This window comes from Vibrio eleionomae, from assembly GCF_009874545.1.
In the GTDB taxonomy this organism is placed as follows: domain Bacteria; phylum Pseudomonadota; class Gammaproteobacteria; order Enterobacterales; family Vibrionaceae; genus Vibrio; species Vibrio nitrifigilis.
This window is the reverse complement of record NZ_WEKT01000003.1, coordinates 115343-173013: the sequence shown is the minus strand read 5'-3', so window position 1 is coordinate 173013 and position 57671 is coordinate 115343. Positions and strand designations below refer to the sequence as shown.

Here is a 57671-nt window from a genome sequence, read left to right as displayed (position 1 = left end):
GGTCAACAAGTGTGTACATTGCGTAAGCAGCTGCTGGAAGACCAAACATCATGAATGGGAATTTACCAGTCATGAAGTTAGTAGAAGAGAATTGTGAGAAATCGCCAGACGCTAGAGAAGCGAAGAAGATGTTTTGAGTACCTTTTACAACTTCACCAGCAATATGAGCAGTACCGCCGATTTCTGTTTGCCATAGTGGCAAGTAGAATACGTGGTGAAGACCAACAGGGATCAATGAACGTTCAATGATACCGAAGATGAAAGATGCAATGTAACCAAGACCAGAAGCACGAAGATCACCTAGAGCAACACCGATAGCACCAAATGCAGCACCGAAGAATGGCCAGATAAAGGTTAAAACGATACCGTAGAACAATGCAGCAAATGCACTGATGATTGGAACGTAACGTGCGCCGCCGAAGAAACCTAGGTAATCAGGTAGTTTTGCATCGTGGTAACGGTTGTGTAGAACAACAGTAACAGCACCTGCAATCAAACCACCAAACACACCCATACTTAGTGTGTTGTGAATGCCTAGAACATCAGCAAGGATACCCGAATAATTGCTGCCCATCAGAATAACAGTGTTTGATGCTGAGTCGATCATCCCACCAACAACCAATGTTTTCGCGATAGCAACGTTCATTACTAGGTATGAAATCAATGCTGCCAATGCCGCTGCACCTTTTTCTGCGCGCGCGAAACCAATCGCGATAGCCAGTGCGAACATTACAGGCAAGTTAGCAAAAACGATGTTACCTGCGGCTGTCATAACTTGTAAGAAACTGTTTAGCGCAGTGCCGTCTTGCAAAATTGAGATTTGGTAAGCTTCAACCATGGTTGGGTTGGTGAAACTACCACCGATTCCCAACATAATACCGGCAGCTGGAAGCAAAGCTATCGGTAGCATGATTGCTTGAGAAAGTTTACTAAAGAAACCTTTCATAGATTTATGCTCCTGATTGAGTTATTAGAATAGTTTGGGTTCTAACGGCACACCCCCGTAGCCATAGTGTTAGTCCCCAAGGAAATGTAACTGCATGATGCATTATATTTTCCGGCTCTAAATATATCTTGATGAGCCTCAAACTTTCCAGCGAGTAACGAAATTTAGTTGCAAAGTAATAAACAGATCACAATAAGCAACGGCTAACAATCAATCAAATGTAAATCTAACCATTTGTTTTTCTGTTATTTTTTACTTAAAAGTAATAATTTCGCGATACAAAGAAATGACGTAGACAAGCTTTTTCGTCCAGCAAATTTATCCATGGAGTTTAATTGCTTACGCATTGAACAGTTTGTTGAATAAACACACACACCACACTATAAAACCAGTTTTATAGCAAAAAAGGGAGCGACGGCTCCCTTTTAACGCAACATAATTTTCTAACGCAAAAAAAGCGTTTTGAAGTTTTTCGTTGTAGTTTCAGCCACTTGTGCAACAGAAATTCCTTTCAATTGCGCAATATAAGCCGCAACCTCAACGACATAAGCCGGTTGATTTTGTTTACCACGATGCGGTACGGGCGCAAGATAAGGAGAATCTGTTTCAATAAGCAAACGCTCAAGTGGCAACTGTTTAACCACTTCTTTTAATTCATCAGCTTGGCGAAATGTCACGATACCAGAAATTGAAATGTAAAACCCAAGTTCCATCGCCGCTTCAGCAAATGCCAAATCTTCGGTAAAACAGTGAATAACACCACCACAGCGCTCTGCCCCACCTGCGCGTAAAATGTCCAATGTATCTTGTCGGGCATTACGGGTATGAATAATTAGTGGCTTATTAAGCTCTACGGCCAATTCAACTTGCTGCTTAAAGCGCAATTTCTGCAAATCGGCTGTTTCAGGTTTGTAATGGTAATCTAATCCTGTTTCACCAATCGCCACTACTCGTGGGTGCTGAGCATAACGACGAAAAATATCGAGCGAAAATTCGCTTTCAACATCGAGAGGATGTACTCCACATGACGCGTGTACATTTTTATGTGGCTCAATCAATTCCAACATTTCAGAGAAGCTATCTAACGTACAGTTGACTGATAGAAACTCATTAACGTTCACTTCTGCCGCTTTATTTAAGACATCGTCAATACCAGTATGTAACTCGTCGTAATCGAGCTTGTCGAGATGACAGTGAGAATCTACAAACATGTTTCCTCGTTAATATTAAATAGCCAGTTAGTAATAAGAAGTTCTGCATTTAAACCACTAAAGACTCGCAATTGCTCCATCATTTCAAGTAGCTTGTGGCTTTGTTGGTACAACACATTGTAGCTCAGTAGTTCAGAGACAGCTTGAGCCCCCGGCAATTGCGCAGGCTGGCTAACGGCAAACTGGACCTTCTGGGCGTCACTGAGTAAATACCATAACCAACTTAAATGTCTGGTGGGTGATTGAGCGATCAATTTTGCACATTCTAAAGCGGCACTCATATCATCAGAAAGAGAACGGATAAAACTTTGCTCTACTGCGTCATATTGCTTGATTCCCCCCTCTTCTATAAATGCCTTAGTAAGCAAAGGGGAGTTATCATGTAAATGTGCCGCAAATGGTGGAATGGCTTGATTAAGTGTCGTGCCGACCCAATCACTCACATTCTGTGCTGCTGGTGTCTGGATAATCAATTTTTGACAACGGCTGACTATTGTTGGTAACAAGTGATTAGCTTGGTGAGTCAATAAAACAAACACGCACTTTTCAGGAGGCTCTTCCAAAGTTTTAAGCAAGGCATTTGCTGCCGACTCATTCATAGCCTCAGCAGGCTCAATCACAATAATGCGATAACCAGAAAGCTGCGAAGACTCCTGCGCCCACCGGTTACACTGTCTTATCTGCTCAACGGTAATCGCCTTCCCTTCTTTTTCAGGGCGGATCACGTGGTAGTCAGGATGGCTGCCTGATTTCATCAACCCACACCCATGGCAAAATCCACATGGCTCACTAGTATAGGTCGTGCACATCAGAGCGCACGCAAACTGCTCCGCTAACTGAAAGGCACCCATCCCCTGCTGACTTAGTATTAATGTCGCATGAGCAAAAGTACCGTCGTCTAACCTCTGCTGCCACTGTTGCCAAGGTTCAGCTAACCAAGGGTATAACGAAGACATACGCCTAACCTTATTCCTTTAACCAGTTTTCTAGTGCTCTACGAATATCAGCTGCGACCTGTTCAATCGATTGTTCAGCGTTGATCGTAACAATAGAATCGTCTTGAGCGGCTAATACATGGTAGCGTGCTCGAGTACGTTCAAAGAAACTGATGTCCATTTTTTCAATTCTATCTAACTCACCACGCCCACGGGCACGCTCTAATCCGACTCGAGGATCAATATCAAGGTACAACGTAAAATCAGGCTTAAAGTCACCTAAAGTCGTACGCTTTAAACTGTCCATCGTCTCGGTACTGATCTGACGACCACCACCTTGATAAGCTTGTGATGAAAGATCATGACGATCGCCGACTACCCACGCCCCTTGCGCTAAAGCTGGCTTAATCACGTTTTCAACCAATTGCACGCGCGCAGCGTACATGAGCAATAGCTCCGTCATATCTTGAAGCGTTTCACCTTCATGCTCTTCTTTTACTAAAGCACGCATTTTTTCGGCCAATACCGTACCACCAGGCTCACGAGTACGAACCAAATTATCAATATTATGCGCTGTTAAGGTCGCAAGGACTGCCTCGATTGCCGTGCTTTTACCGGCCCCTTCAAGACCTTCAATGACTATAAATTTACCGTTCATTTGTGACTTCTAAGATATCTTAAGTAAGCGCGTACTGCGCGATTGTGTTCGTTTAAAGTTTTCGAGAAAACATGTCCGCCATTACCACTAGCGACAAAATAGAGATAATCTGAATCTTCTGGATGCAAAGCGGCATTCACTGCATTTTTACCCACCATGGCGATTGGCGTTGGTGGCAGCCCATAAATAACGTACGTATTGTATGGTGTTTTATGGCGTAAATCCTGGCGACGTATATTACCTTGGTAATGATCTCCCATGCCATAAATGACAGTTGGGTCTGTTTGTAAGCGCATGTGTTTATTCAGGCGATTTACAAATACCGAAGCGATCCTCTCACGTTCACTCTCAATAGCGGTCTCTTTTTCGATGATCGAGGCGAGAATTAATGCTTCGTAAGGTGACTTAAGCGGTAAATCTTTATTTTTTTTCTGCCATTCGCTATCTAAGTAGGCCATAAGCTTTTTATGCGCACGACGTAAAATATCTAAGTCGCTTTCACCTGCGGTAAAGTGATATGTTTCGGCGAGAAATAAACCTTCGAGTTTATCGTGCTCGATATTTAAAGACTTAGCGATATCAGCTTCGCTCTCATCTTTAATCGTATGTTTGAGATATGGGGTATTGTCTAGTATTTGTCGCCACTCCGAAAAACGACTTCCTTCGACGAAAGTAATCGCAAATTGGTGCTCTTTACCAGAGTTAAATACCTGTAAAGCATCAGTCAGAGACATCTTCGGAGTCAACTGATAAGTGCCGGCTTTTATATTGACCAGATCGGGCCGAACCCGTCGCACAAAACGTTCAGAAAAGCTGGTGTGAATCCACTGATGCTTCTGCAAAATGGAGAGCGCACGATTAATATTCGCGCCAGAAGGAATAGTAATGACCTGAGCATCTTGAATCACCAGAGGTTGTTGCAGATACTGCGTCACTTTTGAATTGATAAAGAGATAACCACCCGTCATAACAATAATGAGAGCGATAGCAATAATGGCGAGTTTCTTTAGCACGAATGAAAATTCTCCTGAAGACGTCGTGTTTGATTTCCTATTGAATACTCTTGTTCACCAATCTGGCAAACTGGAACAATTCCCATAATCGCATTCGACACAAACACCTCTTCAGCATGTTTTATATCTTGCAGCGTATAATGCCCAATATGAGCATCAACTTCTAGTTTCGAACAAAGTTCTAACACAGTTTTTCGTGCCGTACCGGCTACTCCTGCCATCGTCAAATCAGGAGTAAATAACTGCCTATTACTGAACCAAAATACGTTTGCCATTGTTGTTTCAACAATATAGTCGCGAAGATCAACACAGATCCCATCGCTAAAGCCGTGCTGTTCCATCTCAGCTTTCAGCAATACTTGCTCGAGCCTATTGTTGTGTTTATGACCTGCGAGTAAAGGATTTAATCCCATTTTTTTTTGGCAGATCCCAAGCTTTATCCCTGACTGTTGCCATTGAATGTAGTGCTCAGGAAATGCAAAGTTACTAATAGTAACATTGGGATGGCTAACTTGAGCAGGACTGTAGCCACGCCCACCGCTACCGCGGCTAACGTGCAATTTTAGGCCGGCTTTAGCATCTGGTAAAATGGCCATTGCTAACCATTGCTCGATGAGAGTCCAGTCAGGTTGAGTCATTCCCAACGCATCGATGCATGAGCGCATCCGCTCTAAATGCAATTCCCAACGTTGGATCTGACCATGACAAGTCAGGATAGTAGTGAAACATCCATCACCATATTGGAAAGAGCGGTCACCTACGGCGACATGTTCGCTCACTTTGCCATTTACCCAAACCATGACTCATCCTTGCTTACAGTCGTTATACCCAATCTATTAATTATCTAATCATTATGAGTAGAATGAAAAGCCTACCATCTTATAACTTGATGCGGGTTAAAATGTTATAGACCAGAAAAACAAACGGCTTAATGCTATGCATCAAGCCGTTCTAACTCAAGTCTCAAATCATCATATAGATAAGGTAGACTTAAACCAATTAATACTATTGGTTTATTGTACGCGTTTGAAAATCAGTGAACCGTTAGTACCACCGAAACCAAATGAGTTACACATTGCGTACTCCATGCCTTCCACTTTACGTGCAGTGTTAGGAACCAAATCAATATCCAAACCTTCTTCTGGGTTGTCCAGGTTAATGGTTGGTGGAACGATTTGATCAACAAGCGACATAATAGTGATGATTGACTCTACAGAGCCTGCAGCACCCAATAAGTGACCAGTCATCGACTTAGTTGAAGAAACAAGAACGCTTTTCGACCCTTCTTCACCTAATGCCAATTTAATACCTTTCACTTCAGCCACATCCCCCGCAGGAGTTGATGTACCGTGAGCATTCACGTAACCGATTTGAGCACCGTCTAAACCTGCATCACGGATAGCCGCAGACATCGCTAGCGCGCCACCAGACCCATCAGCACTAGGTGAAGTCATATGATAAGCATCACCAGACATACCGAAGCCAACAAGTTCAGCGTAAATCTTCGCGCCACGAGCTTTTGCATGTTCATACTCTTCTAGAACCATAATGCCAGCGCCGTCGCCCAGAACAAAACCATCACGGTCTTTATCCCATGGACGAGAAGCTTTTTGTGGCTCATCGTTACGAGTAGAAAGCGCTTTTGCAGCACCAAAGCCAGCCATACCTAGAGGTGTAGATGCTTTTTCAGCACCACCTGCCACCATCGCTTCTGCATCACCGTAAGCAATCATACGTGCAGCATGGCCGATGTTATGTAGGCCAGTTGTACATGCAGTAGAAATCGCGATATTTGGACCGCGCAGACCACGCATAATAGAAAGGTTACCCGCAACCATATTGACAATAGTTGAAGGAACAAAGAATGGGCTTACTTTACGTGGGCCTTTTTCCACTAAAGCGGTATGGCCTTTCTCGATAAGATCCAAACCACCAATACCAGAACCAATTGCCACACCGATACGTGGCGCAAATTCTGGGGTGATTTCTAGACCAGAATCGTCTAAAGCTTGAATACCCGCAGCGATACCGTATTGGATAAATAAATCCATTTTACGAGCATCTTTTTTAGACATGTACTCTTCGCAGTTAAAATCATTAACTAAACCTGCGAAACGAGTTGAAAAATTAGTAGTATCAAAGTGTTCGATATTTTCGATACCACTTTGACCAGCTAGCAGGGCTTTCCAAGAAGATTCTACTGTGTTGCCTACCGGTGACAACATACCCATGCCAGTGACAACGACACGACGCTTGGACACGATCATATTCTCCGGAATTGAAAAATTCTATGAGAGGTATAGATGAGTTATAAAAAACTCAGGCGGCCAGAGGGCCGCCTGGGGAGAGATATTACTGAGCGCTGTTAACGTAGTCGATCGCAGCTTGAACAGTAGTGATTTTCTCTGCTTCTTCATCAGGAATCTCAGTGTCGAATTCCTCTTCTAGAGCCATAACTAGCTCTACAGTGTCTAGAGAATCAGCACCTAGATCTTCAACGAAAGAAGCTTCGTTTTTAACTTCTGCTTCGTCTACACCTAGCTGTTCAACAATGATTTTCTTTACGCGTTCTTCGATGTTGCTCATTTTTTCTTTTCCTTTACAGATTTCGCCTAATGCGATGATTCCGTAGTTTATTAGAACTAGGGAAAGTTGCAAGGGGGACCTTGCTGGTCAAACCACAATTTTGACGATTTTAACCGAAATTCATACCAATATTGAGAGTTATCATGCACAGATTATGTCCAAATAACTTTCAATCTTCTTAAAGAGACGGAATTCTAACACAAGTTTATATCCGACTCAGTAAGAAATGGTATCAAACCATGTACATTCCGCCGTTAACGTGCAATGTTTCGCCAGTAATGTACCCCGCTTCGTTAGATGCTAAAAAAGCAACCGCTGAAGCAATTTCACTAGGATCGCCCAGACGACCCGCAGGAACTTGTGCAAGTGTAGCAGCACGTTGTTCATCGTTTAGCGCTTTAGTCATATCTGTTTCGATAAAACCAGGAGCCACAGTATTCACTGTTACGCCACGAGATGCAACTTCGCGTGCCATTGACTTAGTGAAACCAATCACGCCAGCTTTTGCTGCAGCGTAGTTAGTTTGACCCGCGTTGCCCATAGTACCAACAACCGAACCGATGTTGATAATACGACCGTGGCGTTTTTTCATCATGCCACGTAGCACTGCTTTAGATAGACGGAAGATCGATGTTAGGTTAGTGTCTAGAATGTCTGTCCACTCATCATCTTTCATTCGCATCAATAGGTTATCACGAGTAATACCCGCGTTATTGACAAGAATGTCGACCGCACCGAACTCATCGTTAATGCTTTTTAATACAGCTTCGATAGAAGCAACGTCTGTTACGTTAAGTGCCAGACCTTTACCATTGTCGCCTAGATAAGCACTGATTGCTTCAGCACCATTGTCACTAGTTGCAGTACCAACAACGGTCGCACCGCGAGCAACAAGATGCTCAGCGATCGCACGACCGATACCACGGCTAGCGCCAGTAACTAGGGCAACTTTACCTTCAAGGCTCATGAAATTACTCATGTTTATATCCTACTCTTTACTTAACCGCTTCAAGTGAAGCCACAGTATTCACGGCGGCTGCGTCAAGGGCTTTAACAATACGTTTCGTTAGACCAGTAAGAACTTTACCTGGACCAACTTCGAATAATTTTTCAACGCCTTGCTCATGCATTTTTTGTACGCCTTCAGTCCAACGAACTGGGCTGTAAAGTTGACGAACAAGCGCATCTTTAATTTTTTCTGGTGCAGTTTCAGCCGCTACATCCACATTGTTAATAACAGGGATTTGCGGTGCGTTAAATTCAATCTCTTTTAATGCTTCAGCAAGTTTATCCGCTGCTGGTTTCATTAGAGCACAGTGCGAAGGTACTGAAACAGGAAGAGGAAGAGCACGTTTAGCGCCCGCTTCTTTACACAAAGCACCTGCACGTTCTACTGCTGCTTTTTGACCAGCGATAACGACTTGACCAGGAGAATTAAAGTTAACTGGAGAAACCACTTCACCTTGTGCAGCTTCTTCACATGCTTTCGCGATTTCGTCATCACCTAGACCGATGATAGCGTACATTGCGCCAGTTCCTGCAGGAACCGCAGCTTGCATTAGTTCACCACGTAGAGCAACTAACTTAATCGCTTCTTTAAAGTCGATAACTCCAGCACAAACAAGCGCAGAATATTCACCTAGGCTGTGACCTGCAAAAACTTCAGGCTGTTCTAAACCTTGTTCTTGCCATACACGCCAAATAGCCACTGATGATGCTAATAATGCAGGCTGTGTGCGGAAAGTTTGGTTTAGATCTTCAGCAGGGCCATCTTGCACTATAGCCCATAGATCGTAGCCTAGCGCTTCAGATGCTTCAGCAAATGTTTGTTTTACGACATCATACTGTTCACCAAGATCAGATAGCATTCCAACCGCTTGAGAACCTTGACCTGGAAAGACGATAGCAAACTTGCTCATTGTTTTTTTCCTTTCAATAAGAATGACTATAAGAAGCACAAATTGGCCTCTTATAATCGAATGTCTAACTAGAACTTAACGAGGGCAGAGCCCCAAGTGAAGCCGCCGCCAAATGCTTCAAGAAGCAACGTTTGACCGCGTTGAATTCGTCCGTCACGAACCGCTTCATCGAGAGCAGTCGGGACAGTTGCTGCTGATGTATTACCATGGCGATCTAGTGTCACAACCACTTGATCTAGTGACATTGATAATTTCTTTGCTGTCGCAGAAATGATACGAAGGTTCGCTTGATGCGGAACCAACCAATCCAACTCTGACTTGTCCATATTATTAGCCGCTAGTGTGTTTTTCACTAAACGAGACAATTGAGTCACTGCGACTTTAAATACTTCATTACCGACCATGTGTAGCCATTTATCAGCTTCACCACCACGTTCTGGAGATTCAAGGCTTAATAAATCACCGAATGCACCATCCGCATTAATATGCGTTGAGATGATACCAGGCTCTTCACTTGCACCAAGTACTACTGCACCCGCTGCATCACCAAATAGAATGATAGTAGAACGGTCTGTCGGATCGCAGGTTTTTGACAATGCATCAGCACCGATCACAAGTACGTTTTTACACATACCTGATTTAATATGTTGATCTGCGATAGATAACGCATAAATAAAGCCTGAACACGCTGCAGCAATATCAAATGCTGGACAACCTTTGATACCTAATTGCCCCTGAACCTGACAAGCAGATGATGGGAAGTTATGGCTACCACTAGTCGTACCGACAATGATCATATCGATATCGTTTTTATCGATACCAGCCATTTCTATCGCATTACGCGCAGCAATGGTTGCCATATCTGCCACTGTTTCGTTTTCAGCAGAAATACGGCGCTCACGGATTCCGGTGCGAGTGACAATCCACTCATCACTTGTATCTACCATTTTCTCCAAGTCCGCATTCGTACGAACCTGAGATGGCAGGTAGCTGCCTGTACCTAATATTTTGCTATACATGAAGACTAATAATGCCTCTCGAGTAAAACCGCTTCCAAACGATCGCTTATCCGGCTGGGTACTTGTCGTTTGATTTCGTGTACCGCCTCAGAAATTGCATTAACGCAAGCGGATACATCTGCTCTTCCATGACTTTTTATGACAATGCCGCGCAATCCTAACAAACTTGCACCGTTATACTGGTCGGGGTTCAACGTTTTTAGTTCTGTAAATAAATCCGAAAACAGTTTTCGAGCAATCCAACCCTTTATGGATGAAGCTAAAAATCTATCTTTAAGCTTATCAATAAAGAGTTGTGCTGTGCCTTCGCATGCCTTAAGGCATACATTACCGACAAAGCCATCGCTAACAATAACATCTGCAACATCGAGAAGTAATTGATTACTTTCAATATAACCAATGTAATTCACTGCTTGAGTTTGATTAAGCATCTCTGCACAACGTTTGACAAGATCATTGCCTTTTATTTCCTCAGCGCCAATATTTAATATTGCCACGCGCGGGGGACGGCCTAAATGTTCTTCTGCTAACGCTGCTCCCATTACTGCAAATTGAAACAATGAATCTGCATCACTCGACACATTCGCGCCTAAGTCTAGCATCCACGTTTTTTTACCACTTGCCGTTGGTAACGCTGACACAAGTGCCGGCCTATCAATGCCTGGTAACAATTTTAGTCTAAAACGGGAGAGAGCCATCAAAGCTCCGGTGTTGCCAGCACTTACACAAGCGTCTGCTTTGCCATTCGCAACAAGATCCACGGTAATTCCCATGGATGTCCCAACGCTATGACGAAGTGCTAAAGAAGGTTTCTCTGAGTTAGAAATAACTCGGTCGCTATGCACAATACTCAAACGAGAATTTGGCTTGCAACCTAGTAGAGATAGTTGGTGGGCAATTTGTGACTGGTCGCCTACAAGAGACACTTTCAGCTCCGGGAAATGCGACAGTGCCTGCACGGCGGCAGGCACTGTGACACGGGGACCGAAATCACCGCCCATTGCATCAAGTGCAACGGTTAAATAAAGCAAAGGTCAACCTTACTTGTTGATAACCTTTTTGCCACGGTAGTAACCGTCAGCAGTCACGTTGTGACGTAGGTGAGTTTCACCTGAAGTCGCGTCTACAGATAGAGCAGCTGTAGTTAGCGCATCGTGTGAACGACGCATGCCACGCTTAGAACGTGTTTTACGGTTTTGTTGTACGGCCATTGACCCTACTCCTATGTTAAGTAACGTTTGAAGCGATTATTTCTTCAAACTTTTTAAAACATCGAATGGATTCGGCTTTTCTTCCGCAACTTCTTTCGGAAGTTCACCAAACACCAAGTTGTCTGATTCAACGCTACATTCTGACTCATCGTGCATTGCAACTTGGGGTAAGTTTAAGATGAACTCGTCTTCAACTAACTGTATAAGGTCCACTTCACCGTATTCGTTAAGATCTACCAAATCATACTCTTCCGGTGCGTCTTGTTCACTTTTTTCACTGTAATACGGTGTATAAGTAAACTCGACATCGCATTCATATGCGAAAACCTCGTTACAGCGTTGACACTCTAAATCAACTTCGATGTTAGCTTTACCAGAGATAACAACGAGTCGCTGTTCATCCAACCCAAATGACAATGTTACTTGAGCGTCGCGTTTTACGCCTTCGACTGATTCAGCTAAGCGCTTGAAAAGACTGACTTGGATGATGCCATCGTAATCAAGTCGTTTCTGAGCCGCTTTGCCCGGATCAACCGTTCGCGGTATTTTTACCTTTTGCATAGGGCGCGAATATTATCTTCCTAAACAAGTTTAGTCAAAGAAAAAGGCAAAAAAGTTACTTTTTTTTCCCTTTTCACGTCGATAGTTATGAACAGCAATAGTGAATAAGATATGCTGCTACAAAACCTACGAACATTGTAAATTAAAATGCAGAATTACCAACTTGTTTTAGCCTCTACCTCGGTTTTTCGCCAACAATTGCTTGAAAAACTCGCAATTCCTTTTATCACAGCAAAACCAAACTGTGACGAAACGCCATTCACAAATGAAAGCGCTCAAGAACTTGTAACACGTTTGGCGATCACTAAAGCACAATCTTGTGCCATTAATTCTCCAAGCCTTGTCATTGGCAGTGATCAAGTATGTGTAATTAACGAGCAAATCGTCGGTAAACCTCATACAGAGGAAAAAGCAGTAGAACAGTTATTGAGTCAAAGTGGCCAATGCATCACTTTTTATACCGGGCTGGCGGTTCATAACACACAGACAGGCGAAACAGAATCGACCTGTGAGGCGTTTAATGTTCACTTTCGCAAACTGACCCGTGAAATGGCCGAAAATTATGTTCGTAAAGAACAACCTCTACAATGTGCGGGCAGCTTTAAAAGTGAAGGGTTAGGCATCGCTCTTTTCGAAAAGCTTGAAGGGAAAGATCCCAATAGCCTTATCGGTCTACCTCTCATCACTCTTATCAGCATGTTAGAAAAGCAAGGCTTACGTGCCATCTAATGATGATGAGCGATTAGTAGCTGTCAAAAAAAAGAAGGCTTACGTTAACTAAGCCTTCTTAATCAATAAACCTGCAACTCAAACCTTGGCTCAACGCTCTTTACGTATTTGCTCCAATGCTTTTTCTAATCGTCTTTCTAAAGGCGCATGTATTTCAACACGTTCATTACTACCCGGATGAGTAAATTGAATATTCGCCGCATGGAGAAATAGACGCTGAATACCAAATTGAGCCGTGTAGGCATCAAAACGAGGATCTCCGTAACGGTCATCCCACGCAATAGGATGCCCCATATACTGGGTATGCACGCGAATTTGGTGAGTTCTGCCAGTAATCGGGCTTGCTTGCACCAACGTCGCTTCTTTGAATTTTTCTAGAATCTTGAAACGTGTTTCTGAAGGTTTTCCTTTAGGGTTAACACGTACAATACTGTTCACTTCGTTTTTCAAAAGCGGTGCGTTAACTGATTTACAGTTATTCTTCCACTGCCCCATCACCAATGCAAAGTAATACTTATGCACGGTCTTTTCACGAAACTGAGCTTGAAGGTGACGTAGTGCAGAACGCTTTTTAGCGACCAACAAAATACCTGATGTATCTCGGTCAATACGATGCACTAATTCAAGAAAACGAGCCTGAGGACGCAGCGCCCGCAACGCCTCTATCGCTCCAAATTTTAGCCCACTTCCTCCATGAACCGCAGTACCTGATGGTTTATTCAAGATGAGCATATGATCATCTTCATAAATAATACGGTCTTCAAGTTCAGCCACTTTATTGAGTTTAGTGCTAACTGGAGCAGGCGCATTCACATCTTGTTCTTGTATCGTAACCGGAGGAATACGTACAACGTCACCAGCTGCAATTTTATATTCTGCTTTCACTCGCTTTTTATTAACGCGCACTTCGCCCTTACGCAAGATGCGATACACCATGCTTTTAGGAATACTTTTTAATTGGTTACGTAAGAAATTATCTATACGTTGACCAGCCATGTCTTCGTCAATATCAACGAACTGGACTTGTGTTTTAATTTCACTCATGGCGGCTATTTTAACCTTAATTCAACCAAAAACCTATTTGGGTGTTTATCAAAAAGCGAGCTTTTACGTTTATTCCTGTCTCAAACGGTAAAAATAATAGCAATATTCTTGTTAGCACGGCTGGAACGCTGAAAACAACATCAACACACCATCTATGTCCAATGGCTATTCATACTTTAGTTGGCTCAGTTCGCCATTTTTGGGGACAAGACGCAAAATTTCACACCTAAACTCTAAAGCCAATTGGCGGGGATTATTGTCATTGCTATAGTTCATCGCTTCCTGCAGAAGACCAAAAATCATTCAGTTTGGTATGGCTAATGAGCCGATATCTGACAATAAAAGTTGATAATGAGATTTTTCGATGAAAAGACTATTAATACATACCACTCAAACAAAAGAAATCCATGTCGCTCTAATAGACGATCAGCAACTCATCAAGTTGGACATCGAACGCCCCGGTCATGAATCGAAAAAAGCCAATATCTATAAAGGACGAATCACCCGTATAGAGTCAAGTATAGAAGCTGCTTTTGTTGATTATGGCGCTGAACGACATGGCTTTCTCCCCCTCAAAGAAGTTGCCCGCGAATACTTTCTAGCCGGATATACCTACCAAGGCCGCCCAAGCATTAAAGAAGTACTTAAAGAAGGCCAAGAAGTCATTGTCCAAGTAGAAAAGGAAGAGCGTGGCAGCGAAGGCGCAGCATTAACCACCTTTATCTCACTTGCAGGTAGCTACCTAGTATTAATGCCAAATAACCCTCGTGCTGGCGGAATTTCTCGCCGCATTGAAGGTGATGAACGTATTAAACTAAAAGCAGCACTAAGCACACTGGAACTTCCACTGGGTATGGGTCTTATCGTTCGTAATGCAGGCATAAGAAGAAATGGCGAAGATCTAAAGTGGGACCTTAATGTGATACTCAACCACTGGGCAGACATCAAAAACGCAGCTGATTCAAACAGTGCACCATTTTTAATTCACCAAGAAAGTAACGTATTGAACCGTGCGATTCGCGACTATTTGCATCATGATATTGATGAAATTCTTATCGACAGCGACACCATCTATGAACGTGTGCTAGAGCACGTTAATTCGGTTTACCCTAAATTTACCGATCGCGTAAAATCATACAATGGTGAAGAGTCACTATTCAGCCATTTTGAAATTGCGAACCAGATTGAATTAGAGCTACAACAAAGAAACCATTTACCAGCAGAAGACCCAACAATTGTAGCTCCCGATGAAACATTAACTTCTATCGAGACCAAACCTGCTCAGCCTAGAAATTTGGGGGGATTTCTCAATGTGTTACTCAAAAAACTATCGTTACGGTGACTAGATATACTCGCCCTAGGATGAGTTACTGATTTTTAAATCAGTACTTTGCCTAAGGGCAAATGCATTCTCACTGAAACAACACCTTGAGGTCATTTGGGTATAAAAATGACTGTTTTTTAAAAATCTGCACTGAGAGTGGAGAAAATGACAACAACTCCAATCGCCAAAGCAGAATTATGTACGATAAAACCGCACAAAAAACCCTCTCTTTTTATGTGTATTTTTTGTACTCAATCCCGCTCTGCACCTCATTTTTGGGCCAGAAAGCAAAATTTTGTGTCCTTTCGAATAAAGCAGATTGCTGTGTTACACAGTCACTGCTATAGTTCACACCTGTCCATAGTTAAACGCCTTATAGTTTACTTTGTGTGTTTCAACTGTGCGCAATGTTAATGAGTAGTTGGCCGAAATCAATGTGCAGCATGTGGCGTAAGACACGGTTGGTTAACGTCCTCTTACTGCTCTACTCATCGCCTTTTCATGTTGAGTATCCTCCGCCATACGATGCGGATCACAGGCACCAATGTGTCTGTGGTAACTGATGTGCCCTTAGAGCATCCCTTCCAGCCGGGAGGCTGTACATATAAGCCATGGGATCAGGCACCTTGAAAGCGAATCACAGCAGTAAGAACGAAAATCAAAACGAAAGATAAAGATAACGAGATTTTTTCAATGAAAAGAATGTTAATAAACGCAACTCAAAAAGAAGAGATGCGTGTCGCGTTGGTTGATGGCCAGCGACTTTTCGATTTGGATATCGAAAGTCCCGGTCATGAATCGAAAAAAGCAAATATATATAAAGGACGAATCACCCGTATTGAGCCAAGTCTGGAAGCTGCTTTTGTTGATTACGGTGCAGAACGACATGGTTTCCTTCCCCTCAAAGAAATAGCCCGCGAATACTTTCCAAACGGATATACCTACCAAGGTCGTCCAAGCATTAAAGAAGTGCTTAAAGAAGGCCAAGAAGTCATTGTCCAAGTAGAAAAGGAAGAGCGTGGCAGCAAAGGGGCAGCATTAACTACCTTTATCTCACTAGCAGGTAGCTACCTAGTATTAATGCCAAATAACCCTCGTGCAGGCGGTATCTCTCGCCGTATCGAAGGTGAAGAGCGTACAGCTCTAAAAGCAGCATTATCAACACTAGAAACACCTCAAGGTATGGGCTTAATTGTTCGTACAGCGGGTGTCGGTAAAAGTGCTGAAGAACTGCAGGGCGATTTATCCTACATGCTCAACCTTTGGAGTCGTGTAAAAGAAGCGGCAGAATCCAAACCTGCACCCTTCCTTATTCACCAAGAAAGCAACGTGGTAGTTCGCGCTATTCGTGACTATTTACGTCGTGATATTGGTGAAATCTTAATTGATAGCCAAACGATCTTTGATCGAGTAATGGAACACATCAACGTCGTTCGCCCTGACTTTGTTAGTCGAGTTAAAAAATACGATGGTGACGTGCCACTATTCAGTCATTACCAAATTGAAAGCCAAATCGAATCAGCTTTCCAACGTGAAGTGCGCTTGCCTTCTGGTGGTTCAATCGTTATTGACCCTACAGAAGCTCTAACCTCTATCGATATCAACTCTGCTCGCGCAACCAAAGGTGGCGATATTGAAGAAACCGCACTTAACACCAACCTAGAAGCAGCAGATGAAATTGCCCGTCAACTTCGTCTACGTGATTTAGGTGGTTTGGTTGTTATCGACTTTATCGATATGACGCCAGTACGCCATCAACGCGAAGTAGAAAGTCGTCTACGTGAAGCGGTTCGCATGGATCGTGCTCGCGTTCAAATCGGTCGTATTTCTCGTTTCGGCCTCTTAGAGATGTCTCGCCAGCGCTTGAGCCCTTCTCTAGCTGAAGCAAGTCACCATATTTGTCCGCGCTGTAACGGTACGGGTGTAATTCGTGACAACGAATCTTTGGCTCTGTCTGTCTTACGTCTTATCGAAGAAGAAGCACTAAAAGACAACACAGCACAAGTTCTTGCTGTCGTTCCAGTATCGATTGCCTCTTACTTGTTGAATGAAAAGCGTCGTTCTGTTAACCACATTGAACGCAACCAAGAAGTTAAGATTACTATCGTTCCTACCTCTGATATGGAAACTCCGCATTTTGAAGTGATCCGTATCCGTGAGGGTGAAGAACAAAAACTGCTGTCTTACTTGATTCCTAAGAAACTGGAAAGCATGAAAGAAGCAGAAGGCTTGGAAACAACAGACACTGAACTGAAACCAAAACGCATTGAAGAGCCAATGCTAAAAGGATTCGGAACACCTTCTGAGCCAACTACAGCAACTAAGCCTGCTGAAAAACCGGCAGCACCTAAAGAAACAGCGCCTGCTAAACCAAGCTTGTTTAGTCGCTTTATGAAAGCATTGGCAAGTTTCTTCTCTGCTGAAGAAGCACCTGCTGAAAAGACCGAAGCGAAAAGTGTTGAAAGTGTTGAACCTGAGCAGACACAAAACTCAGAACAAAAGCAGCGCCAGCCTCGTCGCGATCGCAATAACGATCGTCGCCGTAACAATCGTGACAAAAACAAACGTAACAATCGCAACGCTGATGATGTAAACGAGAAGAGCAGCGATAATCGCAATAACAAAGACAATGCGAACGCAGAAAAAGACCGCAATAACAACAGCAATAACAATCGCAAGCAGCGTCAAGATCGTAAGCCTAAGCAAGATCGTCGCAATAATAAACGCGATGACAACAAAGCTCATGAGGATGCAAAAGACAGCAAACTGCAAGAGCAAGGCCGTCAATTAGCGGAACAAGCGAAAGGCGAAGCGGCAAAAGACAATGCTAGCCAAGATAAACAAAACGATACGAAAGCAGCTAAGGTTAAAGAACGTCGTCAACGCCGTAAGCTAACGAAACAAGTGCGTAAGAACAGCCAAGAGCCTGAAGAGGTCATGGATGTTATTACTCCGGTTGAAGATGTTATTACTCCGGTTGAAACAGTGGCTGAAGCATCACCTGCAAGTGTTGTTGAACAACCCGTCCAAGATGCAAGCTCTGAAGTAGAATCTGAGGACAAGCCTAAACAGCGCCGTAATCGTCGCTCTCCTCGTCATCTACGCGCAAGTGGTCAACGCCGTCGTCGCGGTCGCGATCGTCGCCCTAACCCATTCCGCCTACGTAAAGGTGGTGTAGCGTCACCAGAAATGGCGATGGGTAAAGTTATGCCAAGTTATGGCATCACTAAGCCAGAAACTAGACAAAAACCAGCAGAAACACCAGCAATGGAAACTAAACCAGTGGACGTTGCTACACTCGGCGGGTTTGCTTGTCCTGAAATGGCAATGGGTAAAGTGATTGTTCGTCGTGAACCACAGCCAGCAGTAACGGAACAACCTGTACAGACACCTGTCGTGGAAGAAACACAAGTTGCACCAATTGTTGAAGAGTCACCGATTTTAGTCGAGACTGTTGAAGAGTCAGGTCACGTTGAAGCTCCAGCTGTAGATGAAACTGAAGTAGCAGTAGCATCAGCTATTGAAGCGCCAGTGACTGAGCAAGCAAACGTTGTGGAAGAGGCTCAATCTACTGAGGTAGAAATGGGCACAGTTACAGTCGACAGCAATGAGGCACCATCTCAAAGCAGTGGTACTGTAGTTTGGAATCACAAAGGCCATGCATCGTCAGCAATGACTAAAGCAGCAGGCACACATGAAGTGAAAGATATCACTGTTGTGGCTGCACCGTTTAGAAGTGAACGTTACCACTCTATCGGTGCAGGTAGTCAAGCGGCTCGCTCAAAAGCTAGCGCTGAAATGACCAAACCTCAAGGCTACTAATTAACGTAACTTGGTAAAAAGAACTCAGAGGCCACCTTTATGGTGGCCTCTTTTTTAAGCTTTTTAAGGTTACTTAGGTATACTTTGCCACTTTCTTGTACTTACAAGCGTTAATCCACTGCTTGTATATTGAACTCTTGGCAACATTTCTGTAGCATTCCCCGTTCACAATACCAATCGTTACGTAGAACAACTGCTATCCCCCCACAGGGTTGATATCGTCTACACTTAAGTGAATAACCTCATATCCACTTGATTTGGTTACCTAGCACCTTTAAAAATAAGTAAGCAATAGACATGTTTGAATTTCCGAAGTTTTCAACGCACTCGGTGAAAAACGATGTGCTTTCAGGAATCACAGTGGCACTCGCCCTCGTTCCTGAAGCCGTTGCCTTTTCATTTGTTGCTGGTGTCGACCCAATGGTCGGCTTATATGCCGCATTCTTAGTAGGCCTAATGACCTCAATTTTTGGTGGTCGTCCAGGCATGATTTCTGGCGCAACTGGCTCTATGGCTGTGGTAATGGTCGCTTTAGTGGCAGATCACGGTGTTCAATATCTGTTTGTTGCCGTCTTCTTAGCGGGAGTACTTCAAGTTCTCGCAGGCATCTTTAAATTGGGTAAATTCATTCGAATCGTACCAACCCCCGTGATGATTGGCTTCGTTAATGGTCTAGCGATTATCATTTTCCTTGCCCAATTAGCCCAATTCAAAATGCCTAATGCACAGGGTGTCATGGATTGGTTGCCACAAGATAAAATGTGGATCATGCTCGCGCTGGTTGCTTTGACTATGGCGATCATCCACTTTTTACCGAAATTCACTAAAGCGGTGCCATCTTCACTCGCCGCTATTATCGTTGTCACGGTTTTAGTTCAAGTATTCCACCTAGATACTCGAACTGTTGTCGATTTCTTACGCTCTATGGCAGGTAACGATAGTGCAACCTTAGCAGGTGATTTACCGACCTTTGCTCTACCGCAGGTTCCGTATACTTGGGAAACATTGAAGATTGTTCTACCTTACTCGGTCATTCTGGCTGCAGTTGGTTTGATTGAGTCATTACTGACCTTATCGGTCATCGATGAAATGACCAATACTCGCGGTAAGTCTAATCGTGAATGTATTGGCCAAGGCATTGCTAATATCAGTTGTTCAGTGTTTGGGGCTATGGGTGGCTGTGCCATGATCGGTCAATCTATGATCAACACAAACTCAGGTGGTCGTGGTCGCTTATCGGGTATTACCGCTGCTGTTGGCTTACTGATCTTTATCTTGTTCACATCATCTCTTATCGAAATGATTCCATTAGCCGCGCTGGTTGGCGTTATGTTTATGGTGGTTATCGGCACATTTGAATGGGCAACCTTTAAACTTGCACGCCGCGTACCGAAACAAGATTTCTTCCTGATCTTGCTGGTTACAGTGGTGACCGTCTTTACTGATTTAGCAATTGCGGTCGGTGTAGGTATTGTTGCGTGTGCACTGATGTTTGCTTGGCAACATGCCAAACAAATTCACGCAGTGACTAAAACAACTGACACAGGTACTAAAGAATACTTAATCAATGGCCCTATTTTCTTTAGCTCAGCAGCGAACTTTATGGAGTTATTCGATGCACAAAACGATCCTGAAGACATCATTATCGATTTTGCACAGTCACGTGTCGTAGACCACTCAGCGATTGATGCGATAGAAACAGTTGCAGGCCGTTACGCAGCACTGGGTAAAACTGTTCATTTACGTCATCTAAGCCAAGATTGTCATAAGTTGCTTAAAAAGGCGGGCAGCTTGGTTGAAATTGATGTTCAACAAGACCCAACGTATAAAGTCGTGACCAACGTCTTAGCAGACTAATTGACTTATTAAACGCTCTTCATTATGAAGAGCGTTTTTGTTTGTGCATTCATAACATTAGATCTTATTGTTACTTTGCCTGTCCTTGTAAATACTTGGTTACTTGATGCACAAAAAAAGCTCTACATATGTAGAGCTTTGAGTTAAAGATATTTGAACGTTAGAGCTGTTGCTTAAGCTTCTTCTCTCGCCTTTTTAGATCCAGCTTTTGCTGGTTTGCTTTTAGAGGCTTCTTCTGCCTTTGCTGCTTCGTGGGCGCGTTTTACGGCTTCCACTTGGTCAGCTTTTTTCTTGATGACAGTTGTTCCTTCAAAAGTTTCACCTTCTACATAAGCTTTACCGTAGTAAGACGCAAGAAGAACTTCTTTAAGCTCGCTAATCAATGGGTAGCGAGGGTTAGCACCTGTACATTGGTCGTCGAACGCTTCAACCGCTAACTCATTTAATTTTGCTAAGAAATCAGCTTCATTAACGCCAGCCGCCTGAATCGACATTGGAATATCCAATTCAACTTTCAACTCATTTAACCAAGATAGTAGTGCTTGTATTTTCTCTGCAGTATGGTCACCAGGTTTTGCTAGACCAAGATGCTCAGCGACTTCTGCATAACGACGACGTGCTTGAGGACGGTCGTATTGCGAGAACGCTGTTTGTTTAGTTGGGTTATCATTCGCGTTGTAACGAACCACGTTTTCCATTAGAAGCGCGTTCGCTAAACCATGCGCAATATGGAATTCGGCACCTAATTTATGAGCCATTGAGTGACATACACCCAAGAATGCGTTAGCGAAGGCAATCCCCGCGATAGTTGCGGCATTATGCACGCGTTCACGAGCAATTGGGTCATTAGCACCATTTTTATAACTAGATGGTAAGTACTCTTTCAATAGTTTAAGAGCTTGTAGTGCTTGACCATCAGAGTATTCACTCGCCATCACAGAAACATAGGCTTCTAATGCGTGAACCACCGCATCGTAACCACCAAACGCAGTTAACGATTTAGGCATATTCATCACTAAATTCGCATCAACAATGGCCATGTTAGGGGTCAATTCGTAGTCTGCTAATGGGTATTTAGCACCTGTTTCATCATCAGTCACAACCGCAAATGGGGTAACTTCTGAACCAGTACCTGACGTGGTAGTGATACAAACCAATTCTGCTTTTTGACCCATTTTAGGGAATTTGTAGATACGTTTACGAATATCCATAAAGCGCATCGCAAGTTCTTCAAACTCAGTTTCAGGGTGTTCATACATAACCCACATAATTTTAGCTGCATCCATTGGTGAACCACCACCAAGAGCCAAAATCACATCAGGTTTGAAGCTGTGCATTTGGTCTGCACCTTTCTTCACAATAGACAGTGTTGGATCGGCTTCTACTTCGTAGAACGTTTGTACTTCCATACCTTGAGCTTTTAATAGCTCGACAATTTCGTCAGCGTAACCGTTGTTAAATAGGAAACGGTCGGTCACAAGGAATGCACGTTTTTTACCTTCCAAGTCACCCAGAGCGACTGGCAAGCTACCGCGACGGAAGTACACGGATTTTGGAAGTTTATGCCACAGCATGTTCTCTGCCCGCTTTGCGACGATTTTTTTGTTGATTAAGTGTTTAGGTCCTACGTTTTCAGAAATCGAGTTACCACCCCAAGAACCACAACCTAGTGTCAATGATGGTGCAACATTGAAGTTGTACAAATCACCGATACCACCGTGAGTCGTTGGAATATTAATCAAAATACGAGATGTTTTTAGCTTGTTACCAAAGTACAAGATACGATCTTGGTTCTTATCTTGATTGGTATATAGACCTGAGGTATGCCCGATACCACCGATTTCAACCATATGAATAGCTTGTTCGACAGCATCTTCAAAATTGGTTGCACGGAACATACCTAACGTTGGAGAAAGCTTTTCGTGAGCAAAAGCATCTTCTGTCGTTACTTTTCCGTGTAAACCTTCACCGATAAGCACTTTAGTATCAGATGGAACCGTAACACCGGCCATCTCTGCTATTTTAGTTGCTGGTTGACCAACGATTTTCGCATTAAGTGCACCATCGATAAGTAATGTGCCGCGCACTTTAGCTGCTTCATCTTTACTTAACACATAAGCTTTGTGAGTCGCAAAACGTTGTTTTACTTCTTCATATACATCATCAACAACGATGACGGCTTGTTCAGATGCGCAAACCACACCATTATCAAAGGTTTTTGACATGAGCACTGAAGCCACTGCACGTTTGATATCTGCGGTTTCATCAATCACAACCGGTACGTTACCAGCACCAACACCGATGGCAGGTTTACCAGAAGAGTATGCAGCTTTCACCATACCTGGGCCACCCGTTGCCAAAATCAAGGCAATATCATCATGGCGCATCAGTGCGTTAGACAGTTCAACTGAAGGCTCATCAATCCAACCAATAATATCTTTTGGCGCACCAGCAGCAACAGCTGCATCAAGAACCAATTTTGCCGCATCATTAGTCGAGTGTTTAGCACGTGGGTGAGGTGAAAAGATGATAGCGTTACGAGTTTTTAGTGAGATGAGCGATTTAAAGATCGCTGTAGATGTTGGGTTAGTGGTTGGAACAATACCGCAAATAATACCAACCGGTTCTGCGATAGTCATAGTGCCCATGCTGTCATCGACTTCTAGAACACCACACGTTTTTTCATCTTTGTACTTGTTGTAAATATATTCTGAAGCAAAGTGGTTTTTAATAACTTTGTCTTCAACAATCCCCATTCCTGACTCTTCAACCGCTTGCTGTGCTAATGGAATCCGAGCTTGGTTTGCAGCGAGTGATGCGGCACGGAATATCTTATCGACTTGCTCCTGAGAGTAAGTTGCAAACTCCGCTTGTGCATTTTTCACGCGAGCCACAAGAGCATCGAGTTCTGCCAAGTTAGTTACAGGCATAATGAATCTCCTAAATTTAAAATATAAAAACTTTTTAGTAAGTATTCGCCCTAGTAACACATGAATTTCAACAACTTAAACGACTACATACTTAGTAAATTGCTTTCATGGCTTGAGTATAATATTTCATCTTTTGAAAAAAATTGACTCAGATCAGTTCCTCAAATTAAAAACACACAAATTTTATTTACAGCGTAAAAAATATATAAGCATTTGAAAATTAATAGAATTTATTTTTAGAAGAAAATCACATTAATGTGCAATTTAGCAACAACTAATAATAAAATTACACCTTTATGTAAAAAAATTTCATTCTGCTACATGGGAACAACCGCCACACACAACAAATGTGCTACTAGTAGTATACATATAAACACTGCAACTGATTTAAGGTCAACCAATATATCTACATAATGCAGTCAATTTGATAACAAACGCATAACTTAGATAGACGTCATGCCTTGCTCCACCACGACTGAACAGCATTATTGTCTTTTCCTATTATTTTTTGTAATGCGTGGACAAAAATCGACCATAATTTTTTTCATTCGTCGTTACCGATATTTTGCCTTACATTAGCGGCCAATTTTCATTCGTATCCTTTCTGGCTCATCATGAGTCAATTGCCATACGATTTTTAATCGTTTAATGAGATGACCTAATGAACAGTGTTGAGTTCGCCATTTTTTTGCAATTTTTTCTCGGTCTGGTGGCCGCAGTGAACCCTGTTGGCATCATGCCCGTGTTTGTTTCTCTTACCAGTCATATGGAACAGGAAGAGCGCCTTAAAACGGCTCGTACTGCCAATATTTCTGTTGGGGTTATTCTAATTTGCTCTCTACTCGGCGGTCAGATGCTACTTGATATGTTTAGTATCTCTCTTGACTCTTTCAGGGTTGCTGGCGGTTTACTGCTGATTAGCATTGCTTTCTCAATGATGAGCGGTAAGTTAGGTGAAGATAAACAGAACAAACAAGAAAAAAATGAGTACATAAGCCGTGAGCAAGTCGGTGTCGTTCCACTCGCAATGCCATTAATGGCTGGGCCCGGAGCGATCAGTTCTACAATTGTCTATGGCGCACGCTACCCTAGCACATGGGATACCATAGGTATCAGCATAACCATTTGCCTATTCTGCTTTGCTAGTTGGTTATTGTTTCGCTCGGCGCCATATATCGTCAAACTACTCGGACAAACAGGCATTAACGTCATCACACGTATTATGGGGTTGATTCTTGGATCTTTAGGCATTGAGTTTATTACGAACGGTCTGCGTAGCTTATTACCGGGGTTAGGTTAAATCCTATATAACTCATGATCGAAAAAAGCGCCTAACTGGGCGCTTTTGTTGGTGCAGATTCGGAGATAAACATGCACTGGCATTGTCAGTGAGCTGCTCGCTATGACGGTATTACTTTCAACATGAAGCACTGCAAACCAGCGTTTCGCTGTTGTCTCCCTTCCCTATTCACTAAACCTTGTCGGCTGCTCTATAGGTAAGTAACCCCGATCGTTAGAACACGCTTACTTTTCAGCCAGAATAATACGTAGAGTACGACGTAAAGGTTCAGCCGCCCCCCACAATAATTGGTCACCGACAGTAAAGGCATTCAAGAAATCATCACCCATACTCATTTTACGTAAACGGCCAACAGGAACAGAAAGCGTACCAGTCACTTTTGCTGGAGACAGTTCTTGTGCGGTAATATCGCGATCGTTTGGAATCACTTTCACCCATTCATTGTGAGAAGCAATCATCTCTTCAATTTCATCCAGCGGCACATTCTGTTTTAGCTTGATGGTTAACGCCTGAGAGTGACAACGCATAGAACCTATACGTACACAAGTTCCATCAATTGGCACTGGTGAATCTTGAATGCCTAAAATTTTGTTAGCTTCTGCGGCTGCTTTCCACTCTTCTTTACTTTGACCGTTTTCACGTTTCACATCGATCCAAGGAATCAATGAACCCGCTAGAGGTACACCAAATTGATCAGTTGGGAAACTAGGAGAACGCATTGTTTCAGAAACTTTGCGGTCGATATCTAGAATAGAACTTGATGGATTCGCCAGCTCAGAACTTACAGAATCAGCAATCACGCCCATTTGAGAAATGAGTTCGCGCATATTTTTTGCGCCAGCACCTGAAGCTGCTTGATAGGTCATGGCGCTCATCCATTCAACCAAACCACGCTCAAATAGACCACCTAAGCCCATGAGCATTAAGCTTACCGTACAGTTACCGCCTACAAAGGTTTTAGTACCACCATGAATACCTGCTTGAATTTGTTTTAAGTTCACAGGATCCAACGTGATAATCGAATCATCAACCATACGTAATGTTGATGCTGCATCAATCCAATAGCCTTTCCAGCCAGCTTTGCGAAGCTCTGGGTACACTTTTTCTGTGTAGCTACCACCTTGACAGGTGACGACTACATCTAATTTTTTAAGGCTTTCGATATCAAAGGCATCTTGTAGTGTGCCCGCTTCTTTACCGAAGTTTGGCGCAGCAATACCGATTTGCGAAGTACTAAAAAAGACGGGTTCAATAAAATTGAAATCGCCTTCTTCTACCATACGTTGCATCAGTACCGAACCAACCATACCGCGCCAACCAACTAGACCAACTCTCATTCTTGCACTCTCCGTGTTATCTCCTAAAAAACTTACCCCCATCTATAAGTGGTTCAGCATAAAATCTCAAGGGTTTCTTGATAAAATCCCAAACTTTTTCTATCCGACGAACATGATTTCTGCCGTAAACCAGCTCAACTAGGCAAAAAGTCCAAAATCGGTCGGTTTAAAACGCATGTCCCTCTAACACATGGATGGATTCCTACTTGTTTACAGAGAGCTTACAGCTTATAACACTTTATTTTAAAACAACCCCAAATAAACAACATTTCATGTCGTAAGTAATCGATTTTCGTAGTGTAATCTATATTTTATAAGCCAAAACTCGATATATTTATTCAACTACTGTAGAGTGTCGGCTTGTTTTAATCGGCTTTACTGTTCATCCAATAGCATAACCATTCGCAAGAGGCATTTATAATGGCACTGGCCCCAAAACGTTTACCTAGCGTGCTACAGGTAGTGGTATCACTGGGTTTATTTTTGCTACTCGCATTTTCGTTTACCGCAAAATTGGATCTGCCAATTCAGCTCGCACTGTATATTGGCTGGTTTATTATTATCACTCTTGGAATTCGCCTTGGTCATAAGTACCAAGACTTAGAAAAAGCAGCATTAAACGGCATATCAAACGGCCTAGGTGCTGTTTTAATTCTTTTAGCTGTAGGGGCCTTGGTCGGCACATGGATTTCTGGTGGTATCGTACCCACGATTATCTACTATGGATTAAAGGCCATTCACCCGTCTATTTTCCTTCTTGCCACCATGATCATCTGTTCACTAACCGCTTTAGCAACAGGTACATCTTGGGGTGCAGCCGGCACGGCTGGTATCGCTATGATGGGGATAGGTCAAGGGTTGGGAGTGCCATCCGCTATTACTGCAGGGGCTGTGCTTTCTGGATGCTACTTTGGCGATAAAATGTCACCATTATCTGATTCTGTCATTTTGGCTTCTACCATGTCTAACGTAGAAGTCGTAAAACATATCCGTGGCATGTTACCGATTGCAACTATCAGCTATATTATTACCGCCATTATGTTTACGCTGTTTGGCTTCCACTACTCCGGCCAAGTAGACATGTCGCAAGTACAAGGCGTGATGCATGCCATGGAAGATCAGTTCTACATTACTCCCTACTCATTTGTACCTGTCGTCATTGTGTTGGGTTTACTCGCGCTAAGGATGCCTTCTTTCCCTGTTATTAGCTTCGGCTCGCTACTCGGTATTGTTTGGGCAGTCATGATCCAAGATGTCGACTTTTTGCAAGCTTTCAGAACAGCATGGGCACCATTTAGCATTCATTCTGGCGTCGAGTTCATTGATTCAATCTTAAACCGCGGCGGCATGTCATCCATGCTAGGTTCGGTCGCTGTTATTGTATTCGGTTTAGGTTTTGGTGGGTTACTCGATAAAGTAGGCGTGCTGGAAACCGTCGCAAAACTGTTCGAGCATCGAGTCCAAAGTGCCGGTTCTTTATCAGTCAGTACGATCGCAACCGCTTTCTTGGGTAATGTGTTTGGCTCAGCCATGTATGTATCACTGATCCTCACACCAAAAATCTGTGCGAAAAATTACGATCGCCTCGGGTATGAACGCCAGAACCTATCGCGTAACGCAGAATTTGGCGGCACATTAACTTCAGGGATGGTGCCATGGAGCGATAACGGTATTTATATGGCAAGTATCTTAGGCGTCGCAACCCTCTCCTATGCCCCCTACATGTGGTTAAGCTTTGTTTGTATCATTATTACCATTGTCTGTTCTTATATGGGCTGGTTTGTTAACCCATGCCAACCGGTGACGACTGATTCCAAACAAGCAACACAAAGTAGTGATGATGACAGTGTGCTGGCCTCAGAAAATACACCTGCATAAACGACATTAGTAACCAATATTAAAAAAGAGCGCACCGCGCTCTTTTTTATTTATGTGTATAACGTTATTTATTACGAGTTAATTGGTCACGTAAATTAGGTGGCGTACCTTTAATCGTTAAAGTATCCGTTTCTGGATCATAAAACACTCGTTCGCCCATCAATAAACTATCAAAACTGATATTTAAACCACCACCAGCACCGACGTATTTCGTTAACTTACGTACTGTGCTTCGATCGCCGGGGAAGCTCTCTTCCAATTCATAACCATGCTGCTGAGTAAAATCTAGAAAGCTAGTACCTTCGGTTGTCGGCTCTAATTCACCAGACAATTCCTTAATTTCAATCTCATCGCCTGATTTAATCTGCTCATTACAGTAATCGTAGACCTGTTTTTTGTAACTAATTGCTTCACTTTTTTCCAGTTGAGAATCGGTACAAAAATCTTCGACGGCCTGCATTAACACCTGATTTTGCTGTTTCGTATCTAGGCCCACTTCGGCTTGCAAAAAGTCGAGGAAAAAGTCCGCTACCTTACGTCCAACTCGTCCTTTGATATACGCTAGATAACGGTTTGACTCTTTATCTGTCTCATAACTCGAAATATCTATACGCGCAGCAATGTCCATTTTGCTAATATCTAAGTAGTCGGTTGCACTGATATCAAGCCTTTCGGTTACTTTAAGGCTTTGGTGCATAGGAAGAAGACCAATAAACAAGTAATCTGTCGCCAATGATTGATATTCAGCCATCACCAAAATACCTTCATCGGCAAATGGATACTTAGATAGTTCATCTTTTAAGCGCTGAGCGCTAATTTGTGAGAAATCGTAAAAATTGCGAGTTCCCTGACGTAGTTCTTGCAACCACAGTTCAAAATCGCTGTCAGATTGGAAAGAACCAAAACCTTTACCTGCTTTTGCATTAAAAACTCGATGCAATTCAGCCACTAGGTTCTCAGTTGAGTTATCATTATCAAGGGCTTGTGCTCTAAAGTTTACGACAAGCTCGTCGTTATCATTTTTACGCAATTGATGCAAAATGACATTAGAAAGGTGCAGACTCATAGTGAAATTATCATCGTTGTGGTTTCAGTTGTAAGGCATAGTAGGTTATCATAAGCCGCTTTTACTATCATCATCAGAGTATTTATGCCTATTACATCGAAATATAGTGACGAAAAAGTTGAAACAATTTTGACTGAAATTGCTGCTGTTCTTGAAAAACATCAAGCATCATCAGAGTTAACCTTGATGGTCGCGGGCAACATTGCCACAAATGTTATCAATCAGAACGTCGCGGCTGCGCAACGTAAAGCCATTGCAGAGAAATTCGCACAAGCTTTGGTGTCATCTTTAGAAGATTGAGTTCATCATAAAAACGGATAAATAACAGAACATCACATGGTAGATAGCGGAAACACATACGGCGAACGAGTATCACGTTTAGTCGGTTGGGGGCACTGGTTTGCCTTCTTCAATATCATTGCAGCGATGCTGATAGGTACGCGTTATATTGCCCAATCACCATGGCCTGATACCTTTTTAGGACAGCTCTATTTGTCTGTTTCCTGGGTGGGTCATTTTGGTTTCTTGGTTTTCGCTTTATATTTGCTGATTCTGTTTCCGCTGACCTTTATTATTCCGTCACGCGCAGTATTCCGCTTTTTCGCGGTCTGTTTTTCCACCTTTGGACTCACAGTACTGTTAGTGGATACTCAAGCCTATCAGATTATTAATCTGCACCTAACGCCGGTTGTATGGGAGCTATTATTTAGCGACGAAACCAGCAGTATCAGTGCTGATTTGCAACACCTCTTCGTGGTGTTGCCATTGATCTTCCTTTTAGAGCTCGGCCTTTCGGAATGGGTTTGGCGTAAACAGCGTAAACTATCCCATAAAAGGATTGGTCGCCCAATGGCGGCCGTCTTTTTTGTCTGTTTTATTGCAAGCCATTTAATCTATGTTTGGTCTGATGCGTATTTTTATACGCCAGTCACCAGCCAAAAATCGAACTTCCCGTTGTCTTACCCTATGACCGCTAAATCCTTTATGGAAAAACATGGTTTATTGGATCGCGACGAGTATTTGAAACGTCTTGAAGAGAATCAACACAATGTTGATTTAGTGAACTACCCTCTTGAGAAAATTGAATTTGGTCGTCGAGCGAATGAACTCAACGTATTAGTGATAAGCGTCAATAATTTACGCGCCGATGCATTGAATAAGCAAGATATGCCAAACACTTATGCATTTGCCCAAAATAATCTCAATTTTCTTAACCACTATAGTTCTAGTAACGATATGTTTGGCTTATTTGGTTTGTTCTACGGGCTACCAAGCAGCTACGCGAGCAGCATTACTGCTCAAGGGGCGTCGCCAGTCATGCTTAATGTGTTAAAAGAACACAAATATCACTTCGGTTTGTTTAGTGGCACTAACTTTGATGACACCTTATACGAAGAGACCATGTTCCGTGGGCTTCCTATGGTAAGAACGCCTTTCAAACAAGGGATCAATCCAGACATACAAACGATAAATCGTTGGGCACAGTGGGCGACTGAACAAGGCTCTCATCACTGGTTTAGCTATATGGAGCTCACCTCTGTCGAGAACTTTAAAGATTTTAGTAATGGTGATTCATCAGAGCAGTCTACACAAAAACGCCTGTTAGCCGATTACAAACACTCTGTTCAAGCAGCGGATGCTGAACTGGGTAAAGTGCTGGATAAACTCCAAGCGATGGCTCTACTAAAAGATACCGTTGTCGTTATCACCTCAAATCATGGTATGGAGTTTGATGAAACAAACACCAACAGTTGGGGCTCGAACAGTAACTACAGCCAATACCAAATAAAAGTACCGATGGTCATTCACTGGCCGGGGAAATTGGCGGCACAATTCAAACATCGTTCAAGTCACTTAGACTTTTCCGTCACTATTTTACAAGACCTGATGGGTGTTTCTTCTAACCCAAGTGATTTTAGTAGCGGTCGTAGTTTATTTGATGAGACAAAACGAAAATGGATTCTAGCTGGTGATGAACGAGAACTGGCACTCATTACTGGTGATAAAACAACCGTAGTCGACAAATTCGGTAACTTTAAGTTATACGATAAACATTACCATCGGATTAAGCATGAAAGCCCGACCTTGCCAGTTTTATTACAAGGCCTAACAGAGCTACAACGCTTTTATGCAAAGGATAATTAAATCATACTCTTAGATATGGTTTAGCTTGACGCTCAACTCAAAGTTGATTAGAGTGTTTTCATCGGACTGTAGCGCAGCTTGGTAGCGCACCGTCATGGGGTGTCGGGGGTCGGAGGTTCAAATCCTCTCAGTCCGACCATACACCTAAAAAGAGAGCTTCGGCTCTCTTTTTTACTATCTAAACGTGACTCCCTAGACAAACGATCACAGGCTGTTATTCTCAGTGATCATATCCTCAGTAAACAAGATCCTATTCATGCGTACCGATAGTCGCCTCTCTCGTGTTCTCCACATCTTGCTGCACCTTGCACGCCAACCCGATCATCCAATGACATCTGATCAGATAGCTGCCATGTTAAACACCAACGCAGCGGTCATTCGTCGCACCATGGCTGGGTTAAGAAAGTCTGGTTACGTGAGCTCAGAAAAGGGGCATGGCGGTGGTTGGTCAATTGCCTGTGACTTTTCAACAATAACACTACTTGATATTTACCACGCAGTGGGTAGTCCTCAATTATTCGCTATTGGCTTTGAACAGCATGAACCTAATTGTGTTGTAGAACAAACCGTCAATCACTCACTCGACGACACATTGCAACAAGCTAAGAATCTGATCTTAGAACGATTTAAAACGATTAGCTTGGCCAATTTAAATGATGACTTTATCCAACGTTATTGTGCTGCTATCCAATAGTTGATCGAAATTGATCTACATCAATTTTTCATGTAACTTCTCAAGTTACATGAAATCAATAAGGCACAATAATGGCACTCTTTACCGAATCACTGCATGCACTTTGGGTATGTATCGTACTTGCACTTGCTTCAGCGAGTATTTCTATCACCATTACCCAAACCGAACTTTTTGTTCCGATTCGCGAGCTTGCAAGTAAATGCGGTCATATGATCAGTTATTTATTCCGCTGCTTTTATTGCATGAGCCATTGGGTCGTCATTCTTGGAGTTCTCATCTATCAACCACGAATCATCACCAGCGACTACCTATGGATAGATTGCATTGTGTCCATATTTTTCGCCGTGACGCTGAGTGGCTACTTCAGTGGCATCCTCTTTAAAGTCTTTCTCACTGCGATGGCTAAGAAAACACGCGAACAAGAGATGGCAGCGGCTAAAGAGCAGTAACCTTCCTAACTGAATTCATCTTAATGCATTTTATTAGCGAGCTTATTGCTCGCTTTTCTTTTTTAGAAAGTTGGTATTAGGTTTGCAGTAGAAAGAGTTCCTATACGAACGGTTTTACATAAAAAGGAAGTATAAGATGGAAAAATCAGACAATACCGTAGACCGCTATGTGTCATTTGAAGGAATTAAATGTAACCAAAATGCCGACCTATTAATTGGTATGCTAGAAAGTAATCTAAACAACCAATTAGGCGATGACCGTTGGCACACATACTTTAGCGACAAACGTAACCAGCAACATCAGAGAGGACACGACAATCTGCACTTCATTGGGAACCAACTTAATATGCTGTTTGAATACTTTAAGCAATGTGAGGATCAACCGGCTTTGGATCTGTTGTACAAGATCGAACAAGAATGCTGTTGATTTTGTAACATTATCAACAAATCGCTATTCTTAGAAAGTCAGAGCCAGTAATAATGACACCAATTTGCGACCACTAAGCTTCTCATTCGCTTTGCTATTGGCACCACACTGTCTCTGACTATTTAATCCGCCCACCCTACTTGTCTACTCAGATACTTCAGTGTCTATAATTACAAATCAGCACCTTACTTAAAATCTCACGCACGACTCGATTGATGTATCGAAAATAATAAGTCAACCTCTAGGGGGAATTATGAATTGGCTGTATTTTGTAATGGCACTTGCCAGTGGATTTGGTTTAGCAATTCAAGCCGCCGTCAACAGCCGTTTGAGTACAGGAGTAAACCATCAACCATTGATGGCAGCGTTTATCTCCTTCTGTATTGGCTCACTTTGCTTAGGTATTTTAGTTACCACCCAAGTGCAATGGTCTGGTATGGCGAATCAATTAACGCAACAGCCTTGGTGGCGTTGGACCGGTGGCTTCTTTGGTGCTGCAGCCGTATTTACCAGTATTTTTTTAGCCCCCCGCATCGGTATAACTAACGCCATGTTTTTATTTATCATCGGTCAACTGATATCAGGAATGTTGATCGACAGTTTTGGCTTAATTCAAATGCCGATCCGGCCAGTCTATTGGTGGAAATACGCGGGGCTCGCCGTCATGCTAACAGGTTTGGCATTATTCATGTTTGGCGATCGATTTTTTAAAGCATAATCGGAATAAATCAATTAATCCTGATGATAGCCAAACAGCCTCAATAAGCTGAATGTTGACGTCATTTGATTAGGTCTCATCATATTTCAATAACTTAAGTATAGATCACAGACATTCTAGGGAACTCAACATAGCATCCAGTCTTTAATGTAGATTAAGTCACACTCGCTATATATTAAGGATAATCAGGTGCAAAAAACACTTCTTGTTACTTCATTACTCGTTAGTGCTTTGGTTAGTACCGGGGCTAATGCTGACCCAAAAACACCAGGCACACATAAAGGCTATTCAACCATCGAATTAGTCAATAATGGTATCCCTAAAGATCTAAAAATGATCACAGTCGACGACATAAAAAATGAGCTAAAAGGTAAAGGACATATTGCTGTTGGCCTAGACGTTGATGATACAACGCTATTTAGTTCCCCCGTCTTTTACCGTGGCCAACAAGAATTTTCTCCCGGCGGTTATTCTTACCTAAGTAACCAAAAATTCTGGGACAAGGCAAACTGTGGTTGGGATGCGTTCAGTATGCCAAAAGAGATTGCGAAAAAAATCATTGCGATGCACCAAGAACGTGGTGACGATATCTATTTCATTACAGCACGTACTCCGTCGAAATGTCACTTCACGACTGACTACCTGAAAAAAACGTTTCACATAAAAAATATGCACGACGTTATTTTCTCTGGCTCTAGCCACACTAAATATATGAAAACGCAGTACATCAAAGCCAATAACATCAAAATTTACTATGGCGATGCCGATGGCGATATCATCTCTGCTCGTAAAGCCGGCGCGGAAGGGATTCGTGTTATGCGCTCAGCGAACTCTAGTTACAAACCTATTCCTAAAAATGGTATCTACGGCGAACGCATTCTGAAAGATTCCCAATATTAATTTCTCGTCGTTATTCGCAGGAATATCAAATTAAGAGCAAGGTAATTCTTGCTCTTTTGCTATGCTCAACACTGTGGTCATCACTTTGTCATTCTCTTTATGTGATCATTAAAAACTCGATATTGGTTATCAAGGATAAGGTATCTCCATGTTGCTCTCTTTTGTTCGCGTTATTGGTCTATTTGCACTTTTGAACCTAATCTTCATTGGCTTCGCCACCACCAGCCAAGCAGCGCCAGCTCATCAGGTTAGCGCTACCTATACCTATGAAACCCAGTGGGCAAAGTGCCAATACCAAGTCACAGAAAAGAAACAGCAGGCAGGGTGTTTTTCAGCACTGATCACTCAACTGCGTGAAGCAGCAAAGAAAGCGCCCGATAATCCCAATATCAATACGTTACTTGCGATTAATATCGCCTCTTTAGCGGGAGTATCCGGCGTTACAAAAGCATTAGGTTTGATCAAAGAAGCAAAAGGAATTTTGGAAGAGGTGATCAAGAAGCACCCGCACGCAATGCATGGCGCTCCTTATGTGACCCTAGGTGCATTATATTACCGAGCACCCGGCTGGCCGATCAGTTTTGGGAATGATGACAAAGCGAAAACACTCTTGGAAGAGGGCTTAAAACTGAATCCCTACAATAGTACCACCAATTATTTTTATGCTGACTTTCTTGCCGAGCAAGGAGAAAAGCAGCAAGCGATCATCGTTCTCAAAAAAACGCTGACTTATCCCAGTGACCCCGATTATCCCGTTACCAACGCTGGGCGAAAGAAAGACATCGAAACGCTGCTAAATAAGCTTCAAGGCCACTAGTTTCATCACATAATTACAAGCTTTCTCCATTGGTGTTGATGACATCTTGATACCAATAGAACGAATCTTTCCTCATACGTTCCAGTGAACCTTGGCCAAAATCATCTTGATCCACATAGATAAAGCCATAACGTTTCGACATTTGAGAAGTCGAAGCACTCACGATATCAATCGGCCCCCAACTGGTATAGCCAATACAATCAACGCCCATATTGATCGCTTCACGCATCTGCTCAAAATGTTCTTTGAAGTACTTGATACGATATGGATCATGAATGTTGCCATTCTCAACAGTATCTTTTGCTCCCATCCCATTTTCCACCACCATTAGCGGCTTACGATAACGGTCGTACAGTTCAAGCAACGAAATTTTCAAACCGACCGGGTCAATCTGCCATCCCCACTCTGTTTCATCCAGATACGGGTTTTTAACCCCGATGATGGTATTTCCTGGGGCACGTTCTACATCATCGCTTGCCGATTCTGTCATCGACATATAGTAGCTAAACGTAACGTAATCTACGGTATGCGCTTTTAACACGTCACAATCAGCTTGAGTCATTTCAACCTTAATGCCTTCTCGTTGCCAGCGGCTTAAAGTCAGCGGCGGATATTCACCAAATACTTGTACATCAGCGTAAAAATAGTTATCCAGATTCTTTAATAGTGTCAGTTCAACATCTTTCGGATGGCAGGTGTGTGGATAGGTCGTCAATTTAGTCAACATGCATCCGACCATACTTTCAGGGATTTTCTCATGGCAATCTCTCGTCACCATGGCCGATGCCACCAGTTGATGATGGAGCGCTTGATAGATCTCTTGCTTTTCTTTTCCTAGCGTGAGTTTGTCAGGAATAATGCCTGCCGTAGTGAAAGGATGGCGGCAGATACTGTCTACTTCATTAAACGTTAGCCAATACTTCACATAAGGCTTAAAGTAATCAAAACATGCATCAGAAAAACGCACAAAACAGTCAATCACCTGACGGTCAACCCACCCGTTGTACTTAACGCTAAGTGCTAGCGGCATTTCATAGTGTGACAAAGTGACGATGGGCTCTATATTGTGTTTTTTCATTTCCTTGAACACATTAATGTAGAACTGAACCCCTTCCATATTGGGCTGAGCTTCTTCACCCGTTGGAAACAAACGTGACCACGCAATAGAAAGTCGTAATGCTTTAAACCCCATCTCACCAAACAGGGCGATATCTTCTGCGTAACGGTGATAAAAATCGATACCACGACGTTTAGGGTAGTCGGCATCACTCTCATCTTGCATAGCGGCAGTAATGGTTTGAGTGTTTATCGCGACATGCTTAGCGTAATCCTTCACATCGACGTTCGCTTTAAACATGGCAACATCAGCAACAGATAATCCCTTACCGCCTTCATTCCAAGCCCCTTCAGCTTGGTTTGCAGCGATAGCACCGCCCCATAAAAATCCATCCGGAAAGCGTTTATTACTCATTTAAACTAGCTCCTCTATCATAAATAGGGTTTGATTTTTATCGACGGCCTGTTTTTGTACCGCCACCGGTTCAATTTGAAAGTGTTCATAATTGGCTACGATAGCCATCACTGTCGGGTCGTAACCCGCTTTGACGATTGCTTCTAAATCGAACCTGATTAATTCATCACCCGCGTTAACCTCATCACCTGGCTTCACTTTTACCGAAAAGAATTTTCCCTCTAGCTCCACCGTATTAATACCAATATGAAACAGCAGCTCTGCCCCATTTGCACTCATCATATTGATGGCATGCCCCGTTTCATACACACTTGAAATCTCGCCATCAATCGGGGCATACAACACGCCCTCGGTTGGAATCACTGCAATTCCGTCCCCTACCATTTTGCTGGCAAAGACCTCATCTTTAACGTCTTCAAGAGGAATCACTTTCCCGATAACTGGCGCACAAAAAGAGTAAGCATGGTGCTCAGTTCCAGCGGGCGTCGCATGCGTTGATTTAGAATTAGGATCTTGATTTTCTGCTTCACCAGAAGATTCTCGCCACATGATGAGTACACCAGCAAAAGCAGTGAAAAATGAGATAGGAATAGCAATTAAGGCATAAACCAGATTCATCGCATTATCGGGAGAGGTGAACATTGTAATACTTGCTATGCCAGGCCCAACCAATGCAAATGCTTCAATTGCGGTGAAGCCAATGAATGCTCCGCCCACTGCGCCACCTAACATAACACTGTACAACACCTGCTTACGAATCAGTGTTACCCCATAGATGGCAGGTTCAGTAATCCCGAAAAATGCTGAGATACCCGCAGAAATTGCAGTAGAACGTAGAGCAGAATCTTGGGTTTTTAAGGCCACAGCAAAACTGGCACCCGATTGGGAAATGTTATGAGCTAAAGAAGCTGGCAGATAAAGGAGTTCTTTACCGATTTGCGTAAAACTGGCGACTGCATAAGGGATTAAAGCTTTATGCATTCCCGCTGCAATCATAAAAGGCAAAATCGCTGCTAATAACGCGGTGGCAACAAACCCCAGTTTAGCAAACAGAAATAAAATAACAGTCGCCATCAGTTCCCCAGCATAATAACCAATAGGACCAAGTAACAATAAAGTCACGGGCACGGTTATCGCCATCGAAACCATCGGCACAAAGAAGATGCGGATTGCTTTAGGTGAATATTGAGTAATGCGCTTTTCGATTAACGCATAAAACAGAACACATAGAATGGCCGGAAAAACTTGAGATGCGTAAGCAATAGGCTGCACCGGCAAATGGCCTAGAGTAATGCCAGAAGAAAGTAACTGACTCATATTCGGTAGGAGCAGCGCACTCACTGTCGAGATAGCCACCAGCATATTCACTTTAAGTTTGGTTGCCGTTGTTGCTGCCACCAATAGGGGGAGAAAGTACAGAGGCGCGGTGCCAACAAGATCAAGAACCTGAAACGTATTCGAATTTTTATCCGCTAACCCCAATACTGCCAACAGCATTAATATGGATTTTAAAACCCCACCACCGGCGATAGCTGGTACCAATGGCTGAAAAATACTGATGACAAAATCAAGAATAAAGGCACCCCAAGATTGTTTCGATTTAGGCTGATGAGTACTTTGAACATCTATTCCCACCAACTCAGCAAGCGCCTCATACACTTCGACCACTTCATTACCAATGATAATTTGGCATTGCACATTACGCCGAACACCAATTACGCCATCAACATGTCCAAGTGCTTCGTAATCAACGATGTCATCATCAACTAGACTCAACCTGACCCTTGTCGAACAATGGGCTAAATGTGCGATATTTTCTTTACCACCTACGCATTGCAGAATGTTATCTGCGGTTATTTTGTAGTTCATACCATCACCCTGTGCGCTGTTGTATACAAAAAAACCCAACATTACGGCTCATAGAAATGACCTGTAATATTGGGTTTTTGCCTGCTGACCAGTAACACGCCCTTTCTAGCGACTTAGCTATCGCTTTAGATAAAGAAATATTGCAACCGGTTTCTTAACACAATAGCTATCGCATCAAAGTGATACAAAGTTCACATCCCATCTCGACTAATAACAGCCTTCTTCACAATTTAACCCTTTCATTTTTCTTAAAAACCTAAGTTCAGAACAGGATCACAGCAAAGGCAACATTTCTTCTATCTTTGGGAAAACAGGTATTCTGCCGTCGGAATTCAGACAATCTGGATGGTAGCGACTAAAAGAGCGAATACGAAAACAAAAAATGTCTTACCGAAATTTGGGGGAATATTAGATATTGATAAATAAGCTGTAGAAAACGAAAAAAGCCCGCTGATTTCTCAGCGGGCTTTTCGAATGTGGCGGAGAGATAGGGATTTGAACCCTAGAACCGCTATTAACGGTTGCCGGTTTTCAAGACCGGTGCTTTCGACCACTCAGCCATCTCTCCGTTGTTGAGGCGCATATTATACGGGGTAATAAAACTTGTAAACCCCTATTAGGTCCGTTTGCTGAAATAATGTGCGTAATTTTGAGTTTTTTTTCGTTCTGTTCACCTTTAATGCTGTTTTTTACATTAAGTACAGGAATACTCAACAATTTTACGACAATAACGTAGATATAGCCGAGTAGCCTTTGCCACATAAATTTTAACTGCATTCCAAATTAGAGTTAATTTAGCGACTTCTAACGCACACATCACTATCGCTTTACCTAAAGTTTACGAGTTATGCAAAAGTGCCCCACTTTTTTTATTCCTTTGACTATAGGTAACTCACTCAATGTTTTTTCGTACAACTCCTCTCTTATATTGCAGCTTTTTGGTCGGTCTTTTCTCATCAAGCGCCTTTGCCGATACTATTAGCGACAAACGTGGACTCGCCTACGCCAATACCCAAGCCGCCGATCTCGCGGCCATGAGCGGGCATATTGCTTGGTGGTATAACTGGTCAGCAGAGCCCGAAGATACCGTGGGTGATGATTACACCCAATATGGTGTTGAATACGTTCCTATGGCCGTCAATGCCAATTTTGATGAAGATGCACTACGTAGCTATTTAACCAACCACCCAGAAGTAAAATACCTTTTAGCCTTTAACGAGCCTAACTTTACTGATCAAGCAAACTTAACCCCACAAGAAGCAGCCGATGCTTGGCCTACTTTAGAATCCATTGCGGACGATTTTGATTTAAAACTCGTCGCACCAGCAGTCAATTACAGTCCAGGAGATGTCGATATACCGGGAACAGATAACGATGGTAGCCCTTATGAATATCTTGATGCTTTTTTTGACGACTGCAGTGATTGTCGTGTCGACTATATTGCAGTGCATAGCTACATGGCAACGACTGATTCATTTGAAGCATACGTAAAAAAGTTTAATACCCGATACAATAAGCCAGTTTGGGTGACTGAGTGGAATTACAGTGATAGTGGTAATGAAACGTTAGAAAACCAAATGGATTACATGGCTGATACGGTACGTTGGATGGAACAACAAGATTATGTATTCCGCTACGCTTGGTTTATCGGGCGTACCAGTGGCGGGGCCAGTGCATCACCCTATGTCGATATCTTAAGTTCAGATTACGGCTCATGGAGTGCATTAGGATCTTTATATAAAGGGATTCCAGGAAGTAATTACTATGCTCCACTACCTGGGACATTGCAGGCAGAACATGCTTATACCATGACGGGAATGCACCACAGGGCAACAACAGATAGTGATGGGAACCCGGTCGTTCAACTATTTTCCGACCAAGACGAAACAGAACAAGCCATGACTTATCAGGTTCAATCCAGTAGTGATAAAACCTATTCCATGAGCGTCAGCTATGCCGCTTCCAGTAACGCTCAAATTAGCATTCAAGTAGATAGTGACAGCTCACAAAGTCTGTTTTTACCCAATACTGGCGGCGTTTACTTTTGGGAGACAGCAACCACTTCGCTTTATTTGAGCTCAGGGACTCATACCATCACTATCAAGTCCACCAGCGGACAACCTGGGTTTGACTGGTTTAAATTTGAGTAAAACGACGACGGGGAGGGCCTACTTGCCCTTCCCCTCCATTAAGTGCAATTTATTTGGCTGGTGCTTTGTGACCCAGATAGTTCACCACAAAAGCCAGTACCGTACAGACCAAAATCATGCCACACATTGGTAGAGAAGTCCCATTATGCAACGCGCCGACAATCGCACTGATTGCACCCGCAAAGGCAAATTGACATACCCCAACTAATGACGATGCCGATCCTGCATCTCTGCCGCTTACGGACATGGCAATGGCAATGGAGTTGGCACAAACCATTGGCACCATAGACACACAAACAAACAGTGGAATCATGAATAACCAAAGCTGATCGGTATTTCTGACTAGGACTAACGCGACACTAGCAACCAAAGAAATAATAATCGATGCTGTAAACAATAATTTAGGCGTAAAGCGTTTTAATAACATTCGGTTTGCTTGGCTGGTAATCACCATACCAGCAGCGGTTCCACTAAACATCCAACCGTAAGTTTCTCGTCCCATACCAAATAATTGCATCAGTACAAATGGCGATCCGGTGATAAAGCAAAACATAACAGAATTGGAAAAACTTCCGGCTAGAGTTGGCGACATAAAACGCCAATCGCAAAGAAAGCGTTTAAACACCGTCATCATTTCACCGATATTTTGCTTCTGCCGGCGCTCTACTGGTAAAGACTCTGGGACCCATTTAGCGGTAATCAACCAACAGATCACACCAAATGCGACTAAAAAGGTGAATACGGCCTTCCATCCACCAAACACTAACAGGTAAGCACCAATTACAGGAGCGGTAATCGGCCCCACGGTTTGTACGACCATCATGAGAGATAAAGCCTTTGCCGCTTCTTGCTCATCAAACAAATCTTGAATAATCGCCCGACTAATGACCATACCTGAACAGCCGCCAATGGCTTGGAAAAAACGCAATCCAATCAAGCCTTCGATATTCAGAACATACAAAATCGCCAAAGACGTCACAATGAATAAAGCAACACCACCTAAGAGCGGCACACGTCGACCATATCGATCGATTAGAGGCCCATAGAGTAATTGGCCGATAGCCATACCAACGAAAAAGGTCGATAAGCTCAATTGTACTTGCGACATTGACGTATCAAAATCGCTCGCCATTAAGTTAAATCCAGATAAATACATGTCAGTAGAAAAAGGGGCAAAGATCGATAATGCCCCTAATATCCATGTCAGCATAGATCGAGACTTCGTTTCTCCCCCAGCCGATGCCATCGTGTGTGTATCCGTCATATATTACCCTTCTAAAATGTCACAAAACACGAGAAGTGTGACTCGCCATTGATGCGTATTTTTTATGCTACGAGTCACATTTTATTCACCCCAACTGATAAATACCAATATATAATTAACCATCAATTGATATATAAAAGATAAACAATGGAACTTCGTCATTTACGCTATTTTGTTACGGTGGCTCAAGAGCTTCATTTTGGGAGAGCTGCGAATAAATTGCATATCGCCCAACCTGCACTGAGTATTCAAATCAAAGCACTAGAGAAAAATCTTGGCGGCGATTTATTTAAACGTACCAGTCGCAGCGTGACGCTTACTGAAGCAGGAGAGAAATTTTTAATTGAGGCAAAATTAGCGCTTGAGCATGCTTCTCGGGCAGAGCTCGTTGCCAAAAGTGTATTTGCCGGTGATACAGGCAGATTAACCGTCGGTTATTCAGGTAGCGTCACCTATTCAGGGTTATTAGGCCAATTTGTGCAATCATTTCGCCAAAGCAAACCTTATATTGAATTGCACCTTAAAGAACTCGATCCATTTACTCAACTTGAGCAACTTGCCAGTGGAGATATCGACGCAGGTTTTCTGACCACTTACTCACTCACAGTACCCGATACCATTCACACAACAGCACTGTCACAATGGCCACCTTGTGTCGCAATGCCGGCCAATCATCCTTTGTCTGAGCGTCACCAATTAACGATGCAAGATCTTAAACATGAGTCTTTTATTACTTATTCCAGCTCTCATCGAGATGACGGTGCCGCTGCGATTAGACAGTTAGCGAATTACGAACCGAACATTATCAGCCGTGAATCGAACATTATGTCAGTCTTAGCATTAGTAGGAAGTGGCATGGGTATCTCAATAGTCCCCGACATCTTGAGTAAAACGCTTCATCAGCCAGGATTGATCTTTAAACCACTGCATAATGTGGATGCGTGTATCGAAATATCCCTTGCTCATCCCAAAGCAATACATCGACCATCATTGAACACTTTCATTGACCATATCCATGCATTGATGAACTCTTATTGATATCAAATTTATTACGTAAGCTATTGTTGAATCGGTTAATCATTATGTGAGCAGTGAAACATAATTTATATTAAAAATACGTTTTATTATTAACAGTTATCATTCACTAATTTGAGGAATGGCGATGAATGCTCTCGTTGAAAAAACCAATCAATGGCTAAGCCACCCAGATGCAGCAAAATTCATTTTACGTGTCGGTTTTGGGGCTATGATGCTACTTCATGGCATCCATAAAGCGATGCATGGTACCGGATTTATTGAAGGTCTATTTGTTGATCTTGGACTGCCCGCTTGGTTCGCCTATTCGGTATTTATCGGTGAAATTTTAGCTCCCCTAATGATGATCTTAGGTTGGTACAGCCGTATTGGCGCAGTATTGATTGTTGGCACGAGTGTTGTGGTTATCGGATTAGTTCATTTGGGCGATTTCTTCACGCTATCAAAAGTGGGTGGCTGGATAGTGGAAGATATTGCAGTTTATCTTTTCGCCGGTATTGCCGTTGCATTTCTTGGCTCTGGTAAATACGCAGTAAAACCAGATTAATCGATATACCTAGTCACTAAAATACATACACTCAAATGACCTCCGTGATTATTGTTGCTACTCATTGCGGAGGTATTTTTATGTCTGCTTTATCCTCTCCTTAATACTGGCTGTTTCACTTTAAGCCTAGTGATCTGCACTCATCCCATGGCATTCTGGCAGAAACACCCAGACTCAATACTTTTGTTACGTTTGCATACTTAACCCGACGCTCGAAAATCACCTCCAAATCAGTCGTCGGTTATTCCTGTGCAAAAAACGATAACAACTATACTTATAAGGTTATTTACACCATATTGGCCAAAGACTATGTCTGCACTCACCTCTCACAATATGCCGCTCGCTGAGCTTATTTCATCGCTGACCATTGCCCTAGATATGACGGAAGGCCAGCCTCCAGAACACTGTATGCGCTGTTGTTGGATAGGGATGAATATTGGACAATTATTACACTTGTCGTTATCAGATCAGTATGATTTATATTTCGTCTTATTACTCAAAGATGCGGGTTGTAGCAGTAATGCCGCCCGCATCTGTGAGCTCTATGCAACCGATGATCGAACGTTTAAACATCGTTATAAAACAGTGGGTACCAGCCTAACCAGTGCCATTAATTTTGTGATTAAAAACGCAGGCTCTGGCGAAAATTGGCGCAAGCGTATCTCAACAACGATTGATATATTAAAAAATGGATCGGATTACGCTCAAGAACTCATTCAAACTCGCTGTACCCAAGGCGCTGAAGTCGCTAGAGAATTGGGGTTTAGTGAACAAGTCGCTCAGGGGATACAATATTTAGATGAACACTGGGATGGGTCAGGGAAGCCCAATGGTTTGGAAGGCGAACATATTCCGCTATTTTCTCGAATTGCCTTGCTTGCGCAAGTCATGGATGTATTTCAAAGTGAACACGATTTAAATTCCGCATTTGAGGAAGTAGAAAATCGTTCCGGAGCCTGGTTAGATCCCCACCTCGTCGCTTTATGTAGACAACTAAAAGAAACATCCTCTTTTACTGCTGCGCTCAAGTCATCTTCGATCACCCCTTTCGTACTGTCTATGTCGCCAGCTCAAGCGATGATTCCACTCGATGATGAGTACTTCGACAGTATTGTCGCTGCTTTTGGCAAAATCGTCGATGCCAAAAGTCCATTTACCGCAGGTCACAGTGCTCGCGTGGCCGTGTTTAGCACTATCATTGCTCAAGAAATGGGGTTAGACCAAGAAGATTGCCAATGGCTAAAACGTGCGGCACTGCTGCATGATTTAGGTAAGCTCGGCGTCAGTAACACAATATTGGATAAACCCGGAAAGTTGAATCAAGAAGAATGGGCACAAATTCAAAAGCACGCCGTTTTTACTAGGGAGATTATCGAGAAAATATCGCCACTGAAGAAATTCGCTAAAATGGCCGCCGCCCATCATGAAAAACTAGACGGTACCGGCTACCCCGATGGATTAATTGCTGAAGAAATATCTATAATGACGCGAATCATTACTACTGCGGATATTTTTGATGCCATTACGGCTGAACGCCCTTATCGCGGAGCTATCCCCATACCTAAGACATTAGAAATAATGGCAGAAAACGTTGGCACTGCTATTGATGAAACTTGTTTTAATGCTCTCAAACAAGGACTAAAAAAACTGCCTACTAAGTATATAGATAACGTTGGTAAAGAGGCAATCCGCCCCTCTCCTACCCTTTAGGTTTATTCTGACGAGCGTGCTCATGCGCCGCTTTAAATAACTGCATATGAATGGGGACCAAACTCTCATGTTGGTCTCGATATCCACCACCAACCACACAGGCCATCGGAATCTCTTTTTCTTTCGCTACCTCAAGCATAAAATAGTCGCGCTGGTAGATAGCCGCAGTTGTCACCGCTAAATGCCCCAGTTCATCATCTTCATGGATATCAATACCAGCATCATAAATGATCAAATCTGGCTGATACAGATTGATAGCCATTGGTACCACCGACATAAAATGACTCAGAAAAATCTCATCGCCAGCCATTTTAGGTAACCCAATATCGATATTAGAATCGGGCTTGCGCGCTGGAAAATTTTTATCGCAATGGAAAGAAAGCGTGATGATGTCATCTCGGTGTGCACATAACGCCGCTGTTCCATCCCCATGATGAACATCACTATCAATGATTAGCACTCGATCGACGCCTTCTTGCTGAAGTGCCCAATCGGCTGCAATCACTAAATCATGAAATAAACAAAACCCACTACCAAAATCGTAGTGAGCATGGTGATAACCACCACTAAGATGAATTGCAAGACCGTGCTCTAGCGCTTTCTCTGTGGTTAAACGTGTACCGCCAGCCGACATCAAGGTTCTATCAATTAAAGCTTGGCTCCATGGAAAACCAATGCGCCGCATTTTTGCGGCGGGTAAATCCCCGTTTATTAATGCATCGACGTACTCACTGGCATGAACACGTTTTACCTCATCGACCGATACTGGTTTCGGTTCAAAATATTCAAACAGTTCACCCCATGTGGGATCTTGCTCTGCTTGTTTCTCTAATTCCATTCTCAACAAACGATACTTATTGATCGGATAGCGGTGATTTGGCGAAAGCTCAAGTTGTGAATAAATCGAGTGATAAACAAGAGGAAGCATAAGGTCACATCCAACATGAAAGATAAATAAATGAGGCGATAGGGTAACAGAGGTTAAAAGTGGTGCAACTAGAGAAAAATTGCAACTCAGCCTATCCAGTACCAAACTATTGTTTGGGTATAAACGCCTTTGAGGATTAAAACATGAGCCGGGTATTCATTACAGGTGCGAATCGAGGAATCGGACTCGCGCTAGCCAAAACCTATCTAGCCAATGGTGATGAAGTTCATGCTACGTATCGAGACACACAACAATCAAAAGAGCTACTGGATTTAAAACTTCATAACCATTTATTGTTTTGCCATAAACTCGATGTGACCGACTACTTTGCTGTGGCTAAACTAGCACAGCAATTTGCGTCGTTAGATATCGTCATTAGCAATGCAGGTTACTACGGACCGAAAGGCTATCCCCTAGGTCAGACAGACGAAATGGAATGGCGACGCACCCTAGAGGTTAATGCCATTGCTCCATTAAAATTAGCCGAAGCGTTCATGCCATTAGTAAAACAAGGTAACGATAAGAAAATGGCTTTTATTTCATCGAAAATGGGCAGTATGACCGATAACCAATCGGGCGGTGCTTATATTTATCGTTCAAGTAAAGCGGCCTTAAATTCAGTAGTGAAAAGTCTCAGCATTGATTTAGAACCTAGCGGCATTACCGTTCTCGCGATACATCCTGGCTGGGTCAAAACCTCGATGGGCGGGCCAAATGCCCAAATGAACCCTAACACATCGGCTTATCAGATATATAACTTCATACATAATGCAACAATGAAACGTACCGGACAATTCGTCAATTTTGATGGTGCTCATATACCTTGGTGATCTAGTGCAGTTTTAGCGCTAAATGACCGCGTTGATTGTGAACACTTAAGACTTTTTGGCTCGGCGAGTTGAACTGCTCGTTTTACTTGCCCCTTTTGTTCCCGTTTTACTGTAACTTCGGCGTTTACGTTTAAATGCAGGGCGCTCTACTTTAGGTAATGAGCGCAGCGAATCAGGAACCGGCCCTTGCTTAACATGGTCCATTAGCTCACTCATACGCTGTTCTAAAGCGTGCATAAAAGGCTGATAAGCTTGCCCTCTTTCCGCCATTGCTTGTAACTGATGCTCCCAGTGTGCCGTCATGTCAGGATAGGTAGATTCATCAGGTAACGCGTGAATCAATCCCCGTCCAGCCGGTGAACTCAGTATGGTTTTACCTTGGCGTTTTAATAACTGGCGTTTAAACAAGGTATCGAGAATACCAGCACGTGTCGCTTCTGTTCCAAGCCCATCGGTATCACGTAAAATCTTTTTCAGATCTTTATCTGCAACAAATCGAGCAATCCCAGTCATGGCCTGTAACAGGGTGGCTTCAGTAAAATGACGCGGCGGTTCGGTTTTACGTGCTGTCACTTCCCCTTCACGGCAAGTTAACACCGTCCCTTTTGCTAGCGGTGGAACCGCATCTATCCCCTCATCATCACTTTCTTGCTTCCCCATTAATGTTTTCCAGCCAGCAGAAATCAATTGGCGTCCCTTAGCGATAAAAACGCCACCAGCGATGTCGAACACCAATTTCGCTTCAGCAAAAATCGCATGAGGATAAAACTGCAGTAAATATTGACGAGCAATGAGCTGATAGACATTCATTTCAGCGCCAGACAAACCATTAACACTGGATTTTTTCGGTGTCGGAATAATGGCGTGGTGAGCATCCACTTTACTGTCGTTCCACGCTTTAGATTTGATCGATAAATCTGCGTCTTGCACTGCACCATTCAGTTCTTTAGCGTTATTTGCAATCGCTTCACATACTTTCGCCGCTTCACTTAGATGACCGCGAGGTAAATAGCGATTATCAGAACGTGGATAGGTGATCAACTTGTGTTTCTCATACAGCGATTGACAAATATCCAGCACTTGCTGAGCACTGAGGTTATAACGCTTTGCGGCATCGATTTGTAAAGCTGAGAGTGAATAAGGCAATGGAGGCGCTTGCTTCGTCTGTTTCTGCTCTGATTCAGTCACCGTCGCAGGCTGACCTTTAATTCGCAGTGCAACATTATCGGCCAATTTTTTACTTAAGACGCGCCCTTCCTCATCTTGCCAAGGCTGGCAAGCATCGCTAGGCTTCCAGCGTGCTCGAATATCAAATGCTTGCCCATCATTTTGATATGGAATAAGTGCATCAACGGTAAAAAAATCTCGAGGGATAAACTGCTCTATCTCTTCATCACGCCGAACCACCAAACCAAGCACTGGTGTTTGTACTCGCCCTACCGATAACACCCCTTGATACCCCGCTTTTTGCCCGAGCAAAGTATAAGCACGAGACATATTCATTCCATAGAGCCAATCCGCTCGAGAGCGCGCCAAGGCAGAGACAGATAATGGAATAAAATCTCGATTTGAGCGTAGTTTGGATAATGCTTTTTTTACCGCGGGTAAGTTCAAATCACTGATCAGCAATCGTTCTACCGACTCTTTTTTTGCTTTGGAGACTTTGCAGTGATCAATGACTTCATCGACGAGTAATTGGCCTTCTCGATCGGGATCGCCAGCATGAATAAGTTGCCCGGCTTGTTTTACCAATTTTTTAATCACTGTAAGCTGCTTACTCGCCGTCTTCTTCGGGCGCAATTGCCATTGCTCCGGAATAATGGGCAAATCAGCTAGGTTCCATTTTTTAAAACGTTCATCATAAGCATCCGGCTCAACTTGCTCGAGTAAATGCCCAATACACCAAGTGACGATGTCACCGTTACCACACGTGATAAATCCTTGGTCTTTCTTATGCGGTTTTGGCAACGCATCCGCTATCGCTCTCGCTAAGCTTGGTTTTTCGGCTATGAATAAACGTGACATATTAAAAACAGCAACCCTAAAAACAACAAAGGCCACATTATCGAATGTGGCCTAGGAAAAGCAAGAAAAACTGTAATTTTATACAGTATTACTCCGCATCATCTGATGCAATGCGTGCAGCCGCTTCTTTGATTAATGGTTGTAGTTCACCTTTTTGGAACATTTCCAAAATGATGTCACAACCACCAACCAATTCACCTTCAACCCATAGCTGAGGGAAAGTTGGCCACTGAGCATAGATAGGCAATTCTGCTCGGATATCCGGGTTTTGCAGAATGTCTACGTAAGCAAATTTTTCACCACAAGCCATTAACGCTTGCGCTGCCTGAGAAGAAAAACCGCAACTAGGTAGTTTTGGTGAACCTTTCATGTAAAGAAGGATTGGGTTCTCAGAAATTTGCTGTTTAATTTTGTCGATGGTTTCCATTGCTTCCTCATTGAAGACGTTTTAGTGATTGGAGACATTCTAAATCATTAGATGAGAATAAAAAGCCCACAATCAATATGGTTATAATTTTTCATTCTATCAAGTCACCAAAATGCCATACATCACGAATTATATTGGACTTGAAAAGCGTATTCTCGACCATACATGGATAGATAGTAACTCTATATTTCCTTGTACTGAGAGAATAATCTTCAACCTCTTACTTATTTTTATTCAGTTTAGGGTTTTAATAAAGTAAAAAGTTGCTAAAATAGATCTCAAGTCAGTCGTAAACGACGAAAAACCCATGGAATGAAGCACATACTTCACCCATGAGGCATAAATAAAAAACACTGGAAGCAATCAACGAAAGAGAAAACTCTTTCAAACACTAATGGAGAATTGAGCAATGGCATTTGAACTACCCGCTCTTCCTTACGCAAAAGATGCACTAGAACCACATATCTCAGCAGAAACTTTGGAATACCACTACGGTAAACACCACAACACTTACGTGGTGAAACTAAATGGCCTAGTTCCTGGTACTGAGTTCGAAGGCAAAACTCTGGAAGAGATCATCAAAACGTCTACTGGCGGTATCTTCAACAACGCAGCTCAAGTTTGGAACCACACTTTCTACTGGCACTGTCTAGCGCCTAAAGCAGGTGGCGAACCAACAGGCGCAGTTGCAGAAGCAATCAATGCAGCATTCGGTTCTTTTGCAGAATTCAAAACTAAATTCACTGACTCAGCAGTTGCGAACTTCGGTTCAGGCTGGACTTGGCTTGTGAAAAAAGCGGACGGTTCTCTAGATATCGTTAATACTTCAAACGCAGCAACTCCACTAACAGAAGGTTTCACTCCTCTGCTAACTGTTGACGTTTGGGAACACGCTTACTACATCGATTACCGTAATGCTCGTCCAAACTACATGGAAGCATTCTGGAACCTTGTAAACTGGGAATTCGTTGCAGAAAACCTAGCTAAATAAGCTTCATATTTGGTTTAAACCAAGTATGTAACATTAAGGTCTACCCTCGGGTAGGCCTTTTTATTTTCTATTCAGTGAATTGTCGTATAGAGATTTATCGAAAAAACCTAAAGTTTTTCTGTGTGTTGCCGTTAAGTTAATTGTTAAACGGAGAGCATTATGCAAGTTCATACTTTAGACAAAGCAGGATTAATTAACGAGATTAAGGTCGGCACTGGTATTAACCAAGCAGTGCACCAGAGTCGTCGTGCCGATTTTTCATTACTGCTTGCAATGTTCTCAAACGATGTGCGAGATAACACTCCGGCCGAGAAAGTTGAGACACCCGTCACCACCGATCAGGTCTTACGCCGCCGCTTTCAACTACAAGAACCACAGTCGTTACGCAATGATCAAAGCAGTTATGCCATCTCATCAGAACATGCACGTCAATTTCATGACGGTGGTTTATCGAGTGCAAAACTGAGTCACTACCTGACGCCAGATCCACTCACTTATATGCCAGAGGATACGTTCGATCTTCCGGAAGAAATCTACAGTAATTTATCTGGACATGATCGCCGCCACCTTGCAGAAAAAACCCCACCAACGCTTATCCCAGCCACCCTTTATCAAGAGCTAGTTGATGCTAATCGCCACGATCAAATTCGTGCACAAGCGTGATTTTCTTTAAACTATATTCAATAGATAGTTAATATTAGCCATTGATATTTAATATAAATACTATGTTTCGTATCGTTTCATCACCGAATAATGAAACACCTTTGCTGTATTGGTGATTCGAATGTGAAACGACACTGAAAAAATACAAATCAAAATTAGAAGACTGGCTAATTTTGATCTTATTCACATTGAGTTTGATTTAGATCAACCATCATGAAATAACCCCTTATCGTCAAGGGGGAGTACTGTGGTATGAGGATCAATCAATGGATATCAAATGCGCTGTTATTTTAATTACGTCAGCTAGCTCAATATTTGGTAGAGCCCTAGCGCTCCACTATGCTCGTTTGGGTGCGCGGTTAATTTTATGCGATCAAGATGAAACTTCTCTGCGACAGATCACTCTCCAATGCCAAACAATCAATCCTGATGTTCACTATTACCCGATGTTATCGACCTCGGCACAAGAGGTGGATGCACTGTTCGATTACATTGAACGAACCTATCAACAAACACCGGATGTGCTCATCAATCATTGGCCAAACGCCCCTTTCCCATCCTTTTTATCTGAACATGCTTCCACACAATTTGTCGATCAATGGAACAGGCTTACCGCCAACTTCTTTTCATTTGGTTATACATGTGCAGAACGTATGCGCTTAAGTGGTGTTAAAGGCGTCATTGTTAATGTGATTTCTTACAATGAAACGTTAGAAATGGCCGGAATTGAAAGTGCTGCGTCGATGGTAGCTGGCTTTACTCATAGCTGGGCAAAAGAGCTGACGCCATTCAATATTCGAGTGGGGGGCGTAATACCTCAGTTAGTCACTGAGCCAGAATTTAGTCATGGGATGATGCAGTGTGATGAGTTAACACGACATACAGAATATATTGTCGCTAATGAGTACTTTAGTGGCCGAGTAGTCTCCGCATAGAGACTACTCAGATTTAAGCTGACTCCTAATATTGATCTAGGTAGTCGTCCATTTTTTCTTCGTCTTGCGCGTTATAAGTATCTTTCATCACTTCCGCTTTAAAATCGAGATGCTGCATATAAGCATCACGAGTAAAGGCGTATGGATCAGGAGAGTTTTTCAACATCGGCTCTTGAGAAACCAACGATGCCCGGCTTTCTAGACCTTGGAATACAAATTTACCTACAGCAGCCCAAATATTTAAGTAAGAAAGAGGGGCGTAGGTGCTGTCGACAAAATCAGCCGAGTCACGTAGAGCATAAGGTCCAGCGCCTGGTACCATCACGTAAGGACCTTTACCTACGCCATAATGACCAATTGCGTCACCAAATTCTTTCTGATCGTCTTTTTTGATACCTGCAGCCGAGGCAATGTCAAACAAGCCTAAAATGCCAAACGTAGAGTTAATCCAAAAACGGTTAAAGTGATCCAACGCTTTTCTGCCATTACCCATAATTATATTGTTAATCATGCTGGCAGGCTCATCTAGATTGCCAAAGAAATTTGAGATACCACTCCGCACAGGCGTCGGTACGTAATCGACATAAGCCATTGCGGTTGGTCTTAAGACGTAAGGATCTAAATAATCGTAGTTAACCGTCCACATAGCACGGTTAAAGCCTTCAAATGGATCATTAGTGCTCGCTTGGCCACCTTGATTGGGTGCCGAACTACACCCAGCTAACGCCAAAATCACACCTAATAATAGTAAGCGAATGATGCGGTTATTCATTATATTTTCCGTCATTAAGGCACAATACCCACAGCTATTGATATAACAATGGGTATCGTACTTGAGTAAACACAACTAACGTATCATGGCTGTTGTTTATTAATGGTCACCTTTATTGGATCCCCTATTTTCTGGACGGCGCTTTCACCGACCCAGTCGCCATGTTTGGTTGACACATTACCATCCATATCGACCCGAGCTTTAACAATGACTTGTTTCAAATCAGATAAACGGCGGTTTGGTGTCAGGTTATTATCGTCTGTCAACACAACATGCTGAGGAAATGGAGAACCACTAAATCTCGCTGCGGCAACTGGCATGGGAGCGCCATCTGCTGAATGAACTGAAACGATTAATACTGCTCCTTTCGAAGCAGATATTGCCGAGCTGAGTTTAACAGTAACAGGCACGCCGATTGATGTGTTGTTACCTAAAAAGCGCTTAGCTTGGTCAATACTTTGTGCCAGCATAGCATATCGAGGGTCATCAGACTTAATCAGATTTTGCATATCTTGCCAATAATCAATGGCCTGCTGATATTGCTTATGTTCGGCGGCATCAAAGGCTAACAGTGAATAGACCTTAAAATCAACTTTATGCTGCTTAGCCATCTTTTTTAACAGCTCTCGACCTTGTTGCTGGTCACCTTTATCTTTTGAAACAATGAGCGCCTGAGCATACGTCAGCTGTATATCGATCTTATCCGGAGATAACCGATAAGCGCGTTCTAAGGCTCCTACAGCCATCTTCGAACTCTGACCAGCCATAGCAATGCGTCCTAACATTAACCAACCGGTTGAGTCTTGAGGATGCTCATGCAATCGGGTACGTAGAGCTAATGTCAGATCTTCCATCTCTTGCACAGTGAGATTGCCGTGTGAGCTAAGCAACTTCTGCGTTAGCTGTGGCATCGAATGATTGACATTTTGCCAATGTTTCACATCAGCATAATCACCAAAAATGCTGTATAAACCAACACTTAATAAGGTAAGAACTACGGCAATACCTCCAAACACAAACCCTTTAGATACCGTTTTTTCCGGTTGATTCGCACTAGAGTGAAGCGGGACATCATTAAGTAACGACTGCTTTAGCTCAGCAACCATTTCCTGTTCATTTTCGACCACGCCATGATCGTTTTCTGCTTTTAACTCATCCAATCGATTAAGATAAAAAGCCTTATTGAGCTCATCACGACGGTGACTATCAATATGCGCTTTGCCTTTCAATAACGGGAATCCGATAAAGGCACAAGCAAGTAATATAAGCAGTAGTGACACTAACCAAAACAATGTCATTGGTCTCTTTCTCCTTGCTTGTCTTGTTCAAAGAGCGCTTTAAGCTGCGCTTCTTTCTCTTCGTTCCACTCTTTCTCTGTTATTAACTCTCGACGACGCTTTGAACGCATAATTAATAGCGTAAAACCGACGAAAATCACTAGGATTGGCCCTAGCCATAACAGTAATGTACTGGCATTAAAAGGCGGCTTATACGTAATAAAGTTTCCATAACGGGCGACCATGTAATCGACGATTTCTTGCTTAGATTTACCCTCTTTCGTCATGTGATAAACTTTTTCACGTAAGTCTTGAGCCAAGGCCGCATTTGAATCAGCGATAGTATTGTTCTGACATTTTGGACAACGCAATGTCGAACTCAGCTCTTTAAATTGCTCTTCTTGTTGTGGTGAATCGAAGTTAAACACTTCAATGGCTGCCATAGCAGGCAGGCTCATAACTAAAGCAAGAACAAACGGGATCAATCGCTTAATCATTGCTGCGCCTCCTGTTCAAGCTTTCTGTACATTGGCAATAATTTATTCTGCCAGTTCTTTGCATTGACATCCCCAATATGGCGATAACGGATCACGCCGTTTGCATCGATCATAAAGGTTTCTGGTGCACCATAGACACCGAGATCAAGTCCTAACATGCCATCACCATCATACAAATTAGTCATGTAAGGATCGCCAGCTTGATTAAGCCAATCAATCGCCTTAGCACGATCATCTTTATAGTTCATACCGATGATCTTTACCCCTTGATTAGCCAACTCATTCAAAAACTTATGTTCTGCATGACAGGTAGGACACCATGTTGCCCATACGTTTAGTAATAATGGCTGGCCTTTAAAAATCGACTGATCGTATTGACGATTTTTATCAAACAGATCTTGCAGGGTAAACGTTGGAACAGGTTTACCAATCAATACGGATTCCAATTTAGTGGGATCATCACCCTTAGAGTTATCATTTAGCTGCACGGCAAAAAAACCGACCAACACCACAAAGAAAATGAATGGGATAAACAATAGCTTCTTGTTCATGACACCTTCTCCTCACGCTGTTTCTTGAAACGATAACGCTTGTCAGTAATAGCAAGTAAGCCACCAATAGCCATCAATAAACCGCCCCCCCATACCCAACGAATAAAGGGTTTATAGTAGATTCTTACGGCCCACGCATTGCTATTCTCAAGGGGTTCACCAAGTGCTAGATATAGATCACGCGTTAACCCTTTATCGATGGCTGCTTCTGTCATCATTGAACGAGAGACTGGGTAATAGCGTTTTTGCGCCATTAGCGTATTCACGACCTCACCAGCACGCAGAACTTTAAACTCACCTTCATAGCCATCATAGTTAGGACCAGTAATATTACGTAACCCAACAAAATTAAATTGGTAGCCGGAAAGTTCAAAACTGTCTCCAGGGGCAAGACGCACGTCTTTTTCTACCCCATAGTTCTGAATCATCGCAATACCGATGATAGTCACAGCAAGTCCAATGTGAGCGGTCACCATAGACCAGTGTGAACGTGGCAGTTTACGAATACCTTGCCAAAAATGATGTCGATGGGTTGCACGTAAGTACATTTCATAGCAGTGAAGGACAATAATCCAAATGGCCATCACCCAACCTAAATAAGCCATCAGTGTGTACGCTTGCCCTGCCAGCCATAGCGCAACGCCAGCAAGCACGAGAGACAAAACACCAGCAATACACATTGGCTTAACGAGCGTATTGAGCTGCTCTCGTTTCCAGCGGACTAACGGACTGACACCCAGAAGGAAAGCGAAGGGAATCATTAACCAAGCAAACATTTGGTTAAAGAACGGGGCTCCGACGGAGACTGACCCCATACCCAACTGTTTATGAATCAGTGGCAGCAGTGTACCGATCAGCACAATGGCTAAACTACACATCAATAAAATGTTGTTAGATAGCAATGCGTTTTCACGAGAGATCAGTTCGTAGTTACCTTGTTCACGAATCGCTGCGCCTTTAAGGGCGAACAACAATAATGATCCGCCAATCACTATAACCAACAAGCTCAAAATAAAGATGCCACGGGATGGATCAGAAGCAAATGCGTGTACAGAAACCAAAATGCCCGAACGAACTAAGAATGTGCCTAATAAACTTAAAGAAAAAGCACAGATTGCCAATAACACCGTCCAAGCTTTAAAAGTGCCTCGTTTTTCGCTCACTGCTAAAGAGTGCAGTAGCGCGGTACCCGCAAGCCATGGCATTAAAGAGGCATTTTCTACCGGATCCCAAAACCACCAGCCTCCCCAACCCAATTCGTAGTATGCCCACCAAGATCCTAAACAAATACCGACAGTGAGGAACATCCAAGCCGCGGTCGTCCAAGGGCGTGACCAGCGAGCCCAAACGGTGTCCAACTTTCCTGTCATTAACGCTGCAATAGCGAACGCAAAAGCAACCGAGAAGCCGACATAACCGGTATAAAGCATCGGTGGGTGAATAATCAAACCAGGGTCTTGTAACAGTGGGTTAAGATCACGGCCATCCACTGGGAAATAAGGCAATGTACGCAGAAATGGATTTGACGTGGCAATAATGAAAATCAAAAAGCCAAAGCTAATCATCCCCATGATGGCTAAGACACGCGCGACAGCATCATTAGGTAATGAGCGACTAAATGTTGCGACAGCGATGGTCCATAAACTCTGTATAAATACCCACAGCAGTAACGAACCTTCATGAGCTCCCCAAAGCGCGGTTAGACGATAATACCAAGGTAACCGACTGTTGGAGTTTTGCGCGACATATTGCACGGTAAAATCATTGGTGTAAAAAGCCCATAGTAAGGCAACAAATGCAAGCAAAATGAAGGTAAACACACCCCAAGCAAGTGGCCGTGCAGTCAAGATTAAACGAGGCTGTTGCAAACGTGTACCAATTAACGGCAGCACACTTAAGAAGAGAGCTAATACTAAAGCAATAATTAAGGCAAAGTGACCTAATTCAGGAATCATTATTGAGATGCCTCCGTTTGTTTTGCTTGAGCTTCCATAAAGGCATGATTATTTTTCATCGCCTCTTTAACATCTGGCGGCATGTAATTTTCATCATGTTTAGCTAACACTTCAGTCGCTTTTACTGTGGTTTTACCAATCAATTTACCCTGAGCGACAATACCTTGGCCTTCTCTAAATAAGTCAGGAAGAATACCTTCATACTCTACCGTTACTGTTGGGCCTACATCTCTCAGTTTAAATTCGACTTTAAGTGATTGCGGATCACGCTTTACCGA

General features: G+C 42.9%; 51 protein-coding genes, 2 tRNA genes and 1 pseudogene (2 of these 54 running past the window's edge). 23 read left to right on the top strand and 31 right to left on the bottom strand.

Annotation, left to right across the window (positions count from 1 at the left end; genetic code table 11):
• The 14 genes from F9817_RS03060 to yceD form a co-directional block, all read right to left on the bottom strand.
• A protein-coding gene (locus F9817_RS03060; protein ID WP_161153489.1) for a PTS transporter subunit EIIC crosses the window boundary here: on the bottom strand, positions 1–946 show its 5' portion. 680 nt of this gene lie to the left of the window's left edge; 946 of the gene's 1626 nt are visible here — the first part of the coding sequence; the start codon lies at positions 944–946; its stop codon lies beyond the left edge, outside the window.
• A 443-nt stretch (positions 947–1389) separates the two neighbouring features.
• Positions 1390–2157, bottom strand: a complete 768-nt coding sequence (locus tag F9817_RS03055; protein ID WP_161153488.1) for a TatD family hydrolase — start codon at positions 2155–2157, stop codon at positions 1390–1392.
• Positions 2148–3113: a DNA polymerase III subunit delta' gene (gene holB / locus F9817_RS03050; protein ID WP_161153487.1), complete on the bottom strand. Its 966-nt coding sequence runs from the start codon at positions 3111–3113 to the stop codon at positions 2148–2150. The genes F9817_RS03055 and holB overlap by 10 nt, the downstream gene beginning before the upstream one ends.
• Before the next feature lie 10 nt (positions 3114–3123).
• Positions 3124–3750 (bottom strand): dTMP kinase, encoded by a 627-nt coding sequence (tmk, locus tag F9817_RS03045; RefSeq protein ID WP_161153486.1) that lies wholly within the window; start codon positions 3748–3750, stop codon positions 3124–3126.
• Positions 3747–4763, bottom strand: a complete 1017-nt coding sequence (mltG, locus tag F9817_RS03040) for an endolytic transglycosylase MltG (RefSeq protein WP_161153485.1) — start codon at positions 4761–4763, stop codon at positions 3747–3749. The genes tmk and mltG overlap by 4 nt, the downstream gene beginning before the upstream one ends.
• On the bottom strand, positions 4757–5563 hold the full coding sequence (gene pabC / locus F9817_RS03035; protein ID WP_161153484.1) for an aminodeoxychorismate lyase: 807 nt from the start codon (positions 5561–5563) through the stop codon (positions 4757–4759). Before pabC ends, mltG begins: the two co-directional genes overlap by 7 nt.
• Positions 5564–5776: 213 nt before the next feature.
• The gene (fabF, locus tag F9817_RS03030) at positions 5777–7024 is read right to left on the bottom strand and encodes a beta-ketoacyl-ACP synthase II (protein WP_161153483.1); all 1248 of its coding nucleotides are present in this window, start codon (positions 7022–7024) and stop codon (positions 5777–5779) included.
• A gap of 91 nt (positions 7025–7115) precedes the next feature.
• On the bottom strand, positions 7116–7349 hold the full coding sequence (acpP, locus tag F9817_RS03025) for an acyl carrier protein (protein WP_014204679.1): 234 nt from the start codon (positions 7347–7349) through the stop codon (positions 7116–7118).
• Between the two features lie 232 nt (positions 7350–7581).
• Positions 7582–8316: a 3-oxoacyl-ACP reductase FabG gene (gene fabG, locus F9817_RS03020; protein ID WP_161153531.1), complete on the bottom strand. Its 735-nt coding sequence runs from the start codon at positions 8314–8316 to the stop codon at positions 7582–7584.
• A gap of 28 nt (positions 8317–8344) precedes the next feature.
• The gene (gene fabD / locus F9817_RS03015) at positions 8345–9268 is read right to left on the bottom strand and encodes an ACP S-malonyltransferase (RefSeq protein ID WP_161153482.1); all 924 of its coding nucleotides are present in this window, start codon (positions 9266–9268) and stop codon (positions 8345–8347) included.
• A gap of 68 nt (positions 9269–9336) precedes the next feature.
• Positions 9337–10287, bottom strand: coding sequence for a beta-ketoacyl-ACP synthase III (locus F9817_RS03010; RefSeq protein ID WP_161153481.1), 951 nt, complete (start codon positions 10285–10287; stop codon positions 9337–9339).
• Positions 10288–10292: 5 nt separating this feature from the next.
• Positions 10293–11318, bottom strand: coding sequence for a phosphate acyltransferase PlsX (gene plsX / locus F9817_RS03005; RefSeq protein WP_161153480.1), 1026 nt, complete (start codon positions 11316–11318; stop codon positions 10293–10295).
• A gap of 9 nt (positions 11319–11327) precedes the next feature.
• Positions 11328–11498 carry a 50S ribosomal protein L32 gene (gene rpmF, locus F9817_RS03000; protein ID WP_021019534.1) on the bottom strand — a complete coding sequence of 57 codons (171 nt, stop codon included), beginning with the start codon at positions 11496–11498 and terminating at the stop codon, positions 11328–11330.
• Positions 11499–11534: 36 nt separating this feature from the next.
• Entirely contained in the window at positions 11535–12059 is a 525-nt protein-coding gene (gene yceD, locus F9817_RS02995; RefSeq protein ID WP_161153479.1) for a 23S rRNA accumulation protein YceD, read from the bottom strand.
• 147 nt (positions 12060–12206) lie between these two features.
• Here yceD and F9817_RS02990 point away from each other — a divergent pair, with 147 nt between their 5' ends.
• The gene (locus F9817_RS02990) at positions 12207–12788 is read left to right on the top strand and encodes a Maf family protein (RefSeq protein WP_161153478.1); all 582 of its coding nucleotides are present in this window, start codon (positions 12207–12209) and stop codon (positions 12786–12788) included.
• Between the two features lie 90 nt (positions 12789–12878).
• Here the strand turns inward: F9817_RS02990 and rluC are convergent, their stop codons facing one another.
• Complete coding sequence (gene rluC, locus F9817_RS02985; RefSeq protein ID WP_161153477.1) at positions 12879–13832, bottom strand: 23S rRNA pseudouridine(955/2504/2580) synthase RluC; 954 nt, start codon at positions 13830–13832, stop codon at positions 12879–12881.
• Between the two features lie 364 nt (positions 13833–14196).
• Here rluC and F9817_RS02980 point away from each other — a divergent pair.
• From F9817_RS02980 to F9817_RS02970, 3 genes and pseudogenes are all read left to right on the top strand, one after another.
• Positions 14197–15117: pseudogene (locus F9817_RS02980) on the top strand (ribonuclease E/G); the annotation flags it as partial.
• A gap of 732 nt (positions 15118–15849) precedes the next feature.
• A complete protein-coding gene (rne, locus tag F9817_RS02975) occupies positions 15850–18978 on the top strand; it encodes a ribonuclease E (protein ID WP_161153475.1) in 3129 nt (1042 codons plus the stop codon).
• 297 nt (positions 18979–19275) lie between these two features.
• Positions 19276–20835 carry a SulP family inorganic anion transporter gene (locus F9817_RS02970; RefSeq protein ID WP_161153474.1) on the top strand — a complete coding sequence of 520 codons (1560 nt, stop codon included), beginning with the start codon at positions 19276–19278 and terminating at the stop codon, positions 20833–20835.
• A gap of 173 nt (positions 20836–21008) precedes the next feature.
• On the opposite strand, the gene adhE is transcribed toward F9817_RS02970, so the two are convergent.
• Positions 21009–23765 carry a bifunctional acetaldehyde-CoA/alcohol dehydrogenase gene (gene adhE / locus F9817_RS02965; protein WP_161153473.1) on the bottom strand — a complete coding sequence of 919 codons (2757 nt, stop codon included), beginning with the start codon at positions 23763–23765 and terminating at the stop codon, positions 21009–21011.
• Between the two features lie 661 nt (positions 23766–24426).
• On the opposite strand from adhE, the gene F9817_RS02960 reads away from it, so the two are divergent.
• A complete protein-coding gene (locus F9817_RS02960) occupies positions 24427–25065 on the top strand; it encodes a YchE family NAAT transporter (RefSeq protein ID WP_161153472.1) in 639 nt (212 codons plus the stop codon).
• Positions 25066–25289: 224 nt separating this feature from the next.
• On the opposite strand, the gene asd is transcribed toward F9817_RS02960, so the two are convergent.
• Positions 25290–26402 (bottom strand): aspartate-semialdehyde dehydrogenase, encoded by a 1113-nt coding sequence (asd, locus tag F9817_RS02955; RefSeq protein WP_161153471.1) that lies wholly within the window; start codon positions 26400–26402, stop codon positions 25290–25292.
• 420 nt (positions 26403–26822) lie between these two features.
• Here asd and nhaC point away from each other — a divergent pair, with 420 nt between their 5' ends.
• Positions 26823–28280, top strand: a complete 1458-nt coding sequence (gene nhaC, locus F9817_RS02950) for a Na+/H+ antiporter NhaC (protein ID WP_161153470.1) — start codon at positions 26823–26825, stop codon at positions 28278–28280.
• A gap of 64 nt (positions 28281–28344) precedes the next feature.
• On the opposite strand, the gene yejK is transcribed toward nhaC, so the two are convergent.
• Positions 28345–29346 (bottom strand): nucleoid-associated protein YejK, encoded by a 1002-nt coding sequence (gene yejK, locus F9817_RS02945; protein WP_161153469.1) that lies wholly within the window; start codon positions 29344–29346, stop codon positions 28345–28347.
• An 84-nt stretch (positions 29347–29430) separates the two neighbouring features.
• Here yejK and F9817_RS02940 point away from each other — a divergent pair, with 84 nt between their 5' ends.
• From F9817_RS02940 to F9817_RS02900, 9 genes are all read left to right on the top strand, one after another.
• Complete coding sequence (locus F9817_RS02940; RefSeq protein WP_161153468.1) at positions 29431–29646, top strand: YejL family protein; 216 nt, start codon at positions 29431–29433, stop codon at positions 29644–29646.
• Positions 29647–29682: 36 nt separating this feature from the next.
• Positions 29683–31491 (top strand): DUF3413 domain-containing protein, encoded by a 1809-nt coding sequence (locus F9817_RS02935; RefSeq protein ID WP_161153467.1) that lies wholly within the window; start codon positions 29683–29685, stop codon positions 31489–31491.
• 62 nt (positions 31492–31553) lie between these two features.
• Positions 31554–31630 (top strand) — tRNA-Pro (locus tag F9817_RS02930).
• Between the two features lie 117 nt (positions 31631–31747).
• Complete coding sequence (locus F9817_RS02925; RefSeq protein WP_161153466.1) at positions 31748–32185, top strand: Rrf2 family transcriptional regulator; 438 nt, start codon at positions 31748–31750, stop codon at positions 32183–32185.
• Between the two features lie 71 nt (positions 32186–32256).
• Entirely contained in the window at positions 32257–32634 is a 378-nt protein-coding gene (locus F9817_RS02920; protein WP_161153465.1) for a DUF1360 domain-containing protein, read from the top strand.
• Between the two features lie 136 nt (positions 32635–32770).
• Positions 32771–33061, top strand: a complete 291-nt coding sequence (cowN, locus tag F9817_RS02915; RefSeq protein ID WP_161153464.1) for a N(2)-fixation sustaining protein CowN — start codon at positions 32771–32773, stop codon at positions 33059–33061.
• Positions 33062–33314: 253 nt separating this feature from the next.
• Entirely contained in the window at positions 33315–33779 is a 465-nt protein-coding gene (locus tag F9817_RS02910; protein ID WP_161153463.1) for a DMT family transporter, read from the top strand.
• Positions 33780–33968: 189 nt separating this feature from the next.
• On the top strand, positions 33969–34679 hold the full coding sequence (aphA, locus tag F9817_RS02905) for an acid phosphatase AphA (protein WP_161153462.1): 711 nt from the start codon (positions 33969–33971) through the stop codon (positions 34677–34679).
• A gap of 148 nt (positions 34680–34827) precedes the next feature.
• A complete protein-coding gene (locus tag F9817_RS02900) occupies positions 34828–35496 on the top strand; it encodes a tetratricopeptide repeat protein (RefSeq protein WP_161153461.1) in 669 nt (222 codons plus the stop codon).
• Between the two features lie 13 nt (positions 35497–35509).
• Here F9817_RS02900 and F9817_RS02895 read toward each other — a convergent pair whose 3' ends face one another.
• From F9817_RS02895 to F9817_RS02885, 3 genes are all read right to left on the bottom strand, one after another.
• Positions 35510–36967: a glycoside hydrolase family 1 protein gene (locus F9817_RS02895; protein ID WP_161153460.1), complete on the bottom strand. Its 1458-nt coding sequence runs from the start codon at positions 36965–36967 to the stop codon at positions 35510–35512.
• Positions 36968–38836, bottom strand: coding sequence for a beta-glucoside-specific PTS transporter subunit IIABC (locus F9817_RS02890; RefSeq protein ID WP_161153459.1), 1869 nt, complete (start codon positions 38834–38836; stop codon positions 36968–36970). It lies immediately after the preceding gene.
• Positions 38837–39313: 477 nt separating this feature from the next.
• Positions 39314–39404 (bottom strand) — tRNA-Ser (locus tag F9817_RS02885).
• A gap of 331 nt (positions 39405–39735) precedes the next feature.
• Here F9817_RS02885 and F9817_RS02880 point away from each other — a divergent pair.
• A complete protein-coding gene (locus tag F9817_RS02880) occupies positions 39736–40986 on the top strand; it encodes a glycosyl hydrolase (protein ID WP_161153458.1) in 1251 nt (416 codons plus the stop codon).
• 49 nt (positions 40987–41035) lie between these two features.
• Here the strand turns inward: F9817_RS02880 and F9817_RS02875 are convergent, their stop codons facing one another.
• Entirely contained in the window at positions 41036–42250 is a 1215-nt protein-coding gene (locus F9817_RS02875) for a multidrug effflux MFS transporter (protein ID WP_161153457.1), read from the bottom strand.
• A gap of 147 nt (positions 42251–42397) precedes the next feature.
• Here F9817_RS02875 and F9817_RS02870 point away from each other — a divergent pair, with 147 nt between their 5' ends.
• The 3 genes from F9817_RS02870 (at position 42398) to F9817_RS02860 (ending at position 45542) form a co-directional block, all read left to right on the top strand.
• The gene (locus F9817_RS02870) at positions 42398–43288 is read left to right on the top strand and encodes a LysR family transcriptional regulator (RefSeq protein ID WP_161153456.1); all 891 of its coding nucleotides are present in this window, start codon (positions 42398–42400) and stop codon (positions 43286–43288) included.
• Between the two features lie 124 nt (positions 43289–43412).
• Entirely contained in the window at positions 43413–43832 is a 420-nt protein-coding gene (locus F9817_RS02865) for a DoxX family protein (protein WP_161153455.1), read from the top strand.
• A 309-nt stretch (positions 43833–44141) separates the two neighbouring features.
• On the top strand, positions 44142–45542 hold the full coding sequence (locus F9817_RS02860; RefSeq protein WP_161153454.1) for an HD-GYP domain-containing protein: 1401 nt from the start codon (positions 44142–44144) through the stop codon (positions 45540–45542).
• Here F9817_RS02860 and F9817_RS02855 read toward each other — a convergent pair.
• Positions 45532–46470: a histone deacetylase family protein gene (locus tag F9817_RS02855; protein WP_161153453.1), complete on the bottom strand. Its 939-nt coding sequence runs from the start codon at positions 46468–46470 to the stop codon at positions 45532–45534. The two genes, F9817_RS02860 and F9817_RS02855, sit on opposite strands and share 11 nt — an antisense overlap.
• A 143-nt stretch (positions 46471–46613) precedes the next feature.
• Between F9817_RS02855 and F9817_RS02850 the strand changes: the two genes are divergently transcribed.
• Positions 46614–47300, top strand: coding sequence for an SDR family oxidoreductase (locus F9817_RS02850; RefSeq protein ID WP_161153452.1), 687 nt, complete (start codon positions 46614–46616; stop codon positions 47298–47300).
• A gap of 45 nt (positions 47301–47345) precedes the next feature.
• Here F9817_RS02850 and F9817_RS02845 read toward each other — a convergent pair whose 3' ends face one another.
• Positions 47346–49325: a DNA topoisomerase III gene (locus F9817_RS02845; protein ID WP_161153451.1), complete on the bottom strand. Its 1980-nt coding sequence runs from the start codon at positions 49323–49325 to the stop codon at positions 47346–47348.
• An 88-nt stretch (positions 49326–49413) separates the two neighbouring features.
• Positions 49414–49752, bottom strand: a complete 339-nt coding sequence (locus F9817_RS02840) for a Grx4 family monothiol glutaredoxin (protein WP_161153450.1) — start codon at positions 49750–49752, stop codon at positions 49414–49416.
• Between the two features lie 409 nt (positions 49753–50161).
• Between F9817_RS02840 and sodB the strand changes: the two genes are divergently transcribed.
• The 3 genes from sodB (at position 50162) to F9817_RS02825 (ending at position 52341) form a co-directional block, all read left to right on the top strand.
• A complete protein-coding gene (gene sodB, locus F9817_RS02835) occupies positions 50162–50743 on the top strand; it encodes a superoxide dismutase [Fe] (protein WP_161153449.1) in 582 nt (193 codons plus the stop codon).
• A gap of 159 nt (positions 50744–50902) precedes the next feature.
• On the top strand, positions 50903–51406 hold the full coding sequence (locus tag F9817_RS02830; protein WP_161153448.1) for a VC2046/SO_2500 family protein: 504 nt from the start codon (positions 50903–50905) through the stop codon (positions 51404–51406).
• Between the two features lie 266 nt (positions 51407–51672).
• Positions 51673–52341: an SDR family oxidoreductase gene (locus F9817_RS02825; RefSeq protein ID WP_161153447.1), complete on the top strand. Its 669-nt coding sequence runs from the start codon at positions 51673–51675 to the stop codon at positions 52339–52341.
• Positions 52342–52366: 25 nt separating this feature from the next.
• On the opposite strand, the gene F9817_RS02820 is transcribed toward F9817_RS02825, so the two are convergent.
• The 6 genes from F9817_RS02820 to ccmE form a co-directional block, all read right to left on the bottom strand.
• A complete protein-coding gene (locus F9817_RS02820) occupies positions 52367–53113 on the bottom strand; it encodes an MlaA family lipoprotein (RefSeq protein ID WP_161153446.1) in 747 nt (248 codons plus the stop codon).
• 83 nt (positions 53114–53196) lie between these two features.
• Complete coding sequence (gene ccmI / locus F9817_RS02815; RefSeq protein WP_161153445.1) at positions 53197–54411, bottom strand: c-type cytochrome biogenesis protein CcmI; 1215 nt, start codon at positions 54409–54411, stop codon at positions 53197–53199.
• A complete protein-coding gene (locus F9817_RS02810) occupies positions 54408–54887 on the bottom strand; it encodes a cytochrome c-type biogenesis protein (protein ID WP_161153444.1) in 480 nt (159 codons plus the stop codon). The genes ccmI and F9817_RS02810 overlap by 4 nt, the downstream gene beginning before the upstream one ends.
• Positions 54884–55438, bottom strand: a complete 555-nt coding sequence (locus tag F9817_RS02805; RefSeq protein WP_161153443.1) for a DsbE family thiol:disulfide interchange protein — start codon at positions 55436–55438, stop codon at positions 54884–54886. Before F9817_RS02805 ends, F9817_RS02810 begins: the two co-directional genes overlap by 4 nt.
• A complete protein-coding gene (locus F9817_RS02800; RefSeq protein ID WP_161153442.1) occupies positions 55435–57393 on the bottom strand; it encodes a heme lyase CcmF/NrfE family subunit in 1959 nt (652 codons plus the stop codon). The genes F9817_RS02805 and F9817_RS02800 overlap by 4 nt, the downstream gene beginning before the upstream one ends.
• Positions 57393–57671: the 3' portion of a cytochrome c maturation protein CcmE gene (gene ccmE / locus F9817_RS02795; protein WP_161153441.1), read on the bottom strand. Its footprint extends 201 nt past the window's final position; 279 of the gene's 480 nt are visible here — the last part of the coding sequence; its start codon lies beyond the right edge, outside the window; the stop codon is at positions 57393–57395. Before ccmE ends, F9817_RS02800 begins: the two co-directional genes overlap by 1 nt.

Excerpts from the sequence above, each read along its gene's own strand:
- F9817_RS03055 (WP_161153488.1), bottom strand. The coding sequence starts at position 2,157 with ATGTTTGTAGATTCTCACTGTCATCTCGACAAGCTCGATTACGACGAG.
- holB (WP_161153487.1), bottom strand. The coding sequence starts at position 3,113 with ATGTCTTCGTTATACCCTTGGTTAGCTGAACCTTGGCAACAGTGGCAG.
- tmk (WP_161153486.1), bottom strand. The coding sequence starts at position 3,750 with ATGAACGGTAAATTTATAGTCATTGAAGGTCTTGAAGGGGCCGGTAAA.
- pabC (WP_161153484.1), bottom strand. The coding sequence starts at position 5,563 with ATGGTTTGGGTAAATGGCAAAGTGAGCGAACATGTCGCCGTAGGTGAC.
- acpP (WP_014204679.1), bottom strand. The coding sequence starts at position 7,349 with ATGAGCAACATCGAAGAACGCGTAAAGAAAATCATTGTTGAACAGCTA.
- fabG (WP_161153531.1), bottom strand. The coding sequence starts at position 8,316 with ATGAGCCTTGAAGGTAAAGTTGCCCTAGTTACTGGCGCTAGCCGTGGT.
- fabD (WP_161153482.1), bottom strand. The coding sequence starts at position 9,268 with ATGAGCAAGTTTGCTATCGTCTTTCCAGGTCAAGGTTCTCAAGCGGTT.
- F9817_RS03010 (WP_161153481.1), bottom strand. The coding sequence starts at position 10,287 with ATGTATAGCAAAATATTAGGTACAGGCAGCTACCTGCCATCTCAGGTT.
- rpmF (WP_021019534.1), bottom strand. The coding sequence starts at position 11,498 with ATGGCCGTACAACAAAACCGTAAAACACGTTCTAAGCGTGGCATGCGT.
- yceD (WP_161153479.1), bottom strand. The coding sequence starts at position 12,059 with ATGCAAAAGGTAAAAATACCGCGAACGGTTGATCCGGGCAAAGCGGCT.
- F9817_RS02990 (WP_161153478.1), top strand. The coding sequence starts at position 12,207 with ATGCAGAATTACCAACTTGTTTTAGCCTCTACCTCGGTTTTTCGCCAA.
- rluC (WP_161153477.1), bottom strand. The coding sequence starts at position 13,832 with ATGAGTGAAATTAAAACACAAGTCCAGTTCGTTGATATTGACGAAGAC.
- rne (WP_161153475.1), top strand. The coding sequence starts at position 15,850 with ATGAAAAGAATGTTAATAAACGCAACTCAAAAAGAAGAGATGCGTGTC.
- F9817_RS02970 (WP_161153474.1), top strand. The coding sequence starts at position 19,276 with ATGTTTGAATTTCCGAAGTTTTCAACGCACTCGGTGAAAAACGATGTG.
- adhE (WP_161153473.1), bottom strand. The coding sequence starts at position 23,765 with ATGCCTGTAACTAACTTGGCAGAACTCGATGCTCTTGTGGCTCGCGTG.
- F9817_RS02960 (WP_161153472.1), top strand. The coding sequence starts at position 24,427 with ATGAACAGTGTTGAGTTCGCCATTTTTTTGCAATTTTTTCTCGGTCTG.
- asd (WP_161153471.1), bottom strand. The coding sequence starts at position 26,402 with ATGAGAGTTGGTCTAGTTGGTTGGCGCGGTATGGTTGGTTCGGTACTG.
- nhaC (WP_161153470.1), top strand. The coding sequence starts at position 26,823 with ATGGCACTGGCCCCAAAACGTTTACCTAGCGTGCTACAGGTAGTGGTA.
- yejK (WP_161153469.1), bottom strand. The coding sequence starts at position 29,346 with ATGAGTCTGCACCTTTCTAATGTCATTTTGCATCAATTGCGTAAAAAT.
- F9817_RS02940 (WP_161153468.1), top strand. The coding sequence starts at position 29,431 with ATGCCTATTACATCGAAATATAGTGACGAAAAAGTTGAAACAATTTTG.
- F9817_RS02935 (WP_161153467.1), top strand. The coding sequence starts at position 29,683 with ATGGTAGATAGCGGAAACACATACGGCGAACGAGTATCACGTTTAGTC.
- F9817_RS02925 (WP_161153466.1), top strand. The coding sequence starts at position 31,748 with ATGCGTACCGATAGTCGCCTCTCTCGTGTTCTCCACATCTTGCTGCAC.
- F9817_RS02920 (WP_161153465.1), top strand. The coding sequence starts at position 32,257 with ATGGCACTCTTTACCGAATCACTGCATGCACTTTGGGTATGTATCGTA.
- cowN (WP_161153464.1), top strand. The coding sequence starts at position 32,771 with ATGGAAAAATCAGACAATACCGTAGACCGCTATGTGTCATTTGAAGGA.
- F9817_RS02910 (WP_161153463.1), top strand. The coding sequence starts at position 33,315 with ATGAATTGGCTGTATTTTGTAATGGCACTTGCCAGTGGATTTGGTTTA.
- F9817_RS02900 (WP_161153461.1), top strand. The coding sequence starts at position 34,828 with ATGTTGCTCTCTTTTGTTCGCGTTATTGGTCTATTTGCACTTTTGAAC.
- F9817_RS02895 (WP_161153460.1), bottom strand. The coding sequence starts at position 36,967 with ATGAGTAATAAACGCTTTCCGGATGGATTTTTATGGGGCGGTGCTATC.
- F9817_RS02890 (WP_161153459.1), bottom strand. The coding sequence starts at position 38,836 with ATGAACTACAAAATAACCGCAGATAACATTCTGCAATGCGTAGGTGGT.
- F9817_RS02880 (WP_161153458.1), top strand. The coding sequence starts at position 39,736 with ATGTTTTTTCGTACAACTCCTCTCTTATATTGCAGCTTTTTGGTCGGT.
- F9817_RS02875 (WP_161153457.1), bottom strand. The coding sequence starts at position 42,250 with ATGACGGATACACACACGATGGCATCGGCTGGGGGAGAAACGAAGTCT.
- F9817_RS02870 (WP_161153456.1), top strand. The coding sequence starts at position 42,398 with ATGGAACTTCGTCATTTACGCTATTTTGTTACGGTGGCTCAAGAGCTT.
- F9817_RS02865 (WP_161153455.1), top strand. The coding sequence starts at position 43,413 with ATGAATGCTCTCGTTGAAAAAACCAATCAATGGCTAAGCCACCCAGAT.
- F9817_RS02860 (WP_161153454.1), top strand. The coding sequence starts at position 44,142 with ATGTCTGCACTCACCTCTCACAATATGCCGCTCGCTGAGCTTATTTCA.
- F9817_RS02855 (WP_161153453.1), bottom strand. The coding sequence starts at position 46,470 with ATGCTTCCTCTTGTTTATCACTCGATTTATTCACAACTTGAGCTTTCG.
- F9817_RS02850 (WP_161153452.1), top strand. The coding sequence starts at position 46,614 with ATGAGCCGGGTATTCATTACAGGTGCGAATCGAGGAATCGGACTCGCG.
- F9817_RS02845 (WP_161153451.1), bottom strand. The coding sequence starts at position 49,325 with ATGTCACGTTTATTCATAGCCGAAAAACCAAGCTTAGCGAGAGCGATA.
- F9817_RS02840 (WP_161153450.1), bottom strand. The coding sequence starts at position 49,752 with ATGGAAACCATCGACAAAATTAAACAGCAAATTTCTGAGAACCCAATC.
- sodB (WP_161153449.1), top strand. The coding sequence starts at position 50,162 with ATGGCATTTGAACTACCCGCTCTTCCTTACGCAAAAGATGCACTAGAA.
- F9817_RS02830 (WP_161153448.1), top strand. The coding sequence starts at position 50,903 with ATGCAAGTTCATACTTTAGACAAAGCAGGATTAATTAACGAGATTAAG.
- F9817_RS02825 (WP_161153447.1), top strand. The coding sequence starts at position 51,673 with ATGGATATCAAATGCGCTGTTATTTTAATTACGTCAGCTAGCTCAATA.
- F9817_RS02820 (WP_161153446.1), bottom strand. The coding sequence starts at position 53,113 with ATGAATAACCGCATCATTCGCTTACTATTATTAGGTGTGATTTTGGCG.
- ccmI (WP_161153445.1), bottom strand. The coding sequence starts at position 54,411 with ATGACATTGTTTTGGTTAGTGTCACTACTGCTTATATTACTTGCTTGT.
- F9817_RS02810 (WP_161153444.1), bottom strand. The coding sequence starts at position 54,887 with ATGATTAAGCGATTGATCCCGTTTGTTCTTGCTTTAGTTATGAGCCTG.
- F9817_RS02805 (WP_161153443.1), bottom strand. The coding sequence starts at position 55,438 with ATGAACAAGAAGCTATTGTTTATCCCATTCATTTTCTTTGTGGTGTTG.
- F9817_RS02800 (WP_161153442.1), bottom strand. The coding sequence starts at position 57,393 with ATGATTCCTGAATTAGGTCACTTTGCCTTAATTATTGCTTTAGTATTA.